This is a genomic window from Nostoc sp. LEGE 12447 (assembly GCF_015206985.1).
In the GTDB taxonomy this organism is placed as follows: Bacteria; Cyanobacteriota; Cyanobacteriia; order Cyanobacteriales; family Nostocaceae; genus Nostoc.
Genome location: NZ_JADEXT010000004.1, coordinates 57672 through 115342, shown reverse-complemented (window position 1 = coordinate 115342; position 57671 = coordinate 57672). Strand labels below are relative to the sequence as shown.

Sequence of the window (57671 nt, the reverse complement as noted above, 5' to 3'; positions counted from 1 at the left end):
ACTTGTCCAACAAAGAAGCCTTTGAGGTTGGTGTTACCGTTGCGATACTTTTCTAGTTCTTTGGGATTGGCGGCTATGACTTCATCAACGATAGGTTCTAGTACACTAGGATCAGTGATTAACTCTTGACCTGCAAAAGCTTTTTCAGGAGAAATCCCACTGAGCAAATCTGGCAACTTTTCTTTAGCTTGAGCATTGCTAATTTTGCCCGTTTCAATACGAGTAATGATCTCAGCTAAATTGGTAGGAGTCAGCCCGATTTGAGTAATACTCAGTTTTTGCTTATTAAGGTAGGCGGCGATATCTTGAGTAATCCAGTTTGCAGCAGCTTTGGGATTTGCTCCAGATGCGATCGCAGTTTCAAAATATTCCGCTACTGGACGATCTTCTGTCAATACTCGCGCATCATAAGCCGAAAGCCCCAACTCACTTTCATAATGATGGCGTTTTTGGGCTGGTAATTCTGGTAATTCGCTGCGCCACTTCTCTAATTCTGAATCCGTCACCTCAATTGGTGCTAAATCTGGTTCAGGGAAGTAGCGATAATCGCTAGAACCTTCCTTCACCCGCATACTACTTGTACGTTGAGCGCCTTCTTCCCATAGCCGAGTCTCTTGAATAATGCGATCGCCTGCTTCGATGGCGGCGATTTGGCGCTCAATTTCGTAGTCAATCGCTCGTTGGATGGCGCTGAAGGAGTTCATGTTTTTAATTTCTACTTTGGTGCCAAATTCCTTTCGTCCCACTGGACGCACAGAGATGTTGACATCGCAACGCAGAGATCCTTCTTGCATATTGCCATCACTCACGCCGAGATAGCGCACAATCCGGCGTAACTCTTCGGCATATTCAGCAGCTTCTAATCCTGAACGCAAATCAGGTTCCGAGACAATTTCGACTAATGGTATACCTGCGCGATTGTAATCTACCAGGGAATAGGAAGAACCGGAAAGGCGATCGCTACCTGCGTGTACCAATTTTCCTGCATCTTCTTCCATGTGCAGACGTGTAATACCAATGCGTTTACGGGTGGGATTCCCTTCAGCATCTACCAACTCAATTTCTAACCAACCATGTTCTGCGATCGGTAGATCATATTGAGAAATTTGGTAATTTTTGGGTAAGTCAGGATAAAAATACTGTTTCCGGTCAAACTTACTATATCTCGCAATTTGACAATTCAGTGCCAAACCAGTTTTGACGGCATATTCTAATACTTTTTCATTGAGTACAGGTAAGACCCCAGGTAAACCCATACAAACCGGGTCAATGTTAGTATTTGGGTCAGCGCCAAATGCCGTAGAGCTATTAGAGAAAATTTTGGTTTTGGTACTCAACTGACAATGGGTTTCTAGACCAATAATCGCTTCATACTCAGTTTTTACAGTTGTAGCAGTCGTCATAATATCACTAATTTCGGCATAATCCTTGTAGTGGTACTATTGTAGCGGCGTATTGAGCTGCACTGAAGACGGTTATTTCGGTGAGTAATGCTTACCCTGATGAGCTTGAAAAGCAAGTTGTAAACCTAAGATGAAGAAAATCTTGATTATTGGTTCGGGGGGTGCTGGTAAATCTACCCTAGCCCGCGAACTGGGAACCATCTTAGGCTTAGAAGTCATTCACTTAGATGCTTGGTACTGGAATCCTGGCTGGGTTGAGACTCCAAAAGCTAAATGGCAAAGTATTATCCAAAATTGCAAAATTTAAAAAGCTTGTAACAACTCCGAATATTTTAACAGAAGTTAATAGCCTTGCGAATCGACTTGGTGAACCTGAACGTTCTCAATGTTTTACAATACTTGCTCAATTTTCTAAAAATGTTGCTCTTTTAGATGAATGCTACGTAAAAAGTTTAGATGCTGTTAATAATGATAAATTTGTCAAATTCGGACTGACTGACAGTGGAATCCTGACTTTATCTAAAGGGAAGTATCTTGTAATAACTGATGATCTCAAATTAGCAAATTATCTTCAGGGTGTAGAAAATGACGTGATTAAATTTAACAATATTCGTAGCTTTAATTGGTAGTAAAACACAAAATTTAACCACATATTTATCCCCCCAAACTATAGTAATTCACTCAATGGGGGAAATATGCATACGACTGGCTCCCCTTAAAAAGGCTAGCTCTAATTTCCTCTTTTTTAACAAGGGTTAGGAAGGATAAAGCCTTTACAAGGAGCAAGGGAATTAATTAAATAATTATTAAAAATAATATGCACCCCTTAATTAATACCTGAAACTATTTAATAATAAATCAAACTATTAAATAAAATTAGCACTCAAGGCTTGTTAGTGCTAAGTTTCAACTGAACTTTAATATCTATGATTTAGCACTCAAGGCTAGCTAGTGCTAATTTTTTATTGAACTTTAACACCTATGATATAAACCAAAAGTATACTTTTTATAGATGCTAAAGTTAGGTTATAAGTATTATAATAGAGAAAAAGTAAAGCTTCCTGCAAGTAATTTATAACTCGGAGTACTAGCATGAAATACACTTTTGATATTGTAGGAGTATCTCCACTTTTGCAGTTTTTTAATCACCAACAGCAAAATGAGCAAAAACCACCCCACCAAGGTGTGGAATATTTGGGGATGTATACGTGTACACTAGATACCTTTCTAGAATCGGTAGAATCCGTTCCAGCGAAGTGGGATTGGAATCTAGATCAAGTGGTAGATACCGTGATTCAGTTTTGGCTGAACAACTCAGACAGTATTAGTTATTGGAAAGTACGCTTAAGTAATGCTGGTAAAGATAATTTACTAGTCGCAAGATTAGCGGATATAACCGCCTTACAAGCTGAATTTGAATCCCTTCTAGATAAGAAGTGGTGAATAGATAGCTAGATATAGGACTCATATTTTATTTTTGAAAAAGCTCAGTACAACTCAAAAATCCTTCTTTCCTCTTGCCTGTCAACGCAAGTAAGTATGGCTGCGCTAACAAAAATCAAAGCGGATTCTTATAGGAGTAGAGATTGCTGCGCCTCCAAGCAAAATTAATGATTTTCTCTGTTATTTTCGTTTTCAATTATTTTGAGAATTTTGAGATATAGATTTTCTACTCTTTTGGTCTGAACTTCACCAAATGATGCATAGTGACTTAAGCTAGGAGCGCCATTTACTTCAAGGATTGTATAATCTACTATTGGTGAGGTTATATCACTAGCAAGAATGTCCACACCTGCTAATCTCAGTTGCATATCTTTTGTAATACTTACTGCGAGTTTTTGAAAATCAGGATGAATGCTTTCTGTAAAGTCTACTGCCTCGCCTCCAGTCGATAAATTTGCATTATCTAAAAGATATACAATATTATTTTTAGGTATCACACTACTAAAATTTAGCTTCCGTCTTCGCAAGTTTTTTTTAATTCTGTAATCTTCAAAATCTATAATTTCTTTTCTACCATTTTTGATAAAATTTTCTTGCTTCTGTTGCATAAGTTCTAAAACATTAGACTGACCATCCCCGGTTATAAATAGGGGAATTCTTTGATATGCCGAAACTACTTCATCATCAAGTACTACAATTCTATAATCATTGCCACTATAAAATCGTTCAACAATAAAGCCTGAGACTTTTTGCAAGATTTTATTGGCTATTTGATAGTATTCTTGCTTATTATAAACCTTGGTAACAAATATTCCTTGACTGAGATTAATTGGCTTGACAATTACAGGAAATCCCAACTCCTTAGCATAATAGAATCCTTCATCTATATTTCTGATATTAGCTATTTCTTCGCATAATTCTTCACTAAAAAATGTTTTTCCTTCGGTAACTTTGTAGCCAAAATTATTCAAAAAAAAGCTGGAAACACTTTTATCTTTTGCTATTGCTGTTGAACCCGAAGAATTAATACTAAATCTGGTATTCCTAAAAAAAGTTTTATTCCCATTTTTAAAGGTAATCAGTCCCACAAAGGTGCATTCTGGATCTACTAAAACTACTGCTCCTATTTCCTTTGCTACTTTTTGAATGATTGATGTTACAAATGGTGTTTCCATTATGATAACTATAATTTTATCGGGGGAACTTAATATTAATTCTCAAATGAGCTTTTGATAGTCTCTTTTAAGACATTAGCGTTAAGTTTACCACTGATACTGGTTTTCCTTCTGCGTATGCAAACAAATCATGAAAACTCAATATTTGGCAAACCTTCTGCTTGAAGATTTTTTGGTGCTGAAAACAGTTGCAAATTAAGGCTTTGAGATTCATAGCTACCTGAAAATTACAACTTAGTTGGTCTAAAATTTAGCGCTAAGTGTTGACAACTTATTAATAATCGAATAACAAGGTGGCAGCAGCATAAAAAAAAGCGTTAGTGCATTCCTACTTAGAAACTAATTAACGCCCTTCATTAAACTTCATACGGATAACATCATTATGCCAGAAAATACGGTTAACCAAGCTTCTAAATCAGACAATCAGCCTATTGCTTATAAAGAACGCCTCAATTCTTGGGCGATCGCTCGTCAGCTTCCTAATACGCAACGGGAAATTGTTGCTCGCTTCCGCAGTCGTTCTGATGCCGATGGCTATATGCGACACCTCCCCCAGGAAATACCAAATGCTTCATATATGGTTGTTTTTGATTGCCAACGCGAAGCATCTGTGATTTAAAATACAAATTTCGGCAATAGACCTATTTTGAAAATAGGGAACAGAGAAAGAAATTTTCGTTCTAGATTGTGTTCGCGTAGGGGGTGCTTTGTCCTTACTCTGTTCATTAGTATCTTTTTACATTCTTGTGGTGAAAAGGGAAGGGTTAAGGGGAAAATCCAATCCCTTTAACCCTTGCTCTTAATCTCTCTTTTTGCCCGCAAAAAAATTAAAAATGTGTAGGTGTAGCTCGTCGAAAGCGAACAGCGCTCACTACAAACTAATTTCAATACAGCAGTTTTCCTTTGCATGAAGTACAAAGCTACTGGTTTAGCGGCAGGGGACAGGAGGTAGGAGGTAGAAACTCTTTATATATGATGCGTGAATTCTCCATTGTGTACCTCACTTACTTGCAATCCGCTGTATTTATTACATTAATTTCCTTTGATTATTCTCGCCTACTTACTTAATTAGAAGCAGAAGTTATTAAATTTTTTTACCATTATATTAAACCTCATCTATGTTGAAATCTAGGTTTTTTAAAAGATATATTTATGTAGGTTGGGTGGAGTGAAACGCAACCCAACATTACCACCAAATTTGATGTTGGGTTACGCGATCGCTGCAACCAACCTACAAAACTACGGTTCTCAAGGTAGACGAGGTTTATATACAAATATATTACTAGGAATTACGTACTGTACAAAAGAGCCATGTTGTGAAACAACGTAAATAGGTCGTTTCAGATTTCTATTAATCATTGATGGTAAATAGACCTACGTCGTAGGGACAATTCATGAATTGCCCCTATGACGGATCTGGTTTTCAAATCATTTATACTTGGTCTTTCCTGTCAATGCGTAACTCCTAATTCCTTAAAAAAATCCGTAATTGCCCCCTTGCTATTGATATTTTAAATTACTTAAAAGTAAAGGTTAGTGTAATAAGCCCTGAAAGAAAGTGCTGAGGGTTAATAAGTGGTCAAACAGTGCCGATATCACTGGTTAAAAGCTGTGATATTTTTCCACAAAGAAAAATTACTAGCTTTATTGCTGGGGATCTTCTTCTCAATCTCTGTAGTTTTACTCTGCCAGCAACTTTCAATTCAGACTCCAAGGTTATTAACACAAGTAGTATTGATTACAGGGTTATTGGTTGTCACGCTGACATTACCAATCTGTTTTGTCCTGGCGATAAAAGCAATAAATCAGGATTTAACTCACAAGATTTTTGAACAGAAACAAATAGAACTTGCCCTTCGTTGCAGCGAGAAGCGTCTGCACCAGTTACTGGAAACTGTCAAAGTCATCCCTTGGGAATTAGACTTGAAAACTGGTCGATTTACCTACGTTGGGCCGCAAGCAGTAGACTTGCTAAATTATGCGATCGCAGAATGGTACGAGAAAAATTTTTGGTACAATCATCTGCATCCAGACGATCGGGAAAAATCCGTTCGTTTTCGTCAAGAAGCAACTGCTAGGTGCGAGAATCACGAATTAGAATACCGGATGCTAGCAGCCGATGGGCGAGTTGTTTGGCTGCGAGACGTTGTTAGGGTAGTTGAAGAAGCAGAAACTCCTACTACGCTGAAAGGGTTTATGTTTGACATTAGTGATTTAAAGCAGATTGAAGAAACCTTGAGGCTGAAGGAGAGGGCACTTGCTGCTACTAATAATGGAATTATCATTGCCGATGCTAGACTTCCCTGTAATCCTGTAATTTACGTCAACTGCGCCTTTGAACAAATAACAGGCTACAACACTACTGATGTGATTGGGCAAAACTGTAGATTTTTGCAACGCGCAGATATAGAGCAATCAGCACTCAATGAACTGCGCTCATGTATTCAAGCTAGAACAAGTTGTAAAGTTATTCTCCGTAACTATAGCAAAGATGGTATCTTATTCTGGAATGAATTGGGTATTTCTCCTATTGATGACGAAAATGGGAAGTTAAGCCACTTTATTGGAATTCAGACAGATATTAGCCACCGCAAGCAAGCTGAAACTAGCCTGCATCAGCAAGCTCTCACTTTTGAAAACATGAATGATGGCGTAATTATCACAAATTTAACCGGAAATATTATTGACTGGAATCCTGCTGCCCAAAGCATGTTTGGTTATACTAAAGCTGAGATTTTGGCTAAACATATCAGTATTTTGCATCAACCGGAAGTAGCCGCAACATTAAGCACCAAAATTCTCGAAACAGTCAACCAGCAAGGACGCTGGTCAGGGGAAATACACTTTCTTGGTAAAGATGGCAGTGAGAGAATTTGCGAAACAACTGTAGTCCCTTTACAGGATGAACAGGGAGAAACTGTTGCCACTGTTGGCATAAATCAAGATATTACCGAAAACAAACGAGCTAAAGAAGCATTGCAACGCCAATTGCATCGCACCCTACTACTTGAACAAATTACTCAAGAAATTCGTCAAAGTCTTGATACCAGCAAAATCTTTGAGACAGCTGCTACCCAAATTGGACAAGCGTTTAAAGTTGATCGCTGTCTGATCCATTCTTATGTTAGCGACCCCATTCAGAAAATTCCTTTAGTAGCACAGTATAATACACTTTCCAGTCCCTGCTCAGTGTTGGGATTGGAAGTTCCTATGACTAATAATCCCCATGCAGAGAAGATGATGGCACAAGAAACTGCGATCGCCTCTCCTAATGTATATGCCGATCCTTTACTTAAGGCGGCTGAACCTATCTGCCGAAAAATTAAACTGAAGTCTATGCTGTCAATCCGCACCTCCTATCAAGGAGAACCCAATGGTGCGATCGGATTACATCAGTGCAGCTATTTTCGCCAGTGGACACCAGACGAAATCGAATTACTAGAAGCAGTCGCGGCTCAACTGGGTATTGCTCTAGCACAGGCTCACTTACTGGAACAAGAAACCCGCCGACGGGAAGAACTTACCTTGAAAAACTTTGCTTTGGAGCAGGCAAAACGTCAGGCTGAAGCCGCAAATCGGGCAAAAAGTGAGTTTTTGGCAATGATGAGCCACGAAATTCGGACTCCAATGAATGCTGTTATTGGCATGACCGATCTCCTGCTGGATACTGACCTCACCCCTCAACAGCAAGACTTTGTAGAAACAGTTCGCAGTAGCGGAGATGCTTTGCTCACCATCATCAACGACATTCTAGATTTCTCAAAAATTGAGTCGGGAAAGCTGGAATTAGAAGAACAGCCTTTTGATTTGAGAGCTTGTGTAGAACAGGCTATTTCTCTATTAGCCCCGAAAGCTGCCCAAAAAGATATCGAACTAGTTTACCTAATCCAACCGCAAGTTCCGACTCAGATCGTTGGCGATATGACACGTCTGCGGCAAGTCTTAATGAATCTCCTCAACAACGCCATTAAGTTTACCGAACATGGAGAAGTGTTACTCTCTGTTGAACTGGGGGCCGGGGATTCAGGGAAGCAGGGGGAAAATTCCTCCCCTCTGCACCCTTCCCCCGTTCGGCTACGCCCTTCTCTACGAGAGGCTGTGCCAACGACTACGCTCAGGACAAGCTCACGGCAAGCCCGCTCCTCTGCCTCTTCCGAGTCCCCAATCCAAATTCAATTTGCCATCAAAGATACAGGTATTGGCATCACACCAGAGAAAATAGAGCGGTTATTTCATCCCTTCACTCAGGCTGATGTCTCCATGACTCGAAGATATGGCGGCACAGGGCTAGGACTAGTGATTAGCAAGCGGCTTAGTAAGATGATGGGGGGCACTCTTTGGGTGGAAAGCCAAGGGATTGTTGGTGGCAATCCTAGCCCTAGATGGAAAAGTAGAGAATTATTATCATCTCCTTACTCTTCCCAAGGTTCAACATTCTACTTCACGATTACTGCCCAAGTGTCTGCTGTACCAGAAGCTGAATTTAGTAATTCGCCGATGCAGCTCCAGGGAAAGCGCCTGTTGATTGTGGACGATAATCTGACTAACTGTCAAATTATCAGCTTGCAAGCAGAGTCTTGGAAAATGGAAACTTATGCCGCCAAATCTGCGAAAGAAGCGTTAGCTCAACTTGCTCAGGGAACACAGTTTGATATTGCCATTTTAGATATGGAAATGCCAGCAATGGATGGCATAACCCTAGCTCGTCAAATCCGCAGGCAATCTGGTTGTCAACATCTACCTTTAGTGATTCTTACTTCTTTAGGTAGAGGAGAAACATTCTCTGACTTTGGTGATCTCGATGCTGCCTTTTTGAGCAAACCCATCAAACAGTCTCAACTCTACGATGTTATGACCCGTGTTTTAGGAAATCAGCCAAGCCAAGCGAGTATTTCTGATTTTCCCTTGGTTGATCGGCATTTGGCCCATCCACTGCCATTACGGATTCTTTTGGCAGAAGATACGGTTGTCAATCAGAAAGTTGCCTTACTGATGCTACAGAAAATAGGTTATTCAGCTGATGTCGTAACTAATGGGGTAGAAGTACTCAAGGCTTTGCAAAAACAGCCTTATGACCTAGTGTTGATGGATGTCCACATGCCCGAAATGGATGGGTTAGAAACAGCTCGGAGAATCTGTCAAGAATGGGAAGTTGGTTTTCGTCCGCATATCATTGCGATAACTGCCAATGCGATGCGAGGCGATCGCGAAATTTGTCTTGCTGCTGGTATTAATGACTACATTAGCAAACCGATTCAGCTTCAAAAATTAGCTCAGGCACTCAGCAAATGCCCACGCCAAAGAAGTCTTGAAGTCACTTCCATAGTCAAACAAGATCGAGCGATGTACTTAGAATTGCAACCTTGGCAAAATATTCTCCAAGAAGGGCAAAACCAGACATCAAAAAGTGCCAAAATTGATGCCAAAATTCTCCAATCCTTACGGGATATAGTCAGAGGCGATCGTGTTGTATTTGCTGAACTAATTAAGTGTTATCTTACAGAGACACCGAGACTGGTACAAGATATTAGTACTGCGATCGCAAATCGGGATGCCCAGACTATATGGAAGGCAGCCCATCAACTTAAGTCTAGCAGTGCCTCAATTGGAGCGATCGCTTTAGCACAGCTTTGCAAGGTTTTAGAAGCACAGGGACGGAGCAGTGAATTAGAAAACACCGTAGAATTACTCCCGCAGTTATACCAGGAATATGAACAAGTTAAAACTGCGTTAGAAAAAGAACTTGCGAAGGAAACACCATGACAGCTACTGCTCAAGAAAGCCAATCTTTAGTTCTAATTGTTGATGATGAGCCTTTTATCCGGATGATACTTCGGCATTTCTTGGAGCGGGAAGGCTATAAAATAGCGGAAGCTCAAAATGGCAGAGAGGCTTTAACTGCTTTTAAGGAACTGCGCCCTGACATAATACTTCTTGATGCCATCATGCCGGATATGGATGGGTTCGAGTGTTGCACTAACTTAGAACTTCTTGATTACAGCAAGCATACTCCAGTTTTAATGATTACAGGACTTGAGGATCAAGAGTCAGTTGACCGGGCATTTGCAGTGGGAGCTATGGACTATGTTACCAAACCGATTCACTGGCCAGTTTTGCGACAACGGGTAAAACGCTTGATTCAGCAATCTCAGTTACAACAAAAACTGGAAACCGTTAATTTGGAATTGCAGCGATTAGCTACTATTGATGGATTAACTCAAATAGCTAACCGCCGACGCTTTGAAGAGTATTTTAACCAAGAGTGGCAGCGTCTAAAACGGGATCAACGGCCTCTTTCCTTGATTCTTTGCGACGTTGATTTCTTCAAATTATATAACGATACTTATGGGCATCGAGTAGGTGATCGCTGTCTTCAAGAAATTGCTAAGGCCATCAAAAATATTATTAAACGTCCCGGAGATTTAGTTGCCCGTTATGGTGGGGAAGAATTTGCTGTGATTTTACCTAACACAGACACCGAAGGGACAACTCATGTTGCCAAGAAAATTTGCCATACTGTCCGAACATTAGCAATACCTCATGAAAATTCCCAAGTTAGTCCTCATGTAACCATTAGTGTCGGGTTTACGACAGAAATTCCTCAGTCAGATTCTGACTTGGAAGAAATGATTGCCGCAGCAGATCGGGCATTGTATCAAGCAAAGGCAGCAGGGCGCGATCGCTTTGTGCAAAATATTCTACTACCCAAAAATAAAAATTTCCGCTAGTGCGCCAAACTGTCACACATTAAGACTTGCTGCAAAAGCCTTGTAGTAGTCTGCCAACCCAAAAATGCTGCGTGATGGCTGGGGAAAGGGGAAGGTGGGGCCCCCACGAAGTGGGGATAAGGGGCAGGGGTAAGGGGTAAGGGATTTGAAACCTTTTCCCCTTCCCCTTTACCCTTTACCCCGCCAAGTTCACTTGGCGAACTAGTAGGTTAGGTTGCGCGGGATTTGTAAAGTAGTGCAATCGCGGCTTGATTCATTAGAAAAGCGATCGCGGTTCCGTATGAGCGATCGCTAGATTAATCCCTAACCACAGGGATTGATGATGACAATTATATTTGTTGCAGTACTTTAAAGATTGCAGTGCTAGCCCCCTCATCCCGACGCTCTTAAAAAATAAAAATAATTGCTTTACTGTAGTATTAGAAGAAACTAAAGCTTCAAAAATTGGGTTCCTTTTCCAATACCATTATTTGTCTCAAAATAGCCGTACACAATGGACTGTCACTATCTAAAAAACCATTCACGATCGTAAAGTGGTTTTCATCAGGCTGTGGTAAATATTCACCAGGTAATTCTTTTTCTTTCCATGCAGCCAGAAAATCTAGCGATTGTCGTTCAAACTCTGAAGTCTCTTTGCCGCCATAAGTTACAAGTAGAGAACCAGCTTTTTCAGGAAGATGGCGGATAGGACTATTGCGAAGAACTTCACCCCAAGTAAATTGTATTTTGGGTTGTAGCCAAGTGTAGGGAAATGGCATCAAATCAAACAAACCGCTAATAGCACAACCACCTTTAATGATGTCATCTGGTAGCCCATAGTCGTTTTTCCAGTCTGTAGCCATGAGCATCGCAGTTAAGTGACCACCGGCTGAGTGACCAGCTACATGGATGCGATTCGGGTCTGCACCAAAGCTTTCTGCATTATTATAAATCCAGGCGATCGCTGAACGATTTTGGCGGACAATCTCATCAATGGTTACTTTGGGACACAAGGCATAGTTGACTACCACCACTGTAACATTGGCAGCTACAAGACCTTGGGCGACAAAGCTAAAATCTTTACTGTCGGACATTATCCAATAGCCACCGTGGATAAATATCAAAATTGGTGCTTGTGGTTGCGTTGCAGGAAAAATATCTAGATGTTCGGCTACGGTAGAACCAAAAAAAACATTTAGATGACAGCGCAGTTTTTCACGCACCTTAGCACTGTTTGCGGCATACAAATTCATGTATTTAGGTATATCAAGACCTAGTTCACTGGGATTGTACTGGTAATCTAGCTCGGCTTGAGTTTGAAAATTTTGATACAGCATTGAGTTTTCTGGTTTAGGGCAAGTGATTTTAATCAAAACGAATTCATTCTGTTAGCGGATAGCTAGGGTTTAGCCCATTCTGACTCCTGAACTGAAGAGCCGCTTAAAGCCTGCGGCATAGCAATTAGAGACGCTATGCGTAGCTTGCTTCTTTGCAGGAGTACGCTTAGAGCGAGTTTACGATAGCAAAGTGGTAGCGAGTATTCGTTCGCGCAGCGTCGCGTCTTAATTCTGACTTCTGAATTCTTCTCCAACTAAATTTTTGAATGAATTAATTCCTTATAAAGTCTTACGTTGCTTTAAATTAGTCAGTAGAATCACTAGCCGATTAGATGAACTGTGATGTGAAAAATAGCCTATGATATTACTGGAATATTTATCATAAAAAGTAAGTGATAGTACAGAAGGCAAAACCTTTACACCACGCATTACATTACTTGATTGCATAGGATCTTCCTAAGGATTTAAAACATGTATTCACACAAATCAATAAGATACAAAAGGTCAATAATTCAGTACAATTTCGGTGTAAGTCTTTTGAGCAATTTACTGCTTCTACGTCCTATTACGCAAGTTTAAATTTTATTCTTGAATAAAATTTCACTATTTTCTGACCTTTGTAAAGTTAACATCAAATTATTAGAATATATTGATTTACTTCTTGCGGTAATTATGGTGGAAACCTCTACCTGAGCAATGTTTAGCTGGAGCAAGACAAACTAAAGAGGTTAATTCATGTTGCTTAAACGGTTGAACTGGGCACCAGAGAAGTATATGACACAGCGTCCCTGAACCAGAGAAAAGCTTAAAATGCACTTATATAAGCATTTTTAAGCATTTTTTCAAAATTTCTAATTTTAATAAGGACAAATTAAAACTCCTTTGACACAATAGGACAGAAACAGAGAGGTATCTAATATTCTCATCTCTCTGTATATATGATTAGGCAACTAGACTGGTATAAAAAAACCAAGCCACTTACCCAAAATACGATGAACCCCAACAACCCTTTGCAGACAATGCAAACAAGTTTCCATACGGCTTTAGGTGCTGTTAGTGAATTTACGGCCCTACTTCAAGAGCCCCAAAAACTCACGAATTACTTTACCCGGATGCAACAAAAGCCGGATCAATTGTTCCAAGATTTAGCAGTAAAAGGCAAAAATATGGAACAAGATATGAATAGTTTTTTCAAAAATTACTTTTGCGGAGGTGGTGACAAATCACCATATCCCAAATATATAGAACGGGCAGATGGACAGGCTTTTAACCAACCCTATGAAATCAAAGGGACAAAAATGTACGGCTTTGTCGTTGAGGGTTCAATGGCGAAGTTGCAAGAGGTGTGTGATAAATATCTGAACGATCCCAATAACGGAGAGATTGAATATCGCCCAGCGATGAACTATCTCGTCCTAACGTTTAACAAGATAGATTCTTTAAGTTCCATCTATCCTCCCGACTATGACAAAGGAACTGTGCATGAAGAAGAAGCCATCTTTTGGATGTTGACAGTGGTAGGTAAAAGAGTCGGGCCTTTATTTATAGCCGAACGCCTAGCTTGGTTTATGCCTTACGTGTACGTGAATAATTCTCCCATCCTAGTTTCGGGTAGAGAAGTCTATGGCTTCTTTAAAGAACTTGGCCTATTTCAGATCCCTGAATTAAATCAAGAACCGGATTTATTCACTGTAGACACCTTAGTATTTAAAGAATTTTCTCCTACAAGCCAATCTATAGATGCTCGCCTGCTGGAAGTTCAACGCATCAATACAGGAGAGAATCAAGCCATCAAGACATGGGACACCTTTGAGGAAGCAGCAAGAGCGATCGCTAGTTTATTATTTGACAATAACGAAATTCTGATTCCTGGCTTACAGTTACCCTTCAATCTCCTCGAATATCTCCTAGAAAAAATCGTCCCTCTCGTTACCCTCAAACAAATCCGCGACGTAGAAAACAGCAAAAAAGCCTGCTATCAAGCACTGATTGAATCCCCCATGCAGCTACAAACTTTCTATGGCGGAAAACTCTTTGGCGATCAATTTCAACTAAAAATCAATAATTTCGCTAGTCAACCAATCGTCCAAGACTTAGGACTACACAAAGGTTATTCCGCAGGTAGCGAATCCATAACTATCCCCGTAAAACTTGGTTTCGTGTTGCACTTCGACTTCACCCTCAAAGATGGGAAAGCCGTTTGGCAAGCACCACAGAAAAATTAGCATTAGGACAAATGACAGCAAAATCAAGGGTTTACTAACCTGCGAAGACAGGTTTTGGCTGTGTAGCCCCAACTTCTAGTCGCCCAAACTTTCTCAACTCGCGCCTATCACGAAAAACAAATATGTCTGAAACCTTTAAGCCCAAAAAAATCGCTATTTTAGGCGGTGGAATATCATCCCTAGCCACTGCTTATGAATTAACCAGTCAACCAGGGTGGGATAGTCTCTACGATATTACTATTTATCAAACAGGTTGGCGTTTGGGTGGTAAATGTGCAACTGGACGCAACATCAAACCCCATACACCCAATTCTGAACCAGACTATCGCATCGAAGAACACGGACTGCACATTTTTTTTGGATTCTACGAAAATGCTTTTCGTCTACTCAAGCAATGCTACGACGAATTAGGTGGTAACGGGCCTTTCAGCACCATAGAAGACGCATTCAAACCTCACAGTCTCATTGTCCTAGAAGAATACATCAATAAAAATTGGAAAACTCTGCCTTTTGATTTTCCTACCAATACTCTAGTTCCTTGGGAAGGTGGCGGCATTTCTTCCCTTTGGGAACATATCTGCACAACCATTGAATTCGTCATTCAGACTTACGGAGTAATTGATGATTATAGTCAGTCAAAGTCTACCAAAAGTTCTTCAACATCTCTTGCCAAACAAATAGCATTAGGCAAAGAGGTAATGGAATGTTTATCAGATAGTAGTCTCTTACAATTTCCTAGCCAGTTGATTCAGTTATTTCTCCAACAACCCATGTTTTGGGGAGGATGGCTGAACAATATCAACCAATTTATTGGTAATATCCTTCAAAACCTAGATTTTACTTCTGAAAAAGTATTCTTAAATCTTGCCTACAACCTAGCTAAATCACTGCCCAGAAATACCAAAACTCACAGACGCGAACATCATCAGTTAATTCTTAAGCTCATAGACCGCTTTAAAGAACAGTTAATCTGTCAGATAGAATCTAAGATTGGGCAAAACCCTGATATGTTTTGGCGTTTAACACTCATCGATTTAGCATTAGCAAACATCCGGGGTTTGTTTGTGGATGAGATAATTGATTTTCGTTCCCTAGATAGTTTAGATGAGTACAACTACAGAGACTGGCTACTAAAACACGGAGCTAGAGAATCAAGCGTTAAATCAGCATTTATTCGCGTCTTATACGATTTAGTGTATGGTTTTCCAGAAGGTAATACCGATAAACCCCAATTAGCAGCCGGAACAGCTATTCGTGTCCTCACCACTATCTTGTTCAAATACAATGGCGCAATCATGTGGAAAATGCAATCAGGGATGGCAGAGGTAGTCATCACTCCACTATATGAAGTGCTAAAGCGTCGCGGTGTAAAATTCAAGTTCTTCCATGTTGTCAAGCAGTTACATTTGGATCAAAATCAGCAATCAATTGCCAGTATAACTTTGGCTCGTCAAGTAAATTTAAAAAACCCAAAGCAAGAATATCAACCACTTATCACAGTAAAAGACATTCGTTGTTGGCCTAGTGAACCTCTTTACGATCAGATTGTCGATGAAGAAGCCCAAAAACTCCAAGACCAAGAAATTAACCTTGAGTCATATTGGACACCTTGGCAGAATGTAGACAAAATTACCCTCACCAAAGGCAATGATTTTGATATTGTGTTGCTGGGAATTTCTATAGCCGCCTTACCCTCCATTTGCAGTGAATTGCTCCATGCTAAAAAAAATCCGGCTCACCAAAAATGGAGCGATATGTTAATGCAAGTCAAAACAGTAACTACTCAAGGGGGGCAAATATGGCTTAAGCCTACCTTATCGCAATTAGGATGGCAACAATCTAGCCCTGTGCTAGGAGCTTACGTTGAACCACTCGATGTCTATGCAGATATGAGCGAGTTAGTACAACGAGAAAATTGGCCTTCCGATCATTATCCTTACAATGCAGCTTATTTCACCGGTGTAATTCCAGATCCAGGGATTCCTCCCCACACAGCTTATGATTTTCCAGCTAAAGCCCAAAAAAAGGTAGAACAAGAAGCAATTAACTTCCTCAACAATCACATCGGACAGCTTTGGCCTGATGCTACTCAGCCAAAAAATCCCCAAGGTTTGAATTGGGATTTACTAATAGATTTTCAAAACCGTCAGGGAGTAGAACGCTTTAAAGCTCAATACTGGCGAGTTAACATTAACCCATCAGAACGCTATGTACTGTCTGTACCTGGAAGTAGCAAGCATCGACTCAAAACTGATGAATCTGGGTTTGATAACCTTTATCTAGCTGGCGACTGGATTAACAACGGTTACAATTCCGGTTGTGTGGAAGCTACAGTTATGTCTGCAATGCAAGCAACACGAGCCATTCTAAACCAATGCTTCAATATAAAATACACCAAAGAAATTATTGGTGAGTGGGATTCTTGGTTATAAGGGTATATTCAAATTAATCAAGAGCATTTTGACAAATTTAACAGAATTTAGCATTATTGAGGTTGCTAAAACCTAGACTATTTCGTAAACCGATACATTTTTAAAGTTTGTTGTACAATGGACTTTAAAAATGTATTTATTATTCTCTGAATAATAGGATCGTTAGTTAAAACTTTGAAATGTTATTCAAATATTAGTATTACCAATGATTACATTATCAAATTATCAAATTATAGAATTAATTGATGAAGGGATAAAAACTGCTGTTTATCGAGCCAGGAGAAATCAAGATGGTCATATAGTAGTTATTAAGCTTTTAAAAACAGAATACCCTGAGCTAAGAGATATAGCAGCCTTTAAACATGAATATGAGCTAATCAAAGATTTAGATATCCCAGGAGTTATTCAAGCTCATAGTTTAGAAAAATACAACAATGGTTTTGCTATTGTTTTAGAAAACTTTGATGGCATTTCTCTCTACAAAACTATCCAGACAGAAAAAATTGAGTTACGAAATTTTCTCAATATAGGCATTCAAATTACTCAAGCTTTAGGTGAATTACATCAAAGTTATATTATCCATAAAGATATTAAACCACAAAATATTATTGTTAATTTAGCAACCTGTCAAGTTAAAATCATTGATTTTTCTATCTCATCATTACTTTTTCAAGAGAAACCCAAACTCAGTAATCCTGGTTTGCTTGAAGGAACTCTAGCCTATATGTCTCCAGAGCAAACGGGAAGAATGAATCGGTCAGTTGATTACCGTACAGACTTTTATTCTTTGGGTGTAACTTTTTATGAAATGCTCACAGGTCAGTTACCATTCTCAGCAACCGATCCAATGGAGTTAGTTCATTGTCATATTGCTAGACAACCCATAGCAGTAGAACAATTAAATCCACAAATCCCTCAAGTAATTTCTGCAATTATTATGAAATTACTCAGCAAAACTGCTGAGGGAAGATATCAAAATGCTTTTGGGATTAAAGCGGATTTAGAAACCTGTCTCGATCAATTAGAGCAAACTAATTCTATAACCAACTTTGCTATTGGCCAGCAGGATCATTCCAGCCAACTGCAAATTCCCGAAAAGTTGTATGGACGAGAAGCAGAAATAGATATCTTAATGAATGCTTTTGAAAAAGTTAATCAAGGAAATAAAGAATTAATATTGGTCGCAGGTTACTCAGGTATTGGTAAATCAGCATTAGTTAACGAAATTCATAAACCTGTTATCAAAAACAGAGGCTATTTTATTGCTGGTAAATTTGAGCAATTTCAGCGCAATATTCCTTATGCTTCCCTGATTCAAGCATTTCAAGAGTTAATACAGCAATTACTGACAGAAAGTGAAGCACAATTATCTACTTGGAAAGAAAAACTTTTAGAGGCTTTAGTTCCGAATGCTCAAATTATTATTGATGTCATTCCTGAACTAGAACTGATTATTGGTAAACAAACAGAAGTCCCACAACTAGGTTCAGCAGAAGCACAGAATCGCTTTAACTTGGTTTTTCAAAAGTTTATCAATGTGTTTGCTCAAAAAGAACATCCATTAGTTGTATTTTTAGATGATTTACAATGGGCAGATTTAGCTTCATTAAAATTAATTCAGTTATTAACTACAGATACTGAAATTCAATATTTATTGCTCATAGGAGCTTATCGAGATAATGAAGTTGATGCTAGTCATTCTTTAATGTTAGTTTTGCAGGAAATTGAAAAAAATAGTAGCTCTGTCCAGATTATTCACTGTCAAAATCTAAAAATTACTCATGTTTGTCAATTAGTTAGCGACACTCTAAAATCTAGTTTAGAGAACTCCAAAGAATTAGCAAAATTGATTTTCAATAAAACTGCTGGCAATCCATTTTTTATAAATCAATTACTCAAATTTATTCATCAAGAAAATTTACTTATATTTGATTTTCTCACTGGTCAATGGCAATGGGACATTCGGCACATTCAGACGATAGAAATTACTGAGAATGTTGTTGAATTGATGATAGGTAAAATTCAAAAGCTCAAAGATACTACACAAAATATTTTAAAAATAGCTGCCTGTATTGGCAATCGATTTAATTTAAATATACTTTCTTGTGTTAACGAAAAATCTCATAATGACACAGCTTTAGAGATTTGGGAAGCATTACAAGCTGGTTTAATTCTACCTTTAAGCGATAATTATAAACTACCACATCTATTAGATTATGTTGAAATTTTTGTAATTGATTATAAATTTCTTCACGATCGCGTGCAACAAGCTGCTTATGCTTTGATACCCGATGAGCAGAAAAAGGAGATTCATTTAAATATTGGTAGACTGCTATTAAAGAATATAGACGAAAGTTTACTAGAAGAAAGAATCTTCGATATTGTTAACCAATTAAATATCGGTATTGAATTGATTACCTCTCCAGAAGAAAGATATAAAGTAGCTAAGTTAAATCTTATTTCTGGACAGAAAGCAAAGGATTCTGCTGCTTACGAATCTGCTGTAAAGTTTCTGAGGCAAGGTCTAAGTTTACTTGCAGTCGATTGTTGGCAAAACCATTATGAATTAACTCTTAAGCTCCATGTGGAAGCCGTAGAAGCAGAGTATTTAAATACAAATTTTGAGCAAGCAGAAGCATTATTTATCAGTGTTATAAGTAATAGCAAAAGTATTCTTGATGCTGTTAAAGTATATGAGAAAAAAATTCAGTTTTATGTTGCTCAAAATCAAATGCGAGAAGCATTAAATTTAGATTTACAGGTTTTAGAGATGCTGGGAGTCTCTTTATCTCAAACTCCACCAGCAGAGTTAAAAGTTGAAGAATTAGTCAATCTGCCAGAAATGACTGATACTCATAAGCTAGCTGCTATGAGGATACTAATGACAGCTATGCCTCCCGCTTATTTAGCCGATCCTGCACTTTTACCATTGATTGCTTTTACGATGGTTGATTTATGTGTGCAGTATGGCAATTCATCTTTTGCAGCTTATGCCTATGGTTTTTATGGGCTAATTTTATGTGGGCCTCTTAAGGAGATTGAATCAGGTTATAGATTTGGTAAATTATCTTTGCAGATTTTAGATAAATTCAACGCTAGAGAAATAAAATCTAAAGTGTATGCACTATTTAATATTTTTGTTAGACATTGGAAAGAACATATTAAAGCAACTATAGAACCTTTACAAGATGGTGTTCAAAGTGGTTTAGATACAGGTGATATTGAGTATGTGGGTTACAATGGATTATTAGTTTGTTGGCATCCTTTTTGGGTTGGAGAAAACTTAGAAATTGTTGAACAAAGACTAGAGCAATATATTAATTTAGCACACAAGATAAAGCAAGAGCATTTTACCATTTGTTTGCTTATTTTAAAACAAATGATAATCGAACTAGTTCAAGAGACTGAGAATGAATCTTACTTAGAGGGTGATAGTTTTAATGAATTAGTAATGCAGAGAATGGCAGGAAATATTACAGCTATCTTTTATAGTTATCTTGCCAAAAGTATTTTGAGTTATTTCTTTAAAGATTATAGCCAGTCTGTTAAAAATGCTCAATTAGCACAACAGTATGAAGTTGCCGTTAGTGGGACTGTTTATCTATGTGAATATAAATTTTATTATTCTCTGGCATTGTTAGCCTTCTTATTAAAGACTACTTCTCAAACAGATACAAAAGCTGATATAGAGATAGTAGAACAAAATCAAAAACAATTAAAAGAATGGGCAGATCATGCACCTGTAAATAATCAGCACAAATACGATCTAGTAGAGGCAGAAAAAGCACGATTTTTAGGTCAAGTCTTAGTAGCAATGGAATACTACGATCGCGCCATTCAAGGGGCTCATAATTTTGGATATATTCATGAAGAGGCTCTAGCTTATGAATGTGCAGCAGAATTTTATCTCAGTCTAGGAAGAAATGAATTTGCCTCACTATACATGAAAAAGGCACATTATGGTTATCGCCGTTGGGGAGCAAGTGCTAAATTTAAGGATCTGGAATCAAAATACCCAGAATTAATTGCTAAGGTTTCCACTCACTCTAAACTAGGTTTTACAAGTAATACTATTACTACTTCTACTGCTAATGAAAAGTCAAGCGGACTAGATTTTATTACAGTTATTAAAGCATCGCAAGCTTTGTCAGAAGTAATTTTATTGGAAAGTTTGCTAGAAAAATTAATGACAATTGTAATTGAGAATGCTGGCGCTCAAACTGGTATATTGCTTCTAGAGAAAGGAGGAAAATTATTTATTGAAGCTCAAGCAGATGTAGACCAAGATGATTTAACTGTTGGTCAATCAATACCAGTCGAAAATGGTCAGAAATTACCTGTATCTGTGATTAATTATGTCACAAGAACAAAAAAAGATGTGGTTTTATCTGATGCCAGTAGTGAAGGAAGTTTTACGATAGACCCATACATTATTGAGCATCGTATAAAATCTCTTATGTGTACTTCTATTGTGAATCAAGGCAAAGTAATTGGGTTACTTTACTTAGAGAATAATTTAACAGTGGGAGCATTTACGTCAGATAGAATACAAGTATTAAAAATACTATTTTCGCAAGCAGCTATTTCCTTAGAAAATGCCCGACTCTACGCAAATTTAGAGGAAAAAATTGAGGAAAGAACGAGGGCGTTAAATGAAAAAAATGTGCGATTAAATCAAACATTGCATGAATTAAAATTAGCTCAAGCTCAACTTATTCAAACAGAAAAAATGTCCAGTTTGGGTCAAATGATTGCTGGTATTGCTCATGAAATTAATAACCCTGTAAGCTTTATTCATGGCAATTTAGATCACATTAATAATTACACACAGGATTTACTTAGTTTAATTAATATTTATCAAAATATCTACCTCAATGTCGCACCAGAGATTGAAGAGTTTTTAGAGAATATTGATATTGATTTTATTAAAGAAGATATTCCTAAAACTTTATCTTCGATGAAAATTGGCACGCAACGCATTCGAGAAATTGTGCTGACATTGCGTAATTTCTCTCGCTTAGATGAGGCTGATATGAAACCTGTTAACATTCATCAGGGAATTGAGAGTACGTTACTAATTTTGCAAAGCCGTCTTCAAGCCAAACCAGGTAAGCCTGCAATTGAGATTATCAAAAATTATAGTGAGTTGCCAAATGTGGAATGTTATGCTGGGCAACTCAATCAGGTATTTATGAATATTCTGAATAATGCGATTGATGCTTTAGAAAGGTCAAATCAGGGAAAAACAGCAGAGGAAATTCAGAGTGATTGTAGTGCGATCGCTATTCGTACCCAACTAGTGAATCCTGATTTAGTCGCTATTTTCATTAGGGATGATGGGGTTGGTATGAGTGATAATATCAGACAAAAAATATTTGATCCTTTTTTCACTACTAAACCTGTGGGACAAGGTACTGGTTTAGGATTATCAATCACTTATCAAATTGTAGTAGACAAACATCACGGGACAATAGAGTGCATTTCAGCACCTGGACAGGGTGCAGAGTTTATTATTCAAATTCCCTGTCGGCAAAAGCGGTAATCTAGCATAAAATAACCCAGCGTTGCTGAATTCAGGTATGAAAATGATTTTGCGTGATTTCAAAACCCTTGTAGAGACCTTGCAATGCAACGTCTCTACACCAAGATTTATATATCTAATCAGCAACGCCAAAACTGCTGTAAATCCTTTGCAGACGCACACATATTGTTAAAGTGACATCCTCCTAATACTGATGCTACCGCATACAGTTTAAGTAATGGGTTTGTCGATCAAAGCCAAATACTCATCACGAAAATAACGTAAGGTACTAAATACCGGATTGGGTGCAGACTGACCAAGACCACACAAACTAGTATGCTTCACCATGTCGCATAGTTCTTCCAACAATTCCAAGTCAGCAAGAGATGCTTTACCTTCACTCATCTTTGTTAACAACCGATACAACTGCACCGTTCCTACCCGACAGGGAATGCACTTACCACACGATTCATCCATACAAAATTCCATGAAAAAGCGGGCGACATCCACCATATTGGTAGTTTCATCCATGACAATCATGCCGCCGGAACCCATCATCGAACCCAATTGAGTGAGTGATTCATAATCTACCGGACTATCAAAAGCTGTTGCTGGGATACATCCCCCGGAAGGGCCGCCAGTTTGTACTGCTTTTACCACACCGCCATCTGGTACGCCACCGCCCATTGTTTCCACAATCTGCTTTAATGAAGTTCCCATCGGTACTTCTATCAAACCTGTGTTAAGGATTTTGCCTGCCAATGCAAAAACCTTTGTGCCTTTACTCTTTTCGGTGCCAATGCTGGCGAACCAGTCAGCACCTTTGCGAATAATGGGTGCAATATTGGCGTAGGTTTCAACGTTATTAATTAAAGTAGGATGACCCCATAAACCAGACTCCGCAGGGTAGGGCGGACGGGGATGAGGAGTGCCGCGTTTACCTTCAATAGAAGCCATTAAAGCAGTTTCTTCGCCACAAACATAAGCCCCAGCACCGATACGAATATCAATCTTAAAATCAAATCGAGAGTTGAAAATTTGAGTGCCCAAGATACCAAGGCGTTGGGCTTGACGAATGGCAGTTTGCAGACGATTGATAGCGATGGGATATTCTGCCCGAATGTAGATGTAGCCTTGATTTGCACCTACAGAATATGCTGCGATCGCCATTCCTTCCAAAACGCGATGAGGATCGCTTTCTAAGACGCTGCGATCCATAAATGCCCCCGGATCTCCCTCATCGGCGTTACAAATTACGAATTTGCGATCGCTTTGTTCGCTACTTTTTGCTTTCGCAACTGTTGCCCATTTTAAACCTGTAGGATAACCAGCACCACCACGTCCCCGTAAACCACTGCGGGTAATCGCATCTACTACTGCGTTGGGTGTCATCTCCCGTAAGACATGGTAAAGCGCTTGATAACCTTTGGTAGCAATATAAGATTGAATGCGTTCTGGGTCGATTTTGCCACTGTTTTCTAAAACAATCGGCATCTGAGCAGTAAAAAATGGATGAGTTAAATCACCTTGTTGAACTGTTGTTTCTCCTCCATTGAGAGCAGTGATAATTGAGGAGGCATCACCAGGTGTAACTTTCTCATAAAGCTTACCTAGACTTTCTGGTTCGGTGTTTTTCCGAACCTGTACTAATGGGCCTTTACAGCACAAACGCATACAACCAACGCCACGAACTTCTACTGTTTCTGCCAAATTTTCTGCTATAACAGCCTCTTCCAAACGCTGTTTGACGGCTTGTGAATTGGCAGATAGGCAACCAGCTGCAACACAACAACGAATTTGTACAGGTTTCTCTAAAGCACGTTCTTTTTCGGAAATTTCAATTAATTCAGGTAGATCCATCTTGCAACCATCCTTTGATGCCCTCAAGGACTGATTCAGCAGTTTGATTGCCTAAAACAGTGCCATCCAAAACTACAGCAGGCGCAATTCCACAAGCACCCAGACATCTTGCTGTTAACAGTGAAATTTGACCATCTGCTGAGGTTTCACCAGCGTGAATGTGAGTAGACTTTTCTACGTTTGCCAGGATAGCTGGAGCGCCTTTGACGTAACAAGCTGTACCCATACACACCACACAGGTATGCACGCCACTAGGTGCAAGTGAAAACAAATGGTAGAACGTGGCAACACCATAAACTCGACTAGGTGGCAGTTTGAGACTATGAGCAATGTAAATTAATATATCGTTTTCTAAATAGCCAAAAAGTTCCTGCGCTTTATGCAATATTTCAATCAGTGCATCCTGTTCATACTGGTGGCGTTTGATCGTTGCTTCCAGCATTTTAAAGCGCTTATCACCGTGAGTTATAGAAGATATTTTTGTTGTGTTGTTACTTTTAACACCAAATATTGAATTCATCCTTTGAGCCTCTCCTCTCTTCAGGATATTATGAGTCTCACAGTTTTGATGATAGGAAAACAACTTGAGGAACTTGTGAGGAGAGTAAGTAAATTTTTGGAGATGTCTAATGAACCAGTTTGCAAAGCCCCATGTACAGCACCAGCCACACCTCCTTCACTCTGCATCTCTACCACCGAGGGAACAGTACCCCAAATATTGGGTTTGCTTTCACTAGCCCAAGCATCCGCCCACTCAGCCATTGGTGAAGAAGGAGTAATGGGATAAATCGCAATGACTTCATTGAGTCGATAGACGACTTGGGCAACAGCCTCATTACCGTCTATGGTTGCAAAGCTTCTCTTGTTTATCTTCAAAGCACCTGTGTCTCTAAGGGCTAGCAATGACTAAGCCGGATCTACTTTTGACATTAGGATAAGAAGTTGAGAAACTTGTGAAGACTCATTTTTGGCGTTGTTTGCTGTTTATTAGAATGTAAGGCTGAGATTTTCTGGCTAAACCACCTGTATCGGCTGTTACCCAGAAAAAGTCTGGCTATTACTCCGATTTTGTTAGTGAGAGAAAGGATTTGGTCATGGCACGAGATAAAGCTTATCGGGAAGCAGAACAGCGTATTGAAAAAGCACGAGGAGAGGGAGCAATAGAACTCGATCTCAGCAAGATGAAACTTACTGAGGTGCCAGAAGCAATACTCTATTCGATTATTACTTCATTACTTGAAGTATCGTTTTATCCTGGTGTTTGATTAATTCATACCGCACTCAGCAACGCCCAGTTACTTATTATATAAATCCAACAAGCACCTGTAGCCCAGTATAAAGTTCAACATCGTAGATTAGCTTTTCTAAAGTACCTTGTCAGCAAAACGTCGTCTTCATCATGATCTAATTAGCACAATATAAGATTTGGTCAATCAATACCAAGAACTTAAAATAATGTATTATTAATCGAATCGAGTACTTAAGCATTTTTGCGTTAAGAATTTTAAACTATTGCGTTCATTGCCAAAAGATTTATATAACCTTCAAATTATAAGAACATTTTTACACTTCATTTCTTATCCTCTTATCCTTCAAAATGCCCAAGCTTAATAGAGAGGCTCTATTTACTGAGAAACTTATTGCTAGTATCTCCTTTATCTACCAAAGTCGCCTTTCAGAGTACATACCTGATAATCTAATTAACTTTGGCACTGTAGCTTCCTACAGTTCTCTGTCTCAGACATAACATAATTGATTAAAATTTGAGATATTATAAGCTGAACTTTATCCAATTAAGTAGTCTAAACCATTTTATCTATCAAAAGGACTTAAAATACTAGATTTTGATGTTCTATGTTGATTAAAACAATTAATAAAGAAAAATAATTCGACAGTTGATCTTGATTTAACTCTCCTTGCTTTAGCTCTTGCTAAAGATTGAAATTATGTCTGTAACTCACACATTAGGAGTTGACTCCACGATTAAAAAGGAGGAAAAATAAATGAGTAAGAACGGACTTCACACCTTTGCATTCCACACAAAAGACGAAACTTCAGATCGGGTAGCTAATATATTGCGGACTGAAAGACCTTCGTTAGCTGCCTTCGCCACGACAAAAGCTGTAGGTCTGCGTAACCTTGATCCAGAAACAGCCGCTCGTCAGCACTTAAATCAGGCTCTGGCAAGTAAGGAACTGCCGCAGTTTACTGCTCCAGAAGTGAACAACGCCACTTGTGAATTCAAAATCCTTGGCACCGAGACATTGCCCCTTACTGAGACGAAAACTGTAAAGTTTCGTCAAACATACAACAAAATTCCAGTTTACGGTTCCTTAATCACTATTGAGATGGACTATGGGAACGAGCTACTTGCAGTCAACTCGTCACTGGGAGAGCCGATAAATGTAGACACCATAGCGCAGATTTCACCAGCCGAGGCGTTGAATAAGGTTCGTGACTTAGCGGGATATGGATTGAAACCACTCGAAGCAACACCCCGTTTGTGTTACTACTTTGACACAGCAGTTGATCGATGGCGCTTAATATACGTAATTGAGGATGTACGCCAACAAAGTCGGGAGAAAACACAAACAGACAAGCATATACCACTGTTAATGGACTACTTAATTGATGCACATAATGGCGAGATCGTTGCTAAATTACCTCGAACGCCGAGTGTCGCTGTTCTAGATAGAGCCTCTCTTTCTCAACAACAGGTTGAAGAAGCACTAGACGGTCTTGAAAAGCTTCGTAAAATTTCGTGCTTAATGACAGGAGATAGGAAAACACTACAAGACCTTGATTTGAATGTTCATACTTACGACTTTGAATTTCGGGACTTGAATTCGGGATTGTTACCAGGGAATTATGTGGGCAAACCACCGGAGTGGGCACCAGGAGCGATCAGTGCCCACGCCAACGCAGCGGTGGTAGCAATTTTCCTGCGGGACGTTCTCCGTCGCAATGGTATTGACAATATAGGTGGGCCGTTAATTTCCAGCGTCAACTGCATAGTTGCAAATGAAAGTCCAGACGGTCAGGAGTGGCGGAACGCGGCCTGGGTAGAAGGGCAAATGGTGTATGGTCAAAGGAAAGTTCGTGGACAGCTCCGTTCTTATGCTGTAGGGCTTGATGTTGTTGCCCACGAGATATTCCACGGAGTAACTGATCGGACGGCACGGCTCCAGTATGCGGGGGAATCTGGAGCTTTAAACGAATCCTACTCAGATATTTTTGGGATCATTGTCTCTAATTTTGAAGAGCCAAATCTGTCTGCATGGAACTGGGAAATGGGAGAGGAACTTCAAGGTACGGGGATACCGCTCCGGGATCTCAGTAACCCTAGCAAATATCGGCAACCTGCACAGATGCGAGATTACCTGAACTTGCCGATTACTGAAGCTGGTGACTGGGGAGGCGTTCACTTCAACAGCGGCATCCACAATTTAGCTGCCTACAAAATTATGACAGCTAAGGATAGGCAAGGAGCTTATCTGTTTGATCGCAAGAGTCTTGCAGCGCTTTTCTACCTAACATTGACTCAGTATCTGTCTCGGACTTCCTTATTCAGAGACAGTCGGCGGGCGATTGAACTCGTTGGTCGCACCTTGTTCCGAGGCGATGCGATTGAGGTTCGGAATGCAAAGTTGCAGGCGATCGCCCGCGCCTTCGATGAAGTAGGAATTTCGATTTCTGGTCAGGAACAACTACTAGATGGGAGTGTCTTCTCAGGAGATACAATCACGCGATCGCAACAGTTAGGCAATGGCTCACCACGCATAGTTGGAAACCATTATCTCGTATATGTACACGGGATTAGCCAACATAGAGAGCATTATTCCGACAGTTGGTGGCAAGCATTACAACCGCACGTCGGAGAAGTTTTCAAGAACGGAAACCTTGGTGACACGCGCTTGGAGGTGCTATGGAGTCATTTAGTCAATACCGAAACTTTTGTCAATGCTGTCAATGCAGTTGATAACACCAAGCAACAGCAACTGCGGCGAGAAATTATGGCTATTTTAGAAGATCGACGGCGACAAGAACTAGCGACAAATACCAACGGTGGTTTCCACAGAAGTTCAGCAATGCAGACTCATTGGGTAGAAAGCAATGCAGCGGCTCTGGCAATTGACGACTTTCTCATTTATATGTTAAACAGCAGAATGCGCCAGCGCATCATTGATTGCTTCACAGATGTTGTCAAGCCTCTTCTGATTAATAACAACCAAATCGACATCATTTCTCACAGTTGGGGTACTGTAGTTGCCTACGAAGGATTGCGAGAACTTGAGGCTAATGAGCAATTTTTACAAAGATATGTCTCGAACTTTTTTACCGTAGGTAGTGCTTTATCAATTGGAACGGTGCGCGACTTCTTACGCCCAGAAAATAGAGATGGTCGCCGACCCTCTATGGTAAACAAATGGATCAACCTTGATGCCAAGGGTGATCTCGTTGGCGGTACTTTATGGGGTATATTCGATATCAGTGAAGAAACTCTAAAACTTAACCCAACAAGTTGCTCACAACAATGGTTTGGCTATGATTCAGTTTGTGCACATAATTCTTACTTTGTCAAAGAAAACATAGCTGTTAACCAGGAAATTTTTGCTAAGAACATACTGGCGTGACTGTTAGAAACAGTCACAGAATACACATATTGTTTTTAAATCTGGAGGGAGCAAATAAAAAAGAATAAACAACGAACCGAAGAACTTTTGGCAAGGTGGAGAATTATGTGCATTCCTTCGCCTTGCTAGAACAAATACAATGATTTATGAAAAGTTTGCTGAAGGATTTTGTTCAAAAAATAGTCTTGATAATGAAATATGGAGATCCTCACTGCGAAAGGTTATTTACACTCAATCCACAGTATTTGAATGCGCTATCCTATTTTCTTATATCTTTTACTTTTTAAGACTACAAAAATCTCAGGTTGCTCTTGCAAACTGTGCGAAAACAACAGCTTTCCACTGATTGGAAAAAGCTCTATCATGCAAGAGCGGGAGTTGAGGGAACGCTATCTCAAGTAATTCTCACTTTAGGGCTGCGGCAAGCCCGCTACATTGGTTTGGTTAAAGTGATTAGTTAGATCGGTAAGGATCAGCACTGAGTTGTCCCTGATTGACCGTCCTGAGATAATAGCCTCTGGTAGGTCGGTTCTTTAGGTCAAACGTCTGCCCATTATCTACTTTCCATATTTTGAAATTAGAGAACGTGAGTGATCGATCCGGCTCACACCTTTCAGGTAAGTGATCGCCTAAGACAATGTAGACTGGTCCTTTTCCCATAGCCTGAGCCATGCCATTCTGATCAACAACCATCGAAGTGGCTTCTGGCAGGCCAATGCCCAAAACCTCATCTGCCATGCCATCGCGGATTTGGCGGGCAATGAATGCCATCAACCGACCCATACGCTCATCAACATCAAAGTGCGTGTCGATGATTGTGCCTTTGAGGGTTGTCCACTCGAACAGGTTATTGGTAAAACTTATGTCTGCATAGGGATCGCGTAAAGCATTGTCACTGGTGATATTTTCTCGTCCTTGTAAACAAGCGTTGTAGATAAACTCACTTTGGATCATAGCACCAGCACTAGTGCCACCAATTGCACCCCCGCGTGCATAGACGGATTTTACGGCATCCTCCAGTTCAGTGCGCTGAAAATTTCGTGCGTAGTTGCACTGGTCTCCTCCTGCAAAGAAAATTATTTCGGCTTGCCGGATGCGATTGACGACATCAGACTGATTAGCATCTTCCCGACTGCCAATCACGAAAGTTTCTACGGAATCGACCCCCTGCATGCACATAATAGGCTGATTGTAAGCATCATCGTTGCTGGGATCGTCATCAGGCGAGCGAATCACCACCACATCTACTTTGGTGGCGCAATTGCTACACCCCCTCACCTGGTTGATCATCCACTGAATTGCCGGATCAACATCATGCCCCCCACCGCCTAAGTCATAGACCATCCCAGATAAGAGTGGATTAACATCAGCAGGATTACCTTTCTGGTATTGCATAACTCTGGCTTGTGCTGATGTGGGAAAGACAGCGATCGCAAAACAGAGAGTCAGGATGAACACGCATAATGATTTTGCTAGATATTTAAATCGGTTCGAGGGGTAATAACTGTTTTTCCTGTTCACCTTCATAGTTTCCTCCTATTATCCTGGCGGGAAATCAGTCAGTTGTTTAGCATCCAATACGGTTCGGTTAAAGGGGGAAGGGGAAAGGGACTCATGTTTTGAATACATCCTTGCCCCTTTACCCCTTACCCTTTACCCAGACCACAAGGAAAGTGAAAAATGCTTATCCGAACCGTATTGGTTTAGCATCTGCGATCGCACAACCTCAGCTTGACCTCAGGGATGATTCGTCAGAATCAAAAATTCGGATGCTGAAATCGGTTGGATTTCAACATAGGCAGTCCCATCTTGTTGCTGCACCAATACTGTTGATCCCACTTTGTGAGTACCTGTGTAACCCGGCAGATTTATCACTTCAGCCGTATTCAGAATCACCGTCATTGAACTTCCGATCGCGTTCAGATTGGCATCTACCAAAACTCTTGCTCCCCGATTATCCGTTCCATGACTGTTTAACACACAAACCGCCTCTTCATCATCTAAAACCCGTGACCAACCGATAATTTCCCCACTCCGTCCGTGATCACCAAAGGGCAAGTTTAAGAAGGGAATTGCGATCGGTCGCAAATACTGCCGTCCCAATCGCAGCACTGGGAACTGCTTACGGATTGCTGCCATTGCCGCAATCCGGACATAGGCAGGGTGATTTGGCTCGAAACAATGAGCACCTGCTGTCCCAAATGGCCCGAAACCAGGTAAGTTTTGATCGAGGGCTTGCAGTCCCGCCACACCAGATTGTCGGGGATGCTCTGGACCAAACATCGCCTCCCGTAAATAGCGATCGGATTTCTTCCAGCCGGGCAACCACCTCCGTTCAGACGGTTCTGGCCCCGCCAATGCCTGCTCAGTTCCAGCGTAAATGCAGGGCACTCCCAATGTAAACAGTTGCAATGCTACTCCAGCAATCACCTGATGATCCGATGCAGCTTCACTGGAAAAGCGGATTTTTTCACCAAAAACATGATCGTGATCATCCAAAATTGAAACATGCCGCCGTCCGATATTCCGATGCGACCCCATTACAGCTTTCCCTGGATCAAACCCGTTAAAGTAGGCTCTTGGATCTATCAGCCCTTTGGCAACTAGGTTAAGATTTACCCGCATCTCGGCGATATCCAGAGCAGCGTTTAGATTTTGCCCCACCACATCCAGATAGCGGTCTTCGTTATAGTCTCCGCCTGCTATTTCTCCCACTAGAAAGAAGTCACTCTTACCTAGATTGGCTGCAAACTCCTTAATATTTCCGCAAAAATTTCGGGCTTGTTCATAGGTCACATGCTTGAGTGTATCAATCCGAAAGCCATCACAGTCTGTCAGCGCAATCCAGTATTTATAACATCGGGCTAAGTTATCTAATAGATAGGGATACTCCAACTGAAAATCTCGTAGTGTGATGAAATCCGAACGCCGGAATTCCGCATTGGGATCATCCAAGCCTCCTCGCCCCAAATCTCCCTTGCCAGCACGAGTGTAGCAATCTGCTTCCTGAAGTTCCCTCGGCCACACTCCTTCTGCGCTCGTTTGAGGCTTTACCGCAATGGGTTGTCCACGATCGCCTAGCCATGAGCCAAACTGATACCAACCAGATGTATAAGGTGGTTCCAATTCTCCCCCAGGAGTATTCGGAGCATAGAGCCAGTTAGATCCTGAATGGTTAAAGATGATATCTAGGATAATGCGTAGTCTCTTTTCGTGGGCTTTATTGACCAGACTGACCAAATCTTGGCGAGTCCCAAAGCGAGGATCGACCTCTAGAAAATCTTGAATGCCGTAACCGTGGTAGCTATCCAAGTGACCCCGTTGCTGAAAAATTGGCCCTACCCAGATCGTCGTTATGCCCAGTTGGTTCAGATAATCCAGCTTCGACTCTAATCCTTTGAGTGTCCCACCCTGCCAGCGATCGCCTCCCGACTCTGCCCATTTATCAAATCGCCAAGACTGCCCATTCGGTAGATTAGGGCGGGCCAGATTCAGTTGCTGTCGATTCAGCAGAGGACGTGTATCCTCTTTACCATCGCTAAAGCGATCGGGTAAGAGAAAATAGAGCACTTCATTTCTCCAATCCGCAGGGGAGGGAAAGTAATTCTCGCGTCGAGGCAAAGAAAAGCCTTTTAGACTATCCGGTCGCTGTGTAGCTAGATTCTGATCGGTAAATGTCATAGGAATTATCTCAAGATTGGTAAATAAGTTTACTAAGTGAGACTTTTTTCTCTTTCGACGAAGACTATAAATTTTCTACGCGACTTACTTAGTTGAATAACTAGCTATGTGTTGCAACGCGGTAATACTAGGTATAAAACAGTAAGCTCCTCCTTTGGTTGTAATGAATCGATCAAAACCCGTCAACTTGATTGAGGGGTTGTCTGGGGAGACGGGAATATCGAATTGACCACTTTTATTGTCATTAGCACCAATCAGGGGAGCTTTAGCATCTGTAGGTAGACCAGCAAAATCTCCTTTATTCACCCACTCTTCCATGACAAATTCAAATTGACGTTTGAGATTCACACAGATGAATAGACCTAGCAATCCCCTTTCAATGCCATCATTAGGAGAGTTAGGATTATAAAGAGACCCATAGGGAATTCCCCTACGGATGAGTCTGTGAATATTTGTTACCCCTTGTATTTTTGCCGCACGAGGATTTGTGCGTCGTATATGTGAACCAATCGGACATTTATATCCTTGTGGATCATCAGAATAATCAAAATTATTAAATTGTTCGTAAATAATTGGTTCTTTAGGAGGGGTTAGTTGATCAGCATCTGGAGAAAGGTCTAGAGGGACACCATTGCGCCATCGGCCACACATTTTAGCTGCCAGTTTGTCTGAATCAATTTTATCTTTTTGCTCTTGGAGAAACTTTTCAAAGCCAGCTACATCTTGTTCCAGGACTCGAAAAGCAGCAAAACTACCATTCAAGCCCAACTCCGGAGGTGTCGGTACGTAGTAAGGAGCTTTTTCATCATCCAGCAGGATAAACTCATAAGCAGGAATAATAGGTTGGGGGTCGAGGAATTTTGAAAGTCCACGCTTTGTAGGAACACCTTCTATTTTCGGCTGTGAAATTCCATCTTTGTAACCAAAATGAACTATATCGCTAGGTTGGCCTTTCTCATCAGGAAGTTTAGCTCCATCAAAGCAAGATAATTCTTTAAGTGCGTCTCCTTCTTTAAAGAGCGATCGCAGTTTATCCGATTGCTGCTCTAACACCTTACTATCTTGAGCATAGAGCGAGAGCAAAACATGAGTATTAGATGTTCCTAATCCACCTTTCCATTTGTCAGGGGCACTCTCTCCAATATCACCTACTTGAGTTGCTTGAGCAATAGCACCTTGTCTAAATGATTTGTAGTTGGAACCGGAAAAGGATTTACCAATATCTGCAACAATTTGGAGAGCGTTTAAACCTTCAAAAGTAAATCCAATATTTAAGCAATAACTCGGTTTTATGTCCCACCATGCAGCAGTGGTGATCTGAGGAATTGATTCATCAATACCGCTGACCAAGCTACCAATAAATTTCTTTGCGGCCTTCGCTTCTTTAATGTATAGAACAAAATGTCGCACATTGTTCATGTTATAGCCACGGATAATATAACCCTGGATATCACTAAAGTTAAGCTGCGTTAGAGTTTTTTCATTTGTCATAGATTTTCTCAATTTCAGAAGTAGGATGTTTGACAAATGGAGAATTATTGCGTTAAACTTGGCGACAAAAAAGTTTACATATTCTGCCTTTTTGCTCAGTCCGGCTCTAAATAAAAGCGTTGCCAAATAGAACTTCTCAGATTAATCAAGTACAACTTACTCTAGGGGTGTGATTGCCACTAAAGTAAGTTTTAGTTTAAAGGATGTTTGAAAAGTCCTCTTATCGGTATCAAAAGTTTAGATACTTCTAAATTACCCGATTAATTGGGGGACTTTGATTCCGGTGCCCCGCGATTTATCGAAGGGTTAGGGGGGATCTAAAAGTTCATAAAGTCACATTGAAACACTTTCCAGATAACCTCTTAGGAGTTAGACGCAAGCTGACGAATTTTAACCACACTTAAAGTAGGGTAAGCACTATACCAAACTTTTACTGGCTGATTATATTTTTTTATATAATCAGCAAAAGCTTCGGAGTCTTTTTGGACTGGAATTAACCCTTCAGCATTTTCTAAATGCACTAACACTGCATTGAAAAAGTCACTAACTACTGCAACAAAGTCATCAACATATTTCTTAAAATCTCCGTCATAGGCAGTAAAGAGTGCAAATTTAGCATAATACTCTTCCCCTGATTCTGGCGTAACTTTTTCGAGGAACATAAAACGCCCAAAATGCACTGTACCAATCTGATCTAGTGCTGTTCCAAAAGTCCCAGTTTCTAAAATTTCCTTTAGGGCTTTATAGTTTTCTGGCACTGGGGCCTTAATTGGGGCAACAAAGCTTAATGGACTTTGTTCTGGTTTAGTACTCATGATCATAACTCCTTAGTATTTTTATAACTGAACGCGGGTATTGCTTGTTGTGGCTATGTTCACTTGAGGTTAAGCCGGATACGGAAAGTGACAAAAATTTTATTTATCATTTCATCAATTTTCCCAGTTATTGATGTCATCTTGAAATTTGCTTTAGTTTTTATTAGTAAATTAAGATGCATTTTTCCTGACCTTTTAAGTGGACATACAAGGCAAAGTTTTGGCTATTTAATGGTCTGCTTATTTACACCGTACTGTACTAGACAGTAAAGGGCTAATACCGAACTTTTCCAGCACCATGTCGGAGGTCTCCAGTGCGCCTTCAACCCAAACCTGAGCGTCTGAATAGGCTTCACCGCAGATGTAGAGTGAGCAATCAGTGCCGAGCGGTTGGATAAATTGTGCATGGTTCAGATTACTGGGGTATGCTTTACTCATGTTGCTCTCTCGGTGCTGTGTATATATCTATTCACAGCTTATACCAAGAGAGTTTTTTTACAAACTGACCGACTTTTCAAACCCCCTCTAAGAAATATTTCCCCATACCAAAGCAATATTTATCTCATCTATAAAGTCAAAATCAACTTACAAATTAGTAAAAAGGATATATCAGTTGTAAAAATCATAATTTTTAGTATTCTAAATCTCTTACCCACTTTATTAGCGGCTGCAACTCTCTTGTGACTGCTTCTTCATTAACTACGACTGTATGACGTTGACCATTCTTTTCTACTATAATCTTGTATTTAAAACGGTCAGGATGGGGCGGCTTAGAGTTTATGTTTGTAGGTAAATTAAAAAAGTCAGCATTATGAATCAGTTGACGTAATTGATTGGCTTTATCTATAGGTAGATTAGCAGTATTAACAATCTTTGTTGTAGTTATTCCTGCAAAGCCACCAGTACGTTCGAGAGTAATTTGTATTATTTCATTCACTGCCGGATATGCTGCTAATTGCAGTTTAAAAATGATACAAAGGCAAAGAAAAACTATAAGAAGTGTACGCTGCCATTTCATCCTGTGCGATATTTTTGGCGGATAAAGGAGAAGTTTTGAAACTTCCCCTTTATTATGAATAAATAAGACTAAAATGCTGAGAATCGTCGCCTCTGAATTTTTGGCAACTTTTCATCATTTTCTTCAACAATTTCGTGGGTTACACTGGGTGGAAGTTTCCCATCCTGCGATCTTGCCGCTTCTTGTCTAAAAAGAATGTCTCTCACATACTTCTCCTCAGAAGGGTGCATGATTATTAATTCTTCCTCAGTCAAGTTTTTTTGCTCTACGATATCTATTTTTTGTTTGATTTTGTTGTGACCAATCTTTACTTTCAAAGACTCCTCTGCTGTGTTGTCTTGCATATTGAAAATCCCTTAAAGACTCTCACTTCTATGACATCTACATCTTAGCCCACAATCGAACAGCTGCCTCCTGAGAATAAAGTTTCCATTTTCTTGCTCTAGCTTGTGGGTTTTTCTTTTAGGAACTCCAGATATAGGCCCCCTCATAGTAAAAGAAGCAATATGTGTGCTTTGGATCTCAACATTGTCTTGCTGGAAAAGATCTTCTACAAAGGAGCGTGCAGCGTCTATAGCAGAGGGTGTAGCCATCTCCTCTCTATTTACAACAGCTGCGTTAATATGAAACCTTCTAGGTTGAGTTGGAGGATAAACTATAATTGTCTCCACTTCAAGACCAAATTCTGCACCAGCAACAGCTGCTTGAGTAAGTTCCATTAGCTGGTTATCTGCGCTTGAGATCATGGATCTTTGTAGACGAGTCACCTCTCTAGCTGCCTGAAGTGAGAAAATACCATGCTTCACAAATGCAGTCTTCAGCGATTCCGTGTACTTGCCATTATTTCTGTTACTATCTGCTTCAATCATGTGAGCTGCAACTTGGATAAAATAGTCAGAAACAATTGGCGCAGCTAAAATTCCATCAATCAAAAGTTGACCTATAACTTGGCTAATTTGCAATAGATCTCCCTCATTAGGTGAGGGATTCAAGGTCAACAACATATTACACAAAGCTTCAAAAAAAGCACCAGTAAATATACGGGAGAAAGAATGTGGTTCTGATGATATTGAGGAAGCCGGAGACGTTGGAGGTAAAGTTTCAGGTTTTTGATAAAAGAAAGAATTTACGGCATTACGTAAACAGTCAAAATCTGCACTCTCTGAACCGTATTTCAATCTGATAGCCCAGCCCAATTGTTCTGCTAGTCGAGACAGACGCGAAGATAAATATTGTCCATTTGTCTGTGAGATTACTTCTTCTCGTATAGATTTAAGTTGCAAAGCCGAAAGGATACTACTTATGTCACCAAAAGACTCATGTAATGCAGCAACCTCAATACTCATAGTATTCCATAATTGAGGTCGTATAGCATCAAGTACCGCATGTCCTAATTCATGACAAATTATGTCTGGACTTTCTCCTGAGTAAACTGTTGTTCCATTAACTCTGTCGTGAAAAAAGTTAAGTGCATTGCGATCATAATAGGCATTTAAATCAACACCTTCATCAAGCTTAATATGTAATTTTTCTCCAACTTCTTGTTCCCATTTTATTGAAGGAGGTAAAATAGCTCTCCAAAAATTAATTCCTCGTTGCAATGCTGCTGCTGCATTCCAGTACATGAATTCTTTTGTTTTTGGCTCATAAAGTTCTGGTTCAGGCTTAGTATCTTCAATTTCAACCGGAAGAGGTTGGTCATCTATATTAGGTATTAGTACCTCGATTAAATGGGTTACAGAACCTTTAGACATTGGATCATCTTCCCATTCATTTATTTTGTTGCCCATGACTTTATCCTCATTAAACTCTTAAAGCACTACACTACAAATTATGCAGATTCTTTACTAGCCTGGAAATAACTAAACTTAAATACTTACAACTAATGGTAATTATAAAAAAGGCAAAAGAAGTAAGCTGAATTGCTTTTGTTGCTAGTAATTAATTATCTGCTGATTACAGGAAAAAACACAGTTTCTGGGTTTTAAAAGTTGCAATGGCAGAGAATAGTTAACTTTACTTAAACCAAGCAAATTTAACCATCGCTTACGTAAAACGGATGACAGTTGTTAGCCAATGAACACTCATTGCACTGATAAGCGCATTTGAACTCTCATCTCTAATAAACAGCATTTCCAATATGCTGAAGCTAATGGCTTGAGGTGATTCATTAGTCGTGTTCGTCAGCGCGTAGAAGTGCTTTCACCAAAATTCAAAAAACTGGATATAATTCTGAATTCTTAGTTAATAAAACTGTAAATGGCTTTGGTGTACATATTGGTGGCAATATTGCATCTCAACACGCTACGTTTATTACTTTGTCGCCGTTTTGGTTTTAATGTTATAAACTTTCCACTCTTAAATTCTTTAGTTAATATTAAGAAGCGTAAGTTTTTAAATGCTTCCTACCAGCTGCTTCCTACCAAGGCAAACGCATCTAAAGTATAAGAATCCCTTAATAGCAAGGGTTTCAGCGTTTTATAATTTAGCCTATTTTTTCATCGATATTCCTATACACCAAGGGTTTCAGGTTTTGTGTGCGTTCGCCCTGTGCTTCCTACTATGTTGTTTCAACAGTTAAATTGCTTCTTCAGTCAAAAGTTGTATTTTTAGCTTAAACATAGTATTTCTTTAGATGTAGTTGGTGTTGAGCCGAGATGTGACCAAACATCTGCAAGATACTATATATATTGAATGTATTGAATGGCACTAAGATAAGCTCTAAGAGAATGGATTATCGGGAGAAAGGACAACTTGAATTTTCTTCTCTTGACATACTTGATCAAGGGTTTTTGGATGTAGTGATGTGCGTAGTTTAGTAAATCCGGCAAAAGCAAGACGATAGATTAGGTCTTTACCAAATTTCCCTTGAAAATAACCACCATGAGTATCCACACCAACCTTAGAATTAAAGGTATTTAGGACGTAAGCAAAGAAAAGTTTGCCATAATCAAGCAAGTTGAGAGAAGGTTTACTAACTGCTAGGCTAACAATACCTTTATAGCAACTTGTTAGATCGTTATAGTCAGAATAGTCAGTGCAGTCATAGTAGCTAAAGCGATTAGTTACATCATTGGGATTTTTGGCAACCCAAGGATAGAAAGGCTGCTCTTCTAACTCCCTATGTTCAGCGTTTGAAGAGCGGATTTCAAGATGCTTGAATGGAAGATTTAAGCAAGGACCCAGATTGTTGATGATCCCATATTGTGGAGAGAAACCTAACTTGTCTTTATAGTTTTTGAAGTGTTTCACTGTCAGATTACCAAGACGGTAGCCGCTAAAGCGAGTCTTGGCTGGAAAGCTAAAGTAGTTCGCGGCAGTAGACGCTAGTCTCAGTGCAAGATCTCCTTCATTAGTGAATACGTGCGCCTCTTTAACACGTCGGATTGCTGAACGCAAAAAGTTTGAACGTCGAGGAATAACTGACTCTACAGGAATGTCGGGAGCAACAAGAACAAGCCTTTCAAGTTGGAAAATTCGCCCAATCTCATTAGTTGGTCGTTTCCCAGTTTGATAAGTGTTGAGAGTACCAATTGATAGAGGGTCAAAGGCATCGGAAAGAATGCGAATGGCATTAGTTATTACTGAGCAGCCTAGACTATGCCCTAGAAAACTCAATTTTACTTTATTATTTGGGTTATGCTGTAAGATAACACGATCAAGTTGCCTGACTAGCTCTACCAAATCAGGAGTTCCAAAATAAGCAGATCGATAAGTATCTCGAAAGTAGACTATCAACCTCAATATAATTAGAGTAAGAATGAGTGAGGTTATAATAGTAGTTAATCCAAAGGAAAAAACTAAAAAGTTTGTATAAAAATTCAGTAAAATAGTTAACAATAGTAAACTAATTAATAGACCAAGAAAAAAAATATTTTTTGGCAGAACAGGTAAAGCTTCAAATGCATGAACGATACTAAGTATTAGATGATCTATAAAATTTTCTGAAGGCCATCGATAGCCAATAAAGATAAGATTTCTTTTCCTAGTAGTAGAATCAGCATTAATATAATGGTGAATATCTTCATACCAAGCTCGTACACTATTAAATTTATTATTAAATCCATGTACTGCAATGACAATTTCAGGATCATTTGTTTGAAGCTCCGATAGTCTTACAGCAATCTCTTGAAGACAAGATTCAGTCTGCCCAACCAAATTTTCAGCCCTTGCTTCAGGAGAATTTGCACTCAAATTTAGATTGGCTAAAAGTGATTTATACTCGTCATCTTCAGCATTATCTGTTGCTGTACTGATAGCAATATAGCCAAGAATTTCATCCTCCACATTTAATGGTCTAAACTTGTCGATGATGATGAGGGGGATTTGTCTATTGGAGCTGTCTATTTGGGTATTTTGAATTTCATTTATCATCTTTGTCACCTAATTTTTTCAAAATCATCTCAAATGCTGCATTACTATGACTTAATTCTGTTAGCACAGTGAAGGAGCTAAATATTTTTCCCAATTCCGATTTATTATTTGGATTGACAAAATTTACATACTAGACAGTAAGGGGCTAATACCGAACTTTTCCAGCACCATGTCGGACGTTTGCAGTGCACCTTCAACCCAACCCTGAGCGTCTGAATAAGCTTCACCACAGATGTAGAGAGAGCAATCAGTGCCGAGCGGTTGGATAATTTGTTGCTTCACCTCCCAACTTTTTACACCGATATTCCAACTATTCCATCCACCGCCAAACGGGTCATCACCCCAGTCGCGGAATGCGGCGTTCTGCACATCCGGTGTATAGTTGAGACCGTGGATGATCCCAAGCTGGCGTGCCACCTCCTCAACCATCGGTGCCGGTGCCACGTATTTGTCCCATTCGCTGTTAGACTGTTGCTTGCTTGACCCCAGGTATGGATTTTTCACTAATTCCGCAACCTGCCGACGCGCTTGCCAAGCCTGATGTCGTTGTGGGCGGAGACCGTCCCAAAAGCCGATGTCTGTGCCATCATCATAACTTGCCATCAGCATCGATGGCCCCTCGGTGGCTGGTTTGCCGTCGTCCTTGGGCCAGTAATAGGTTTGCCGCACTGGCAGGTCTGTGACTGTTCGTCCAGACTCAACTGGAATGAACTTACCATCGTCCGTGTAGCCTGCTGCACGCCACCACGGGTTAGTATAGGTTGTGAAGAGCTTGAAGAGTGGGCGCGGTGTGACGCTAGTGATGAGGTGCTGAATCTCCAGCAGAGGCGGACTTGTGGGCACAAGCAGATCGAGTGAGCGGCGCGGCATAGCGAGGATCAATGATTTTGTAGCGATCGTTTCTCCTTGGATGCTCAGTTCAAATGTGTCGTTTTTCCAATCGAAGCCGTCGAGCCTAGTATTAAGCCGAATTTCGCCACCAGCTTTGGAGAAAAGCTGCGCTAATGATTTGGGTACCTCCTGAAATCCTTTCTTAAAACCCTTGTATTGCGGGTCAATGCCAAAATCGGAGAGATACCAGGGAATTGCATCAGCGGCATTCCAGTTAGTGAGTGTTGAGTTGTAGCCGCCAGCATCGATGCCGAGCTCGTAAGCTTCGCCGCTGATGATGCGTATTAGCACGTTCCAAAAGCCTTGTTTCCATAACGGTGTTCCGGCAAAACTCGCGTTATGCACCATCTCTCGGCGTTGAGATTCAGTAAGCTTTGGATTTGTGATTCCCGGTACAATCTGCTCAATCGCATTGATGATGATGCTGCCTGCTGTACCACCACGTTCCAGAAACGAGAGATGATACGGCACTTTATCCGGTTTGATAATGAAATCGGAAAGCCGGAGATAGACACCACGGAGATAGGCGATGTTTTGTGGTTGATCGACCGGAAAATCATACAACTCAATCTGCTGCTCTAGTGGGAGGACTTTATTAAGCTCTCCGATGAGCTTTGCGATCAGTGGTTGCACTGCTGGGAGGATACGCATCCCCCCAAGTTCCGCAACCATGTTTGAAATATCGGGCGGGCGCACTGAGAGCAAACGCCCCCCAATATAATCGCTCCCCTCGAAGACAACGATATTTTGATCTGGGTAGGCTTGTTTGAGCCGCCACGCACTATAGACGCCTGATACACCACCACCGACGATCGCAATATCGATTTCTGCCATGATTTGTCATCCTCTATTGGTATTTGGTTTAAAAAATAATCGGAACATTCACCGCTGCGCCAGGAGCCTGCGTCCGCAAAAATGATTTTTCCACCTGACGATGAAAAAAGTTGAGTGGCGGTTGTGCGGTATAGCGTGCAGACATCTGCTGGGTCAATGGCGTTGAGAGCGTGTCTTTGGCAGTTCGTACATCGAGGATATACGAGCGCCGGGTCTCCAATACATAATCAATGCCGCGCCCTACAGCAGAACTAACGTCCTGGGAAGTCTCTACAATCTCACCATCTTGACCACCGAAGGCCCTCGCCAGAGCTACAAAGTCGAGTTTTGGCCTCTCAATTCGCAGATACTCAGGGTCATTAGTCTTCGGTTTCCAGCCATAGCCAGGTGCAGAGCTATATGCAGCGACTACCTGTTGCAGTCCGCTTTGCAGTGTTTGGTATTCCTGATTGTTCGTAATGATATAGAGTATGCCGAGTTCGCGGTGTGCCGCAGTCCACCAAGTTTGCGGATAAAACAGCGATGAGCCGTCACCGACGGCGTTAACGACCAGGCGCGTCTCGATGCCTTGCCAACCAAAGCTTTCGAGTTTAATTCCCAGAGAAGCAGGCATTGACCAGCCGAGGGAGCCGCCAGCTACGCAATAGTAGCTAATAGGTGTGGCCCCATCATTGCCAAGTGGAAGAAAATACTGGAACGGTGCTGGATCGGAGACTGCCTCATGGACGTACACAAACTGTTTCTCCAGACCGCGCTCCTGAATCGCCTCGCGGAGCGCGTCAGCAATGACAACAGCCCAAATCTCATCTTTTGTAAGTGCTAGTTCCAAATATTGTTGCCACTGTTGATGTCGCTGGACATTGAGTTGTCGCAGATTCTCGTTGCGCTTTACCGCCTCTGCCGGGGGATTCTGACGAACAAGGTTATTGATCAGTGGGAGTGTTGTTTTGATATCGCCGAGAATTCCCACCTGGCTATAAGAGTTCTTGCCGATGTCCCAGGTGTTATTCGTCAAATAAATCTGCTGAACAGTGGGGGGAATCAGAGGACCGTCGGAATACTTGAAAACTGTAATCTGAGCTTGAAGACCGAAGCCGCAGAAAAAGGCAACATCATGATCCTGAAATACTTGCTGCATTCCTAATTGGGTACCAGGGAGTTCTCCCTGCCAATGGAAGTCATCATTGGGGAAATTCGCCACGCTACTGAAGGTCTGGAGTAGTACTGGTGCGCCCAGGAGTTCCGCGAGTTCCTGTAACTCTGGCCAAGCATTAGCATAGCCAACTGCATCACCAGCAATGATAATCGGGTTTCTTGCTTCTGCCAGCAGCAAAGCCGCTTGCTGGATTGTTGATGAGTCACCAGTGAAATGGGGCGATATCTGCGTGATCCCTGGAATACGATCTTCGGCATCAATGTGGCGCATTGTAAATTCCCACGGGATGGCGACCATCACTGGACCGTTAGGCGGCGCGATCGCCTCTTTGAACGCACGCTGTAAAACCAGCCCAATTTCCTCGGGTGTCCGAACCTCATGTGCCCATTTCGTATACTGCCGTGCCAGATCAACGAGGTTTGAGGCCAAGAGTGGCTCTTGTGTTACTAACTCATTTTGCTGCTGGCAACAAAGTATTACTAAGGGGACATGCGATCGCCAGGCGTTGAAAAGATTACCGATGCTATGAGCGATACCCGGTGTAACGTGGACAACAACAACGCCTGGTTTGCCGCTCATCCGTGCCGAACCCATCGCTGCACCGATGGCGATGTTTTCATGTAAACATTCAATGTATTGGACTTCATTTTCTGGATATGATGTGCCATCAATAATTGGAATTTCATTTGTACCTGGTACACCAAAAATGTAGTGAATGCCTATCTCACGCAGAATGTCGAAGATGTAGTCGCGAGTCCAGCGTTCTGGGTGTTGTATAGTCTTATTTGTCATATTTTATTATGTGGATTATGCCAAAACGGTAATAAATCAAAAACGCAAACCTGATTTTGTCAGCCATAAATCGAAGAAATACAGCTCCGCTTCTAAAGCACGCTTAATATTTTCTGCCTGCCGAAAGCCGTGCTGTTCGCCGTCAAAGAGAAAATAACCTACGGGAATATTTTTACCCCGCAACGCCTCGACAATTTTCTCCGTTTGGTTGGGAGGAACAATTCGATCTTCATTGCCTTGAAAAAATATCAGGGGCGAAGAGAGTTTGTCAGCATGATGCACAGGAGAGCGTTCTTCATAGAGGTCACGTCGATCTGGATAAGGGCCAATTAACCATTCGAGATAGTGCGACTCAAATTTGTGCGTATCCCGAACCAAAAGCTCTAAATCACTAACGCCATAAAAACTGGCTCCTGTTTTAAAGAAATTGCGAAACGTTAAGGCGCTTAATGTTGTATATCCACCAGCACTTCCTCCTGTTATAGCTATCCGTTGGCTATCAACTAAATTTTTTTGAATGAGATACTTCGCTGCATTGATACAGTCATCAATATCAATAATTCCCCATTTTCCTTTCAGGCGATCGCGGTACTCCCTACCGAATCCAGTGCTACCACCATAGTTAACGTCAAGAATTGCGATCCCTCGACTTGTCCAAAATTGTTTTGACAAATTTAAAGTATCGTCAGATGCTGCGGTAGGACCACCATGACACATCACTAATAGAGGAGGTTTACTTCCAGCAGATGCAATATACTCAGGATTTTTGGGAGGGTAAAAAAAGGCGTGTGCTGTCAACTCTTTCTCGGTGGGGAACTCAATAGCTTCAGAAGTAGAAAAATAAGGTTGCCATTGCTGGTTTTCTTGAGTAGACCGACGTAGGATTTCGACTTCGTAAGTCTTTAAGTCAATCTGAACTAACGCTGAGGTCATAGTGGGTGAACCTGCAATAGCCACAACCTTTTCGGGTGTGGCATGAAGAGCTGTGAAATAAGTAAACGGTGTATCGATAGGCTTAAGCAAACCCGTCAAGAGGTCAATGATTCCTAGTATCCACCTTCCTCCTTTTGCATAAGTGCAGACGATATGGTTGGCAGATACAAATGCATAGGTAGAAGTTCCAAACTGCCAAGGAGGCTGACCGAACTCAGCCTCATCCAAAAGAACTGGTTCAACTTTGCCATTCACAAATTTATAGAGGTTCCAGTAACCGCTCCGGTCAGAAATGAAGTAGAGTAAACCATCCGGCGACCACTTTGGTTGTAATATTGATTCTGTTGAACCACCTGCAACTTTTTGTGAGTTCTCCAGTTTCCCCTCATCTGTGCAATTAGCAATCCACAATTCTGTGGCTACCCAAGGCATATTTGGATGGTTCCAGGTTAGCCAGGCAATTTGCTTACCATCATGAGTCAGTCGAGGAGATGAATAGAAATCATTACCTTGAACTAGAGACTCCAATTTCCTACTGTCCGCAACCGCAACCGCAACCGCAACAATAGAATTGACAGGCTCACCGAGTTCATTTGTGTGATCTTCTTGGATGCAGATAATTCGATTCCGAGCCACGTCGTAATCACCATCTGCGTATCGCTTTTTCTCATCAGGTGTCAATGGCTGGGGGGTGTCTATATTAGTTTGTCGATAAATCCGTTGATCGTTGAAGTTTGAGAAATATATAACTCCGTCCTTCACAACAAAAGCACCACCTCCATATTCGTGGACTAGTGTTCTAGCACTGAAACCCTTTGGAGTAATATCGACAATTTCGCCATTGGCAGTTCGTCTGACAATTACATATCGACCTTTTTCTGATGGTCGTGACTCGATCCAATAAACGTCCTTGCCATCTAACGCTACTTCTTGAATATTAATCGTTTCAGCAACGATAGCGTCAGCAGTAATAGGAGACTTCCAGAATCCATAGGGGGATTCCAGGGGTTGTGGCAAATCCATACTTGTAATTACTTATAGTATTTTTAACAAAAATTGCTGGGAAGTATCTCCCCATAGCAAATGTCGGATAACAATTTATTTGTCGTGTTATGAAATTAATGTCGTTAAACTTTTAAATTGATGTAATTTCCATCCCAGCTATGTTGTAGCACTTTGGATTCCTTAGAACAACGGCAGGTAAAAAAGACTTATGCTGCGTATAATGGGCTAATGCTTGATATTGCGTAACTTGACAGGGTGCATTGTAGAGCGGCACTAATGTGTTAACAACGACAAATAATTTGTTATTCTACAAAAGAACAAGCTCAATACATAGTTACTAATATTTTCAAGATTATCTGAATGCTATAAAAGTGAATGTAATAGTATAAACTTCTTTACAAAACGCGATGTGCGACTTATTCCCGCATTTCTCACAAGCCCTGCGATGGCTACGCCCGCCGCAGGCATCGCACTTTTCATAATCCTTACCCAGAATATGTTTCGGGCATTTTTAGCAGTTTATTTGTTGATGCAGTGTGAAAAACCAGAATCTAGATTGTATAAGGCTTTGAGAATTCTGGTGAGAAATCCGGGTATTGTTTCGTTACAAAAGGCTGGTGTACGAATGATTGAAAAGAAAAATCCCACAATCCTCATCTGGAGAGAGAAAATCGTCACCGTGACTGGAATGAGGGAAAGATGCTTTCTATTGAAGAGTTTATCGTTGCCGTATTTTGTTGTATTGACAACTTGCTAATTGAAATCACCTAAATCTACCCAATAAAGAGACGAGGTTTGTCTTAATTAGTCTCATTTTCAGCAATACTATACCTTTGGCTTACTTATCGTCTAACTTTAGTTAGAGGATTAACTATTTGAGCTTATCATAATGAAATCATGTATCGAAACATGATTCAGATATCAAATACCCAATTTTTTAAGACTAGACATCTCCAGAAATGATATGAAGGCGAACAACCCTTCGCCCCCAATACGGTTCGGTTAAAGGTATTGGTTTTGAATACATCCTTTACCCAATACCTGCAAGGCCATTCCCCAGACCACACTCGATTGTGAAAAATGCTTATCCGAACCGTATTACGTTCGCCCCTACTAAGGATTTTGAGCAACGCAGAATCAATTATTCGGGATGTCTACTTAATAACTATTGGGAATTCAGAATGTTGCTCGATGAATGGGATAGCTTTCAGTCTTAAAGTTTTTCTATCTAACTGTGAGAATTCAATTACGGGCTTAACAATAGTTTTGGTTATACTACTTATTTAGCTCCTAATTTTAATAGATAAAACTAGGATTTAGATATCTCTAGAGATATGAAAAATCTTAGCTGAAGCTAATCACTAACTACTACAGAACCAATACTTGATAATGCTTAAAAAAGCATAATGCCATATAAAGAGGGATAATTATGACCACTGAATCAGCGGCTAAACCAATCACTCACAAATTTGATAAATTCCAGACTCTTGCTACTGAAAAGGGAGCTGTTCGCGCTGTAGCAGAGAAAATGTTGGACTTGCCTGCACAAATAAATCCACCTATACTTGGTTCTCGCACGCGTATTTGGAAGCAAGATCCTTCTGTAACAGAACTAAAATTGCCAAGAACTGTTTATGTTCACACCGAAGTAAACGATGGGCCTAGTGACTCCCAAATTAGAATAAAGGGTGTTGTGCCTGTTCCTGCGGATGTTAATCGAGATTTTTTAACAGACCCTGCTGCAAATGTGGAAGCTTTCGACGCGGTACATACTTATACTGTCGTGCGTCAAGTTCTTACTTTCTACCAAAGAGTATTGAAGAAAAAGTTGAATTGGCAGTGGGGTCAAGATAATGGTGAGCAAGCAATCAATGTTTATCCTCATGCAGGAGAAACGGCAAATGCCTTTTATAGCCGTGAGGAAAAAGCTTTAAAGTTTTTCTATTTCACTCCCTTTAAAGATTCAAATTTAACCTCGAAAGTTTTTACTTGTCGTTCACTAGATATTGTTGCCCACGAAACTGGACATGCAATATTGGACTCGCTAAAGCCTGAATGGATCTTATGGGATGCGCCAGCACAAACAGGAGCTTTACACGAGTCATTTGGTGATTTGACATCCATCTTTTTGATTCTGTCTCAGTTGGATTTGGTCGAGTATATTGTCGCGGAGACGAAAGCAGATTTACATCAAAAGAATATATTGGCTGAACTAGCAGAGGAATTTGGACTGGCTTTTAACTTACGTAATGGGTTGCGAAATGCAGATAATAACTTAAAACTCAGTGAGGTTACTCCTGAGGTACATGACTTGTCTCAGGTATTTACAGGAGGAGTATTCGACACTTTGGCAGATTTGTTTACATCACGCAGAGATCCCTATGTGCAAGATAGTGCCGAAGTTCTCTACCAAACTGGGAAATATTTGGGTGAAGTTGTGCTGCGTGCTATCATTGAGTCCCCAAACACTAATGCCAGCTTTGCAGATGTGGCTAATGCCATGATTAGAATTGCTCAAACAGACGGCAATCACGATTACGCTAAATTTGTACAGAAAAACTTTGAATTTCGGGAAGTTTTGGGACCAAAAGCTTTTGGGACTCACATTGATTTATCCAATTTTGGTATGTATCCTAGTCGTCGTTGCGCTTGTGGGACAATGCAGCATCCACAATATAGACCAAAGGCTGCTCATTTGAATGGCATTAACACAGATGGAATGAATGGTCAAGACACCATAAGTGTAGGAGAGCAAAGAAGCACGGGAGAAAGAAGAAGCTCCACGAGTATCTGAGTCGAATGTCATGAACAAAAGCTGAAATCTTTACCAGGGCAGGGTGTAGGGAAGTTGTTGATTTGTAGGTATTATTTGGTTCTTAGTTTTTTCCTTTACATCCTTACCCCTTACGCCCGAAAACCAGCTATATTAAAGGTTTGTGTTTTTTAAGCGTGCCATTCGCATTTGAGCCAAAGGGATAAATTCTCTTCTTCCCCTCTGCTCCTCTCCAACCCTTACACTCATTACAGTACTTGCTTTTAGACTTAACTTAGTGCCATTCACTCCTCACTCCAATGGAAAAATGACAAGCAAGTTTAATTTCCCCTCTCTTTGAGAGGATGGCAAGGAAAAGAAGCAAGTGTGAAGTATAAAGTGTATGACCGCTCTCCTGTATGAAGCATTTATTTTTATATCTTTTGTCTTTCATCCTTCTTCTTTTTCTTGCTAATCAGCCAATAAGTGAGGCTTACTCAACTATGAAAGTTAAGTTCGTTCAGTCAGGAGGATACGCAGGCTTGAGAAGGGGTTGTGAAGTGGATACAAACTTACTTCCAAGCAACGAAGCGGCTAAGTTAAAGTCTTTAGTGGAACAAAGCGGCATTCTACAAAAAGCTAAAAGTAATCACGCGCCACATGCCCGCGACTTGTTTAACTACAACATTACTGTTGAAACAGCTGAGGGCGAGGAGTGCAATGTCTCATTTGATGACTTGAGCTTACCTGAAGGTATACAACCATTGCTTAACTATCTCCAAAGTTGTGCGTATCCACTTACGCCTAATGTGAATTAGGAAAAAAGGCAATCTTTGTCATAGTGGATGATTTGTATCAAAAGCAAGTAAAAAGTTTTTTAGCTTAAGTTTCTGTACGATTGCTACCAGAAAGCCTCATTTAATAAAGAGCATTGTAAATAATTTTGGGAAGTTAAATTATGAGTGAAAACACCCATAATGTTATTTTTTTTGACATAGGCGGTACTCTTGGATCTCCAAGAATTTCACCCTTTCCCTATCGCCTTGAAGGTTTAGATGTTTATCCTTATGTGCCTGATATACTACGGCAGTTGCGTGAGCGCAACAGTCGCATCGGAATCATATCGAATATCGGCGATGATAAACCCGAAAACGTAAAGAGAGTGCTGGAAAAGTGCCAAATTTATGATCTTTTCGATTCTGATCTAATCATTTATGGTGCAAAAAACTCTTCAGAAATCTTTCAGTTTACAGCACGTCAAGCAGGCCATTCTGATACTCCAAACCAGTGTCTATTTGTTGGTGAGGATAGTCATGAGCGAAGTTATGCAATACAAGCTGGTTGGCATGTAGTTCCACATCCTTGTCTAGTTTGGGACGTGCTCAATGGTAGCCATTTAAGGTATATTTGCATAACTGTCCCAAGCGATCGCAGTGAACAGGGATGGCAGCAAGTCATTAAATCTTTACCTGTTGTACCTTTGTATGTGACTGGTGACAAAGGAAATCAGGTTTATGCGATCGCCACAAGCCAAGCGGCGATGAGACTTGATGATTTGGGATTTGCAGTAGATCGCTTGGGTAGTGAAGACGATCCCCTGACTACAGAAGTTTATTTACTACGGGACGATCTTCAAAAAAGCACTGGCTTTCTCAACCCACAAGGAAGATCAACGGAATTTTTTGCTAATGATGAATCCTCTAAAATGGTTTTGGCTTCTTCAACCGAAGGTCTTTTCGTTGCCTTACCATCAGATCGCTCAGTAGAGGACTATCATTTTGAGAACGCCCAACACGGACATAATCTGAAACTGCTGCCCGATATTAGTTTGCTCGAACCATTTGGAGAAGGTAATAATGCAAAAACTGCTGGCTTTTTAACCTCCCCTACCACTGAGCCATCCTTAATTCAGGCTGAATTAGACAAATTTAAAGCCATTACACCCGACAAAATTCGCAGCCATGTAGAAAGGTATGCAGGGATCAAACCTCTCAATGAGCAGCAGAGAATTATCAAAAGCCGACATATTCACAGTCCAGATATGCCGTTGGTTACAGAAGCATTAGCACAAGACCTAAAAAGCATTGGGGGAGATATTTTTAGTGTCAGAATGAATCAGTTTGTCCACGAAGGACGGGAGTTATACAACGTCGAGGCAGAAATTCAAGGCAGTCAATCACAGGAGATAGTTCTAGTTACTGCCCATTTAGATTCTACTGCTGCCAGCGATAGGCCTTACGATGCCAAAAATGATCCTGCCCCCGGTGCCGATGATGATGCAAGTGGAGTTGCTGCTGTCTTAGGGCTTGCCGAGGTCATCAAAGAGCTTAATTCCCTTAACCCATCTAAGAGAACAATTCGCTTTGTCCTCTTTAATGCCGAGGAGCATGGCTTAGTTGGTAGCCAAGCTTACGCCAGAACGCAAGCGGCGATCTCTGCTCCCATTGTTGGCGTGTACCAGATGGACATGATTGGTTACAACATCGAAGCTCCTCGTTCCTTTGAAGTTCACGCTGGTTATGCTAAATGTGCCGACGTGCAGCAGCGATCGCTCGTTCTCGCCCAACGTCTTGAACGGCTAGTTTCTGTTCTTTCTCCCAGGCTAGAACATCCTCAAATCTATACCCAACCCGACCCTGCCGAGGGTAGGAGCGATCATGCAAGTTTCCACCAACGGGGCTACGCAGCTTGCATTACCTCTGAGGACTTTTTCGTTGGACCCGATCCAACATCACCCGAAGCTGAACCCAACATCAACTACCACCGCAAGGGAGATAAGTTTGTGGATTTTGACTATGCGGCTGATATTGCCCGCGTAGTTGGCGCTGCTGCATGGGTGACAGCAAATGCTTAATTTGGGATCAGCCCATAGAAGGTTATTAAAACCTAGTAGTCTGCCAACCCAAAAATGCGCTTGTGAGGTCTGGGGAAAGGGGAAAGGGGAAAGGGTAAGGGATTTAAAACCTTTACCCCTGCCCCTTATCCCCACTTCGTGGGGGCCCCCCCTTTCCCTTTACCCCGCCAAGTTCACTTGGCGAACTACTAGTTTTTCCCTTGTTCTTTAACTTCTGCTTTCTCATTACAAAAAGGTTAGGTATGCACAATGGTACATTCTATTGACCGTCGTAATTTCAGCACAAATCGTGCGACTCAAACGCGTATTGATGAACTCAGCGAATTTGCGTCATCTGTCTCTAATCAATTGCCTGGAGACCATACTGTTAGTGTCGCTTATTTGAATTCACTCACAGGTACGCCCAACACTCTCGTTTCAAACAATGCCCCAAGCACAGATGGATCGCTGATTGATCGAGCGTTAAACTTTGTCAGCCAGACTAGTGCTGCTTTCGGATTTGCTCCCAGCGAACCAGTAGAATTCGTCCCTGACCCGACCATTGAAACAACTAGTGCTGATAGTCGCGCGGTTCACTTACAACAAACCTATCGCGGTATTCCTGTCTTTCAGATGGTTCGTACTGTTCGCTTTTCTTCTAACCAGAAGATTAATGAAGTCGTCGGAAATAACGTTAATCTCCCAACCGGGATTAATATTGCGCCGCAAATTGATGTTACCCAAGCCGTAACAGCTGCTGCTGGGTATATCGCTAACCCCAATGAAACTGAGGAAATAACAGACGGTTGGGGACAGTCAATAACCCCTATCAGCGTGGACTTGTCCGATTACAACCCGCGAGTGCTAGTTACTTTTCCCATGCCGAGTCAACCGACAGTCTTGGATAAAGGGCCTTTTGCTGACTTGATTTCCGCTCATCTGGTTCTTTTTTATCAAAATCCTGAGACACGTCTCGGATGGTACGTGCAGATTACTCTGCCAGATTATCAAGATCAATACGAAGTTATTATCTCAGCCGATCAATCTAACCCAGACATTCTTTACTGTCAAAGCTTAATGAGAACGGTTGTGGAGGGCAATGTTTATACAGAAAATCCCAGGACTACCCCACGAAGAATGATTCGTTTTCCCAGAGACTTGAATGAGTATCCTGTTCCAGCCCCCCAACCTCTGCCTCCTCAATTCCCTGGTGACTGGTGTATTAACAACCAGTCCGTTGGCAATAATACGATCGCAGCTCTTTGGGAAGAAATATTTCCAGGACCGCAAGAACGTGAAATTCAAAAACTTCAGGGGCAGGGGGACAATGGTAATGTCGTGTTCAATCCTGACGACCCTGATGGAGATGAACAGAAGATATTAAACATCTTCTACTTCTGCAACTATATGCACGATTTCTTCTACCTGTTGGGTTTCAATGAAGCAGTTGGTAACTTTCAAAAGATAAATTTTACAGGGAAAGGAACTGCTGGCGATCCGGTGGATGCTCGCGCTTTTCTTGGTAGGGTTAGAGGAACAGCGAATATGTTTACCCCGCCAGATGGGCGAAGACCCATTATGAACATGGGATTGGTAGATTCTGCTGATCCTCCGCGGCATACTGCTTTTGATGCAGATGTAGTCTTTCATGAATTTGCTCATGGTGTGACTAATCGTTTAGTTGGTGGTCGAATGAATAGTCCACGAGGACTCCAACAGCCTCAAAGTCGGGGAATGGGTGAAGGCTGGGGTGACTATTTTGCTCTGACGATTCAAAATTTCGGTAAGCCAGTTGAGAAAGTTGTCATAGGCGATTGGGTGACTGATAATCCAGAAGGTATCCGTCACTTTCCTTACAATAGCAACTATCCTCATGACTTTGGCGATATTGGGACAGGGATCTACAACGAAGAACATAATATCGGTGAGATTTGGTGCGCCACATTAATGGAGATGAACCGCCAGATTGGGCAGGTATTAGGAGGCTCGCAAGAGCGCGGTCATCAGATTGGCTGGCAAATGGTCGTTGATGGATTAAAACTGTCTCCCTCTAATCCCAGTTTCCTAGATGAACGTGACGCAATACTCTGCGCACTCAATGACTTGCTTACGAAGGGACGCTTAACCAATCACGAACACGCTAAGGTAAGAAAAGCTGTTTGGACAGTCTTCGCTAAGTTTGGCATGGGGGCTAATGCTGATTGTTTTGGGGCTTCGCTCAATGGAATTGTTGAGGATACTAGTCTGCCCCCAGGCTTATAGATAAAGCGTAGGGGTAAAGGAGCATTTCCTGCCCCTACTCAATAAACCTCGACTTTATGCAATTACAAAATGTTCTTAGATTTCACCAAGTGCATCCCGTGCGGCTAACATATTTGTTTGTGACGCAACACTTTGGAGTTCCGCGATTGATGGAGTTCAGAGTCTTGAGATTTTCTGGAAAAATTTAGCTTACCTTCAATTGTAAAAAATGACCTTTAAATCGACAAAATTCAAATCAAAAATTTTGATTGTCTTGAGTTTGATTTTTATTCTCTTTATTAGTGTGATTTTGGCTAATAATCATGCCTTAGTAGTATATGTACCAGAAAAATTAAATACAAATCTTTTTTTAACTCATACATTTTATAATGAAACACGACATAACATGGTTAGTGCTGATTTTGGAGAGCAGTTTCAATTGAAAATTAGTGAAATTGCTAGTATAAACTCTGGAGAGGTTGAACTAACTTTACTAGACGTAACAGAAGATTCAAGATGTCCTTCCGATCTAAATTGTTTCTGGGCAGGACAAATACAAATTATTGTTAAAATTTTAGTAGATAAGAAAGATTTGGGAAAATCAAATTTGATTTACAATGCAAGCAGAAGGGATTTAGCTATCAAAAAAATTGATAATTATTTAATAGAGTTTATTAAGGCTGAACCTTATCCCAAGAGTAATCAAAAAATAGAACTTTCAGATTATGTTTTTACTTTAGTAGTTTCTTTACTAAAAGATAATTAAGGAAGGTGTAGAATAACAAATTATTTGTCGTACTGGGTTGACAACACGCAGTTTTTAAAAAAGCATTACCACTTTTTAAAAATTACAAAATTGTTGTGTTAACCCTGTTCTGTCACTTTCGGAAAACAATAATCGGAGCGAAACTCTGAAACTTTGATTTGATAAAGTTTTGAGCTTTTCTTTTCTAACAGAAACTAAAATTTATAGCCAAAAGCTGAAAAATAAAGCTCTCAAAGGCTTTCAGGCATTGGCTTCTCCCCAAGTGACAGAACAGGGTTAGCAGACCGCGAATTTTGTTCAGTTATACTGTTTCGCATCCTAGCCCTTTTTGTCCCACCGTAAGGGGTCGAGGACATCCAAGCGTGACTAGTTTTCTAAAACCTAATGATGTGCTTGTAGGGGATAGAGCTTTTTGTGCTTATCCGGGCAAGGTAGCGATTGTACCAGCGATCATTGCCACCGAGGGATTCGGCAATCAGCAGATGGTGCAGTTCATTCCAGAACTCTGCAAAATGCACTTTTAGCCAGTCAGATTTGCACCACCAGCCCATCGTTTCATAGAGGTGTAAAACGGAGGTGAAAGCAAAATAGGGTACACGGGCAACGGTTTCCAGTACAAAAAATCGTGCAAAGACGCGATCGCGACCCTGATAAAAAGTATTCAACAAGGCTTCCAAAAAATTAACGAGCAGTCGAATCATGATGTTTAGTGTCTTAGTTTTTTGAAGCGATATCCTGCATGAGCTAGAGTGAATGCGTCTAGGTCAATGTTTGGAGTTGGCAACCTGTTCAGAAAGCGTCAATAAAAAGGCGAGGTTAGTTGCTGCTTTAAGCGCGTGGCGTGCGTTGGCGGGTATAAAAGCAAAGACTCCAGATTCTAGAACAATCTCTTGATCTTCCAGCGTCAGCACGCCTTGTCCTTCAATCACATTCACAGTCGCATTGCGAGGATTGGTATGTTCTGCAATGGTCGATTCTGCCGCCAGAGACATCAGCGTATAGCGGCAGTTTCCATCTTCTAGCAGAACCTTACTTTTAGCTCCATGCTGGGGATACTCAATGATGTCCGCCCAACGAATTTTGGTTATCTTCAATGAGAGTATGCTTGTAGTCATGGGATGTTTCCTTTGTTGCAGAGAGATTAATTTGAGCGACAAAGACACTTATAGATTGAGTGTCTGTATTGAATTATGGAAAGACAATTTTGGCGATCGGCGCATGACCTAAGAAAATATAGGCAGCCGGTCTCAGCACACTTTCAGAATAGATAATCTTTTGAATGTCCAGGCTGGGCGCACGTTTGGCGGTGGCATTGTAGGTGGCGATTTCTCCTTTTAGGCTGAAATCGCTCTGAGTGAGGTAGTGGTCATTGTCGTGCATTCCCTGGAAAATAAAGTTATAGATGGGGTTAAGTCCCATCGTTGTGTCGTAATTATCGGGAGATACCCAGAGATGACTTTGCTTGATGTCAGTAAACATCTCTGCGGCATTGTTATAGCGCTCGTACCATGAGAATTCTAGATTGAGCGGGGTACTCTGAAACTCACCCCAGAGCCAATCACACAGTTCTGCGAGTGTTGCATCAGAAATTTCGGCAGGGTCGCCTTCCAGGTATAATTTGGCAAGGGTTTCGACCTGGGAAATTTTTGTGTTTCCTTGAATAGATGTCATATTATCTATTTCCTGTTTTTTTGATAACTCTGATTTCTAGCTTTATTGGTTGCTTTCAAATATTGCCTTTGCTTGCATAAGCTTTTGATACTTTTCTTCGCTGACTGTTGGGTATTTGAGGTTCAGTTCTTTTAAATGGATGGAACAGTGAAAGGACGGATCAAATCATCGAATTTTTCGATGGAAAATCGGTTCAAGAATGAATCACTGTGGCTATACTGATTCGGTCATACTCTTAAATCTCCCTTGTCAAGCCACGGTCTTAAGGTAAGTGCTGCCTTTACCTAATTGAGTTTGTAAATCGCTCAGGTGAACATCAACGTGAGTGATGCGATCGCTGAATCGGCTCAGGCTCTCTTCCACTACACCATTAACCTAAGTTGCTAGTGCTTCGTGACCTTCGATGTTATGGCCGGTATGGATTTGGATTTGCACGATGTTCTCCTGTTGTAATTGTGATTGGCTTAGTTTCGAGCCTTCAGGTTAATCTCACTTAAAGTAATCTGCAACTATTGCAACTAAGTATGTGGCGATCGCTTCCAGTAGGCGGTTACGCCATCGCAAAAAAAGTGAGGCTATCCTACCTGAACTTCCTCCTCAGTTTGAACCTTTGCTAAAGCCGCTTTTAGATTTGCTTCCTCGACCTCCGCAAAATCCCTTATTAGTTCCCTTGTTTTTCACTAGAACATAAAACATCGAATACTTCTTGTATCTTGCTAGGTAAATAAGTTCAATTTCATCTACCACTTTTGAATGTTTTATCAGGATCTGTATAATTTATACGATTTAGATATTGCAGTTGCAGCAGGTGGTATCAGTGGCTACGCTAAGGTTAATTCAAAAATCTCTGCTAGTGTGGCAGGGACGGCAATAGCTTAACTTCTTCCATTCTTGGACAAAAGGATCTTCCAATTGGGTAAATGTTTCGGGAATGTCAAGAGATTCCGTGTCAATACTGTTTTGCGGTTTCGACTCCTAATAAGCAGATAATAGATGGTTGAGAGTTCTCGCTGCGGAGGAACAGCGTTGAGAAACTTATCAGGTGATAAAGGCACAATCTTAGTAGTAGATGACGAAGCCAGCATCCGCCGAATTTTACAGACGCGGTTAGAAATGATTGGCTACAACGTAGTTACAGCCGGGAAAGATTTATTCGCGGTTAGAAATATTACAGCAATTGTGGGGTTTTGTACCAGAGATGAATACAGATACCCGTGTGGTAGATGTGCATATCTCACGATTGCGGACAAAGGTAGAATCAGACCCCAACAACCCAGAATTCATTATTACAGCAAGAGGTAGTGGTTATTTTTCCACGAATTATTGATTCAGAACAGGAATAGCAGAAAAATATGAGTAAGCTCATCTTAATTACAGGCATAAGTAAAGGTCTAGGTTATGCGATGACCGAGGGTTTTATTCAACAAGGGCATACTGTTATTGGTTGCGCCCGTTCATCAGATGCTATTGATAAAATACGCCAGAATTTTAGTGCGCCCAACGATTTCACTTCTGTAGATGTAGCAAATGAACAGCTTGTAAAAAAATGGGCACTAGACGTACTTCAAAAATATGAACCGCCAGATATATTAATTAATAATGCGGCAATTACTAATTATCCAGCACCTTTGTGGGAAATACCATCTGAAGAATTTTCTGATCTAATAGATATCAATATCAA

At 40.8% G+C, this 57671-nt stretch carries 40 protein-coding genes and 2 pseudogenes (2 of these 42 cut by a window edge); 21 read left to right on the top strand and 21 right to left on the bottom strand.

Going from position 1 to position 57671, the window contains the following annotated elements:
* Together gatB and IQ274_RS07220 are read right to left on the bottom strand one after the other, a co-directional pair.
* Nucleotides 1-1403: the 5' portion of an Asp-tRNA(Asn)/Glu-tRNA(Gln) amidotransferase subunit GatB gene (gene gatB, locus IQ274_RS07225; protein WP_194141829.1), read on the bottom strand. 73 nt of this gene lie to the left of the window's left edge; the window shows 1403 of its 1476 coding nt (coding positions 1-1403); the start codon lies at nucleotides 1401-1403; its stop codon lies beyond the left edge, outside the window.
* A gap of 72 nt (nucleotides 1404-1475) precedes the next feature.
* The gene (locus IQ274_RS07220) at nucleotides 1476-1622 is read right to left on the bottom strand and encodes a hypothetical protein (RefSeq protein ID WP_163937210.1); all 147 of its coding nucleotides are present in this window, start codon (nucleotides 1620-1622) and stop codon (nucleotides 1476-1478) included.
* Nucleotides 1623-1630: 8 nt separating this feature from the next.
* On the opposite strand from IQ274_RS07220, the gene IQ274_RS07215 reads away from it, so the two are divergent.
* Entirely contained in the window at nucleotides 1631-2032 is a 402-nt protein-coding gene (locus tag IQ274_RS07215) for a hypothetical protein (RefSeq protein ID WP_194141828.1), read from the top strand.
* A 463-nt stretch (nucleotides 2033-2495) separates the two neighbouring features.
* Entirely contained in the window at nucleotides 2496-2846 is a 351-nt protein-coding gene (locus IQ274_RS07210; RefSeq protein ID WP_163937207.1) for a hypothetical protein, read from the top strand.
* A gap of 164 nt (nucleotides 2847-3010) precedes the next feature.
* Here IQ274_RS07210 and IQ274_RS07205 read toward each other — a convergent pair whose 3' ends face one another.
* Nucleotides 3011-4021: a cyanophycin synthetase gene (locus IQ274_RS07205; protein WP_194141827.1), complete on the bottom strand. Its 1011-nt coding sequence runs from the start codon at nucleotides 4019-4021 to the stop codon at nucleotides 3011-3013.
* A gap of 382 nt (nucleotides 4022-4403) precedes the next feature.
* On the opposite strand from IQ274_RS07205, the gene IQ274_RS07200 reads away from it, so the two are divergent.
* From IQ274_RS07200 to IQ274_RS07185, 4 genes are all read left to right on the top strand, one after another.
* Nucleotides 4404-4640: a hypothetical protein gene (locus tag IQ274_RS07200; protein WP_012408924.1), complete on the top strand. Its 237-nt coding sequence runs from the start codon at nucleotides 4404-4406 to the stop codon at nucleotides 4638-4640.
* 549 nt (nucleotides 4641-5189) lie between these two features.
* Complete coding sequence (locus IQ274_RS07195; protein ID WP_163933968.1) at nucleotides 5190-5351, top strand: hypothetical protein; 162 nt, start codon at nucleotides 5190-5192, stop codon at nucleotides 5349-5351.
* Nucleotides 5352-5596: 245 nt separating this feature from the next.
* Nucleotides 5597-9784: a PAS domain S-box protein gene (locus IQ274_RS07190; RefSeq protein WP_194141826.1), complete on the top strand. Its 4188-nt coding sequence runs from the start codon at nucleotides 5597-5599 to the stop codon at nucleotides 9782-9784.
* Nucleotides 9781-10749, top strand: coding sequence for a response regulator (locus IQ274_RS07185; RefSeq protein WP_163933973.1), 969 nt, complete (start codon nucleotides 9781-9783; stop codon nucleotides 10747-10749). The genes IQ274_RS07190 and IQ274_RS07185 overlap by 4 nt, the downstream gene beginning before the upstream one ends.
* A gap of 437 nt (nucleotides 10750-11186) precedes the next feature.
* Here IQ274_RS07185 and IQ274_RS07180 read toward each other — a convergent pair whose 3' ends face one another.
* Nucleotides 11187-12065 carry an alpha/beta hydrolase gene (locus IQ274_RS07180; protein ID WP_194141825.1) on the bottom strand — a complete coding sequence of 293 codons (879 nt, stop codon included), beginning with the start codon at nucleotides 12063-12065 and terminating at the stop codon, nucleotides 11187-11189.
* A gap of 938 nt (nucleotides 12066-13003) precedes the next feature.
* Here IQ274_RS07180 and IQ274_RS07175 point away from each other — a divergent pair.
* The 3 genes from IQ274_RS07175 (at nucleotide 13004) to IQ274_RS07165 (ending at nucleotide 22264) form a co-directional block, all read left to right on the top strand.
* Entirely contained in the window at nucleotides 13004-14290 is a 1287-nt protein-coding gene (locus IQ274_RS07175) for a hypothetical protein (RefSeq protein WP_228058082.1), read from the top strand.
* A 122-nt stretch (nucleotides 14291-14412) separates the two neighbouring features.
* Nucleotides 14413-16722, top strand: coding sequence for an NAD(P)-binding protein (locus IQ274_RS07170; RefSeq protein WP_194141824.1), 2310 nt, complete (start codon nucleotides 14413-14415; stop codon nucleotides 16720-16722).
* A gap of 205 nt (nucleotides 16723-16927) precedes the next feature.
* Nucleotides 16928-22264, top strand: coding sequence for an ATP-binding sensor histidine kinase (locus IQ274_RS07165; protein ID WP_194141823.1), 5337 nt, complete (start codon nucleotides 16928-16930; stop codon nucleotides 22262-22264).
* Nucleotides 22265-22474: 210 nt separating this feature from the next.
* Here IQ274_RS07165 and IQ274_RS07160 read toward each other — a convergent pair whose 3' ends face one another.
* The 3 genes and pseudogenes from IQ274_RS07160 to IQ274_RS07150 form a co-directional block, all read right to left on the bottom strand.
* The gene (locus tag IQ274_RS07160) at nucleotides 22475-24103 is read right to left on the bottom strand and encodes a NuoF family protein (RefSeq protein ID WP_194141822.1); all 1629 of its coding nucleotides are present in this window, start codon (nucleotides 24101-24103) and stop codon (nucleotides 22475-22477) included.
* A complete protein-coding gene (hoxE, locus tag IQ274_RS07155) occupies nucleotides 24090-24623 on the bottom strand; it encodes a bidirectional hydrogenase complex protein HoxE (RefSeq protein ID WP_194141821.1) in 534 nt (177 codons plus the stop codon). Before hoxE ends, IQ274_RS07160 begins: the two co-directional genes overlap by 14 nt.
* A 107-nt stretch (nucleotides 24624-24730) precedes the next feature.
* Nucleotides 24731-24973, bottom strand: a pseudogene (locus IQ274_RS07150) (hypothetical protein); the annotation flags it as partial.
* Between the two features lie 224 nt (nucleotides 24974-25197).
* Between IQ274_RS07150 and IQ274_RS07145 the strand changes: the two are divergent.
* The 3 genes from IQ274_RS07145 to IQ274_RS07135 all read left to right on the top strand — a co-directional run bounded on the left by IQ274_RS07145 (nucleotide 25198) and on the right by IQ274_RS07135 (nucleotide 29198).
* Nucleotides 25198-25368, top strand: coding sequence for a hypothetical protein (locus IQ274_RS07145; RefSeq protein WP_194141820.1), 171 nt, complete (start codon nucleotides 25198-25200; stop codon nucleotides 25366-25368).
* A gap of 738 nt (nucleotides 25369-26106) precedes the next feature.
* Nucleotides 26107-28737, top strand: coding sequence for a M4 family metallopeptidase (locus IQ274_RS07140; RefSeq protein ID WP_194141819.1), 2631 nt, complete (start codon nucleotides 26107-26109; stop codon nucleotides 28735-28737).
* Nucleotides 28738-29048: 311 nt separating this feature from the next.
* A complete protein-coding gene (locus IQ274_RS07135) occupies nucleotides 29049-29198 on the top strand; it encodes a transposase (protein ID WP_265578521.1) in 150 nt (49 codons plus the stop codon).
* Here IQ274_RS07135 and IQ274_RS07130 read toward each other — a convergent pair.
* From IQ274_RS07130 to IQ274_RS07080, 11 genes are all read right to left on the bottom strand, one after another.
* On the bottom strand, nucleotides 29191-30195 hold the full coding sequence (locus IQ274_RS07130; RefSeq protein ID WP_322745212.1) for a cyanophycinase: 1005 nt from the start codon (nucleotides 30193-30195) through the stop codon (nucleotides 29191-29193). The genes IQ274_RS07135 and IQ274_RS07130 overlap by 8 nt on opposite strands.
* A 279-nt stretch (nucleotides 30196-30474) precedes the next feature.
* Nucleotides 30475-32418: an alpha-amylase family glycosyl hydrolase gene (locus IQ274_RS07125; protein ID WP_194141817.1), complete on the bottom strand. Its 1944-nt coding sequence runs from the start codon at nucleotides 32416-32418 to the stop codon at nucleotides 30475-30477.
* Between the two features lie 84 nt (nucleotides 32419-32502).
* The gene (locus tag IQ274_RS07120; RefSeq protein WP_194141816.1) at nucleotides 32503-33909 is read right to left on the bottom strand and encodes a Dyp-type peroxidase; all 1407 of its coding nucleotides are present in this window, start codon (nucleotides 33907-33909) and stop codon (nucleotides 32503-32505) included.
* A 362-nt stretch (nucleotides 33910-34271) separates the two neighbouring features.
* A complete protein-coding gene (locus tag IQ274_RS07115; RefSeq protein WP_163929412.1) occupies nucleotides 34272-34724 on the bottom strand; it encodes a hypothetical protein in 453 nt (150 codons plus the stop codon).
* A gap of 631 nt (nucleotides 34725-35355) precedes the next feature.
* On the bottom strand, nucleotides 35356-35742 hold the full coding sequence (locus tag IQ274_RS07110; protein ID WP_228058080.1) for a protealysin inhibitor emfourin: 387 nt from the start codon (nucleotides 35740-35742) through the stop codon (nucleotides 35356-35358).
* Nucleotides 35743-35810: 68 nt separating this feature from the next.
* On the bottom strand, nucleotides 35811-36086 hold the full coding sequence (locus IQ274_RS07105) for a hypothetical protein (RefSeq protein WP_194141815.1): 276 nt from the start codon (nucleotides 36084-36086) through the stop codon (nucleotides 35811-35813).
* Nucleotides 36087-36098: 12 nt separating this feature from the next.
* Complete coding sequence (locus IQ274_RS07100; RefSeq protein ID WP_194141814.1) at nucleotides 36099-37532, bottom strand: hypothetical protein; 1434 nt, start codon at nucleotides 37530-37532, stop codon at nucleotides 36099-36101.
* A 931-nt stretch (nucleotides 37533-38463) separates the two neighbouring features.
* Nucleotides 38464-40116, bottom strand: coding sequence for an alpha/beta hydrolase (locus IQ274_RS07095; protein WP_194141813.1), 1653 nt, complete (start codon nucleotides 40114-40116; stop codon nucleotides 38464-38466).
* Between the two features lie 123 nt (nucleotides 40117-40239).
* Nucleotides 40240-41841, bottom strand: coding sequence for a flavin monoamine oxidase family protein (locus IQ274_RS07090; RefSeq protein ID WP_194141812.1), 1602 nt, complete (start codon nucleotides 41839-41841; stop codon nucleotides 40240-40242).
* A gap of 28 nt (nucleotides 41842-41869) precedes the next feature.
* Nucleotides 41870-43789, bottom strand: a complete 1920-nt coding sequence (locus IQ274_RS07085; protein WP_194141811.1) for a thiamine pyrophosphate-binding protein — start codon at nucleotides 43787-43789, stop codon at nucleotides 41870-41872.
* 36 nt (nucleotides 43790-43825) lie between these two features.
* Nucleotides 43826-45745 (bottom strand): S9 family peptidase, encoded by a 1920-nt coding sequence (locus tag IQ274_RS07080; protein ID WP_194141810.1) that lies wholly within the window; start codon nucleotides 45743-45745, stop codon nucleotides 43826-43828.
* A gap of 391 nt (nucleotides 45746-46136) precedes the next feature.
* Between IQ274_RS07080 and IQ274_RS07075 the strand changes: the two genes are divergently transcribed.
* The 6 genes from IQ274_RS07075 to IQ274_RS07050 all read left to right on the top strand — a co-directional run bounded on the left by IQ274_RS07075 (nucleotide 46137) and on the right by IQ274_RS07050 (nucleotide 54319).
* Nucleotides 46137-46484, top strand: coding sequence for a hypothetical protein (locus IQ274_RS07075; protein WP_194141809.1), 348 nt, complete (start codon nucleotides 46137-46139; stop codon nucleotides 46482-46484).
* Nucleotides 46485-47156: 672 nt separating this feature from the next.
* The gene (locus IQ274_RS07070) at nucleotides 47157-48521 is read left to right on the top strand and encodes a hypothetical protein (RefSeq protein ID WP_194141808.1); all 1365 of its coding nucleotides are present in this window, start codon (nucleotides 47157-47159) and stop codon (nucleotides 48519-48521) included.
* Nucleotides 48522-48898: 377 nt separating this feature from the next.
* A complete protein-coding gene (locus tag IQ274_RS07065) occupies nucleotides 48899-49297 on the top strand; it encodes a protealysin inhibitor emfourin (RefSeq protein WP_228058079.1) in 399 nt (132 codons plus the stop codon).
* A 140-nt stretch (nucleotides 49298-49437) separates the two neighbouring features.
* Entirely contained in the window at nucleotides 49438-51333 is a 1896-nt protein-coding gene (locus IQ274_RS07060; protein ID WP_194141807.1) for a M20/M25/M40 family metallo-hydrolase, read from the top strand.
* 249 nt (nucleotides 51334-51582) lie between these two features.
* A complete protein-coding gene (locus IQ274_RS07055) occupies nucleotides 51583-53574 on the top strand; it encodes a M36 family metallopeptidase (RefSeq protein WP_194141806.1) in 1992 nt (663 codons plus the stop codon).
* Between the two features lie 208 nt (nucleotides 53575-53782).
* Entirely contained in the window at nucleotides 53783-54319 is a 537-nt protein-coding gene (locus tag IQ274_RS07050) for a hypothetical protein (protein WP_194141805.1), read from the top strand.
* A 374-nt stretch (nucleotides 54320-54693) separates the two neighbouring features.
* On the opposite strand, the gene IQ274_RS07045 is transcribed toward IQ274_RS07050, so the two are convergent.
* The 3 genes from IQ274_RS07045 to IQ274_RS07035 all read right to left on the bottom strand — a co-directional run bounded on the left by IQ274_RS07045 (nucleotide 54694) and on the right by IQ274_RS07035 (nucleotide 55990).
* Nucleotides 54694-55020: an alternative oxidase gene (locus tag IQ274_RS07045; RefSeq protein WP_228058078.1), complete on the bottom strand. Its 327-nt coding sequence runs from the start codon at nucleotides 55018-55020 to the stop codon at nucleotides 54694-54696.
* A gap of 63 nt (nucleotides 55021-55083) precedes the next feature.
* A complete protein-coding gene (locus IQ274_RS07040) occupies nucleotides 55084-55434 on the bottom strand; it encodes a cupin domain-containing protein (protein ID WP_163929422.1) in 351 nt (116 codons plus the stop codon).
* A gap of 73 nt (nucleotides 55435-55507) precedes the next feature.
* Nucleotides 55508-55990, bottom strand: coding sequence for a transposase (locus tag IQ274_RS07035; protein WP_163929423.1), 483 nt, complete (start codon nucleotides 55988-55990; stop codon nucleotides 55508-55510).
* Nucleotides 55991-56743: 753 nt separating this feature from the next.
* Between IQ274_RS07035 and IQ274_RS07030 the strand changes: the two genes are divergently transcribed.
* From IQ274_RS07030 to IQ274_RS07020, 3 genes and pseudogenes are all read left to right on the top strand, one after another.
* A complete protein-coding gene (locus IQ274_RS07030; protein ID WP_322745215.1) occupies nucleotides 56744-56869 on the top strand; it encodes a hypothetical protein in 126 nt (41 codons plus the stop codon).
* A gap of 114 nt (nucleotides 56870-56983) precedes the next feature.
* Nucleotides 56984-57333: pseudogene (locus tag IQ274_RS37960) on the top strand (winged helix-turn-helix domain-containing protein).
* 9 nt (nucleotides 57334-57342) lie between these two features.
* On the top strand, nucleotides 57343-57671 hold the start of the coding sequence (locus IQ274_RS07020; RefSeq protein WP_163929424.1) for an SDR family oxidoreductase. Its footprint extends 352 nt past the window's final position; 329 of the gene's 681 nt are visible here — the first part of the coding sequence; it begins with the start codon at nucleotides 57343-57345; its stop codon lies beyond the right edge, outside the window.

Coding starts and splice junctions, on each gene's coding strand:
- IQ274_RS07220 (WP_163937210.1), bottom strand. CDS start 1,622: ATGACTTCTAAGCCTAAGATGGTTCCCAGTTCGCGGGCTAGGGTAGAT.
- IQ274_RS07215 (WP_194141828.1), top strand. CDS start 1,631: ATGCTTGGTACTGGAATCCTGGCTGGGTTGAGACTCCAAAAGCTAAAT.
- IQ274_RS07210 (WP_163937207.1), top strand. CDS start 2,496: ATGAAATACACTTTTGATATTGTAGGAGTATCTCCACTTTTGCAGTTT.
- IQ274_RS07205 (WP_194141827.1), bottom strand. CDS start 4,021: ATGGAAACACCATTTGTAACATCAATCATTCAAAAAGTAGCAAAGGAA.
- IQ274_RS07200 (WP_012408924.1), top strand. CDS start 4,404: ATGCCAGAAAATACGGTTAACCAAGCTTCTAAATCAGACAATCAGCCT.
- IQ274_RS07185 (WP_163933973.1), top strand. CDS start 9,781: ATGACAGCTACTGCTCAAGAAAGCCAATCTTTAGTTCTAATTGTTGAT.
- IQ274_RS07180 (WP_194141825.1), bottom strand. CDS start 12,065: ATGCTGTATCAAAATTTTCAAACTCAAGCCGAGCTAGATTACCAGTAC.
- IQ274_RS07175 (WP_228058082.1), top strand. CDS start 13,004: ATGATTAGGCAACTAGACTGGTATAAAAAAACCAAGCCACTTACCCAA.
- IQ274_RS07170 (WP_194141824.1), top strand. CDS start 14,413: ATGTCTGAAACCTTTAAGCCCAAAAAAATCGCTATTTTAGGCGGTGGA.
- IQ274_RS07165 (WP_194141823.1), top strand. CDS start 16,928: ATGATTACATTATCAAATTATCAAATTATAGAATTAATTGATGAAGGG.
- IQ274_RS07160 (WP_194141822.1), bottom strand. CDS start 24,103: ATGGATCTACCTGAATTAATTGAAATTTCCGAAAAAGAACGTGCTTTA.
- hoxE (WP_194141821.1), bottom strand. CDS start 24,623: ATGAATTCAATATTTGGTGTTAAAAGTAACAACACAACAAAAATATCT.
- IQ274_RS07145 (WP_194141820.1), top strand. CDS start 25,198: ATGGCACGAGATAAAGCTTATCGGGAAGCAGAACAGCGTATTGAAAAA.
- IQ274_RS07140 (WP_194141819.1), top strand. CDS start 26,107: ATGAGTAAGAACGGACTTCACACCTTTGCATTCCACACAAAAGACGAA.
- IQ274_RS07125 (WP_194141817.1), bottom strand. CDS start 32,418: ATGACATTTACCGATCAGAATCTAGCTACACAGCGACCGGATAGTCTA.
- IQ274_RS07120 (WP_194141816.1), bottom strand. CDS start 33,909: ATGACAAATGAAAAAACTCTAACGCAGCTTAACTTTAGTGATATCCAG.
- IQ274_RS07115 (WP_163929412.1), bottom strand. CDS start 34,724: ATGAGTACTAAACCAGAACAAAGTCCATTAAGCTTTGTTGCCCCAATT.
- IQ274_RS07110 (WP_228058080.1), bottom strand. CDS start 35,742: ATGAAATGGCAGCGTACACTTCTTATAGTTTTTCTTTGCCTTTGTATC.
- IQ274_RS07105 (WP_194141815.1), bottom strand. CDS start 36,086: ATGCAAGACAACACAGCAGAGGAGTCTTTGAAAGTAAAGATTGGTCAC.
- IQ274_RS07100 (WP_194141814.1), bottom strand. CDS start 37,532: ATGGGCAACAAAATAAATGAATGGGAAGATGATCCAATGTCTAAAGGT.
- IQ274_RS07095 (WP_194141813.1), bottom strand. CDS start 40,116: ATGATAAATGAAATTCAAAATACCCAAATAGACAGCTCCAATAGACAA.
- IQ274_RS07090 (WP_194141812.1), bottom strand. CDS start 41,841: ATGGCAGAAATCGATATTGCGATCGTCGGTGGTGGTGTATCAGGCGTC.
- IQ274_RS07085 (WP_194141811.1), bottom strand. CDS start 43,789: ATGACAAATAAGACTATACAACACCCAGAACGCTGGACTCGCGACTAC.
- IQ274_RS07080 (WP_194141810.1), bottom strand. CDS start 45,745: ATGGATTTGCCACAACCCCTGGAATCCCCCTATGGATTCTGGAAGTCT.
- IQ274_RS07070 (WP_194141808.1), top strand. CDS start 47,157: ATGACCACTGAATCAGCGGCTAAACCAATCACTCACAAATTTGATAAA.
- IQ274_RS07065 (WP_228058079.1), top strand. CDS start 48,899: ATGAAGCATTTATTTTTATATCTTTTGTCTTTCATCCTTCTTCTTTTT.
- IQ274_RS07060 (WP_194141807.1), top strand. CDS start 49,438: ATGAGTGAAAACACCCATAATGTTATTTTTTTTGACATAGGCGGTACT.
- IQ274_RS07055 (WP_194141806.1), top strand. CDS start 51,583: ATGGTACATTCTATTGACCGTCGTAATTTCAGCACAAATCGTGCGACT.
- IQ274_RS07050 (WP_194141805.1), top strand. CDS start 53,783: ATGACCTTTAAATCGACAAAATTCAAATCAAAAATTTTGATTGTCTTG.
- IQ274_RS07045 (WP_228058078.1), bottom strand. CDS start 55,020: ATGATTCGACTGCTCGTTAATTTTTTGGAAGCCTTGTTGAATACTTTT.
- IQ274_RS07040 (WP_163929422.1), bottom strand. CDS start 55,434: ATGACTACAAGCATACTCTCATTGAAGATAACCAAAATTCGTTGGGCG.
- IQ274_RS07035 (WP_163929423.1), bottom strand. CDS start 55,990: ATGACATCTATTCAAGGAAACACAAAAATTTCCCAGGTCGAAACCCTT.
- IQ274_RS07030 (WP_322745215.1), top strand. CDS start 56,744: ATGTTTTATCAGGATCTGTATAATTTATACGATTTAGATATTGCAGTT.